This window comes from Dermacoccus sp. GAS27A (assembly GCF_044909235.1).
Classification (GTDB): domain Bacteria; phylum Actinomycetota; class Actinomycetes; order Actinomycetales; family Dermatophilaceae; genus Dermacoccus; species Dermacoccus nishinomiyaensis.
In genome coordinates, this window is sequence record NZ_JBIYDW010000001.1 from 230,686 (window position 1) to 288,356 (window position 57,671).

General features: G+C 69.2%; 51 protein-coding genes and 1 riboswitch (1 of these 52 running past the window's edge). Of the genes, 36 read left to right on the forward strand and 15 right to left on the reverse strand.

Annotated features, from left to right (window positions below; translation table 11 throughout):
- The 3 genes from ABH936_RS00980 to ABH936_RS00990 all read left to right on the forward strand — a co-directional run.
- On the forward strand, positions 1-651 hold the 3' end of the coding sequence (locus ABH936_RS00980; protein ID WP_115296325.1) for a DNA polymerase III subunit alpha. Its footprint begins 3,096 nt before the window's first position; only the last 651 of its 3,747 coding nucleotides appear in the window; its start codon lies beyond the left edge, outside the window; it ends in the stop codon at positions 649-651.
- On the forward strand, positions 648-1,796 hold the full coding sequence (gene dinB / locus ABH936_RS00985) for a DNA polymerase IV (protein WP_404602160.1): 1,149 nt from the start codon (positions 648-650) through the stop codon (positions 1,794-1,796). Before ABH936_RS00980 ends, dinB begins: the two co-directional genes overlap by 4 nt.
- Positions 1,797-1,958: 162 nt before the next feature.
- Positions 1,959-2,426 (forward strand): DUF3040 domain-containing protein, encoded by a 468-nt coding sequence (locus ABH936_RS00990; protein ID WP_006946879.1) that lies wholly within the window; start codon positions 1,959-1,961, stop codon positions 2,424-2,426.
- 69 nt (positions 2,427-2,495) lie between these two features.
- Here the strand turns inward: ABH936_RS00990 and ABH936_RS00995 are convergent, their stop codons facing one another.
- Together ABH936_RS00995 and ABH936_RS01000 are read right to left on the reverse strand one after the other, a co-directional pair.
- On the reverse strand, positions 2,496-2,996 hold the full coding sequence (locus ABH936_RS00995; protein WP_207623486.1) for a DUF456 domain-containing protein: 501 nt from the start codon (positions 2,994-2,996) through the stop codon (positions 2,496-2,498).
- 211 nt (positions 2,997-3,207) lie between these two features.
- Complete coding sequence (locus ABH936_RS01000) at positions 3,208-3,405, reverse strand: hypothetical protein (RefSeq protein WP_006946873.1); 198 nt, start codon at positions 3,403-3,405, stop codon at positions 3,208-3,210.
- Positions 3,406-3,687: 282 nt separating this feature from the next.
- Here ABH936_RS01000 and ABH936_RS01005 point away from each other — a divergent pair, with 282 nt between their 5' ends.
- From ABH936_RS01005 to ABH936_RS01020, 4 genes are all read left to right on the forward strand, one after another.
- Entirely contained in the window at positions 3,688-5,859 is a 2,172-nt protein-coding gene (locus ABH936_RS01005; protein WP_006946863.1) for a type IIA DNA topoisomerase subunit B, read from the forward strand.
- Entirely contained in the window at positions 5,856-7,136 is a 1,281-nt protein-coding gene (locus ABH936_RS01010) for an MFS transporter (RefSeq protein ID WP_006946897.1), read from the forward strand. Before ABH936_RS01005 ends, ABH936_RS01010 begins: the two co-directional genes overlap by 4 nt.
- 212 nt (positions 7,137-7,348) lie before the next feature.
- A complete protein-coding gene (locus tag ABH936_RS01015; protein WP_040015027.1) occupies positions 7,349-8,008 on the forward strand; it encodes a hypothetical protein in 660 nt (219 codons plus the stop codon).
- Between the two features lie 143 nt (positions 8,009-8,151).
- Positions 8,152-8,550: a hypothetical protein gene (locus ABH936_RS01020; protein ID WP_237723718.1), complete on the forward strand. Its 399-nt coding sequence runs from the start codon at positions 8,152-8,154 to the stop codon at positions 8,548-8,550.
- 60 nt (positions 8,551-8,610) lie between these two features.
- Here ABH936_RS01020 and ABH936_RS01025 read toward each other — a convergent pair whose 3' ends face one another.
- Entirely contained in the window at positions 8,611-9,012 is a 402-nt protein-coding gene (locus ABH936_RS01025; protein WP_115296321.1) for a hypothetical protein, read from the reverse strand.
- A 98-nt stretch (positions 9,013-9,110) separates the two neighbouring features.
- Here ABH936_RS01025 and ABH936_RS01030 point away from each other — a divergent pair, with 98 nt between their 5' ends.
- A complete protein-coding gene (locus ABH936_RS01030) occupies positions 9,111-10,481 on the forward strand; it encodes an AI-2E family transporter (protein WP_115296320.1) in 1,371 nt (456 codons plus the stop codon).
- 258 nt (positions 10,482-10,739) lie between these two features.
- Entirely contained in the window at positions 10,740-11,417 is a 678-nt protein-coding gene (locus ABH936_RS01035) for a hypothetical protein (protein WP_006946886.1), read from the forward strand.
- Positions 11,418-11,508: 91 nt separating this feature from the next.
- Here ABH936_RS01035 and ABH936_RS01040 read toward each other — a convergent pair whose 3' ends face one another.
- Both ABH936_RS01040 and ABH936_RS01045 read right to left on the reverse strand, forming a co-directional pair.
- On the reverse strand, positions 11,509-12,390 hold the full coding sequence (locus ABH936_RS01040; protein ID WP_006946901.1) for a sucrase ferredoxin: 882 nt from the start codon (positions 12,388-12,390) through the stop codon (positions 11,509-11,511).
- Between the two features lie 386 nt (positions 12,391-12,776).
- The gene (locus ABH936_RS01045) at positions 12,777-15,377 is read right to left on the reverse strand and encodes a DNA topoisomerase (ATP-hydrolyzing) subunit A (RefSeq protein ID WP_074039170.1); all 2,601 of its coding nucleotides are present in this window, start codon (positions 15,375-15,377) and stop codon (positions 12,777-12,779) included.
- A 231-nt stretch (positions 15,378-15,608) separates the two neighbouring features.
- On the opposite strand from ABH936_RS01045, the gene ABH936_RS01050 reads away from it, so the two are divergent.
- The 10 genes from ABH936_RS01050 to ABH936_RS01095 all read left to right on the forward strand — a co-directional run bounded on the left by ABH936_RS01050 (position 15,609) and on the right by ABH936_RS01095 (position 31,378).
- The gene (locus tag ABH936_RS01050) at positions 15,609-16,763 is read left to right on the forward strand and encodes a Fic family protein (protein ID WP_074039171.1); all 1,155 of its coding nucleotides are present in this window, start codon (positions 15,609-15,611) and stop codon (positions 16,761-16,763) included.
- 237 nt (positions 16,764-17,000) lie between these two features.
- A complete protein-coding gene (locus tag ABH936_RS01055) occupies positions 17,001-18,953 on the forward strand; it encodes a class I SAM-dependent DNA methyltransferase (protein WP_074039172.1) in 1,953 nt (650 codons plus the stop codon).
- Entirely contained in the window at positions 18,950-20,209 is a 1,260-nt protein-coding gene (locus ABH936_RS01060; protein WP_139023657.1) for a hypothetical protein, read from the forward strand. The genes ABH936_RS01055 and ABH936_RS01060 overlap by 4 nt, the downstream gene beginning before the upstream one ends.
- Complete coding sequence (locus ABH936_RS01065; RefSeq protein WP_074039173.1) at positions 20,206-23,214, forward strand: type I restriction endonuclease subunit R; 3,009 nt, start codon at positions 20,206-20,208, stop codon at positions 23,212-23,214. The genes ABH936_RS01060 and ABH936_RS01065 overlap by 4 nt, the downstream gene beginning before the upstream one ends.
- Positions 23,211-24,563, forward strand: coding sequence for a sialidase family protein (locus tag ABH936_RS01070; protein ID WP_143181178.1), 1,353 nt, complete (start codon positions 23,211-23,213; stop codon positions 24,561-24,563). The genes ABH936_RS01065 and ABH936_RS01070 overlap by 4 nt, the downstream gene beginning before the upstream one ends.
- 8 nt (positions 24,564-24,571) lie before the next feature.
- A complete protein-coding gene (locus ABH936_RS01075) occupies positions 24,572-27,244 on the forward strand; it encodes a GNAT family N-acetyltransferase (RefSeq protein ID WP_404602169.1) in 2,673 nt (890 codons plus the stop codon).
- 41 nt (positions 27,245-27,285) lie between these two features.
- On the forward strand, positions 27,286-27,888 hold the full coding sequence (locus ABH936_RS01080) for a DUF5998 family protein (RefSeq protein ID WP_144693948.1): 603 nt from the start codon (positions 27,286-27,288) through the stop codon (positions 27,886-27,888).
- Between the two features lie 8 nt (positions 27,889-27,896).
- Positions 27,897-29,015, forward strand: coding sequence for an alkaline phosphatase family protein (locus ABH936_RS01085; protein WP_038567839.1), 1,119 nt, complete (start codon positions 27,897-27,899; stop codon positions 29,013-29,015).
- Between the two features lie 11 nt (positions 29,016-29,026).
- Complete coding sequence (locus ABH936_RS01090) at positions 29,027-29,752, forward strand: thymidine kinase (protein ID WP_062255883.1); 726 nt, start codon at positions 29,027-29,029, stop codon at positions 29,750-29,752.
- Between the two features lie 6 nt (positions 29,753-29,758).
- On the forward strand, positions 29,759-31,378 hold the full coding sequence (locus ABH936_RS01095) for an MFS transporter (protein WP_006946905.1): 1,620 nt from the start codon (positions 29,759-29,761) through the stop codon (positions 31,376-31,378).
- On the opposite strand, the gene sepH is transcribed toward ABH936_RS01095, so the two are convergent.
- A complete protein-coding gene (sepH, locus tag ABH936_RS01100; protein WP_074039177.1) occupies positions 31,347-33,062 on the reverse strand; it encodes a septation protein SepH in 1,716 nt (571 codons plus the stop codon). The two genes, ABH936_RS01095 and sepH, sit on opposite strands and share 32 nt — an antisense overlap.
- An 87-nt stretch (positions 33,063-33,149) precedes the next feature.
- Here sepH and ABH936_RS01105 point away from each other — a divergent pair, with 87 nt between their 5' ends.
- From ABH936_RS01105 to ABH936_RS01140, 8 genes are all read left to right on the forward strand, one after another.
- Positions 33,150-33,788, forward strand: a complete 639-nt coding sequence (locus tag ABH936_RS01105; protein ID WP_006945303.1) for a trimeric intracellular cation channel family protein — start codon at positions 33,150-33,152, stop codon at positions 33,786-33,788.
- On the forward strand, positions 33,785-34,903 hold the full coding sequence (locus tag ABH936_RS01110; RefSeq protein WP_404602174.1) for a ferrochelatase: 1,119 nt from the start codon (positions 33,785-33,787) through the stop codon (positions 34,901-34,903). Before ABH936_RS01105 ends, ABH936_RS01110 begins: the two co-directional genes overlap by 4 nt.
- A 4-nt stretch (positions 34,904-34,907) precedes the next feature.
- Positions 34,908-35,786, forward strand: coding sequence for an inositol monophosphatase family protein (locus tag ABH936_RS01115; protein ID WP_404602176.1), 879 nt, complete (start codon positions 34,908-34,910; stop codon positions 35,784-35,786).
- Positions 35,787-35,885: 99 nt separating this feature from the next.
- On the forward strand, positions 35,886-36,182 hold the full coding sequence (locus tag ABH936_RS01120) for a DUF4193 domain-containing protein (RefSeq protein WP_404602178.1): 297 nt from the start codon (positions 35,886-35,888) through the stop codon (positions 36,180-36,182).
- Positions 36,183-36,184: 2 nt separating this feature from the next.
- Complete coding sequence (gene dut, locus ABH936_RS01125) at positions 36,185-36,670, forward strand: dUTP diphosphatase (protein WP_404602180.1); 486 nt, start codon at positions 36,185-36,187, stop codon at positions 36,668-36,670.
- Positions 36,671-36,672: 2 nt separating this feature from the next.
- A complete protein-coding gene (locus ABH936_RS01130) occupies positions 36,673-37,518 on the forward strand; it encodes a DUF3710 domain-containing protein (RefSeq protein ID WP_404602182.1) in 846 nt (281 codons plus the stop codon).
- Positions 37,518-37,916 carry a hypothetical protein gene (locus ABH936_RS01135; RefSeq protein WP_404602184.1) on the forward strand — a complete coding sequence of 133 codons (399 nt, stop codon included), beginning with the start codon at positions 37,518-37,520 and terminating at the stop codon, positions 37,914-37,916. The genes ABH936_RS01130 and ABH936_RS01135 overlap by 1 nt, the downstream gene beginning before the upstream one ends.
- The gene (locus ABH936_RS01140) at positions 37,913-38,686 is read left to right on the forward strand and encodes a DUF3159 domain-containing protein (RefSeq protein ID WP_074039183.1); all 774 of its coding nucleotides are present in this window, start codon (positions 37,913-37,915) and stop codon (positions 38,684-38,686) included. Before ABH936_RS01135 ends, ABH936_RS01140 begins: the two co-directional genes overlap by 4 nt.
- Positions 38,687-38,717: 31 nt before the next feature.
- Here ABH936_RS01140 and ABH936_RS01145 read toward each other — a convergent pair whose 3' ends face one another.
- Both ABH936_RS01145 and ABH936_RS01150 read right to left on the reverse strand, forming a co-directional pair.
- A complete protein-coding gene (locus tag ABH936_RS01145) occupies positions 38,718-39,419 on the reverse strand; it encodes a TrkA family potassium uptake protein (RefSeq protein WP_241724634.1) in 702 nt (233 codons plus the stop codon).
- A 41-nt stretch (positions 39,420-39,460) separates the two neighbouring features.
- Positions 39,461-40,186 carry a potassium channel family protein gene (locus ABH936_RS01150; protein ID WP_404602187.1) on the reverse strand — a complete coding sequence of 242 codons (726 nt, stop codon included), beginning with the start codon at positions 40,184-40,186 and terminating at the stop codon, positions 39,461-39,463.
- An 84-nt stretch (positions 40,187-40,270) separates the two neighbouring features.
- On the opposite strand from ABH936_RS01150, the gene ABH936_RS01155 reads away from it, so the two are divergent.
- From ABH936_RS01155 to ABH936_RS01170, 4 genes are all read left to right on the forward strand, one after another.
- A complete protein-coding gene (locus tag ABH936_RS01155) occupies positions 40,271-41,554 on the forward strand; it encodes a class I SAM-dependent RNA methyltransferase (protein WP_404602189.1) in 1,284 nt (427 codons plus the stop codon).
- A 253-nt stretch (positions 41,555-41,807) separates the two neighbouring features.
- Positions 41,808-44,612, forward strand: coding sequence for an aconitate hydratase AcnA (gene acnA, locus ABH936_RS01160; RefSeq protein WP_241724632.1), 2,805 nt, complete (start codon positions 41,808-41,810; stop codon positions 44,610-44,612).
- A 145-nt stretch (positions 44,613-44,757) separates the two neighbouring features.
- Complete coding sequence (locus ABH936_RS01165; RefSeq protein ID WP_062255911.1) at positions 44,758-44,910, forward strand: CopG family transcriptional regulator; 153 nt, start codon at positions 44,758-44,760, stop codon at positions 44,908-44,910.
- The gene (locus tag ABH936_RS01170) at positions 44,907-45,650 is read left to right on the forward strand and encodes a hypothetical protein (RefSeq protein ID WP_404602192.1); all 744 of its coding nucleotides are present in this window, start codon (positions 44,907-44,909) and stop codon (positions 45,648-45,650) included. The genes ABH936_RS01165 and ABH936_RS01170 overlap by 4 nt, the downstream gene beginning before the upstream one ends.
- A 121-nt stretch (positions 45,651-45,771) precedes the next feature.
- On the opposite strand, the gene ABH936_RS01175 is transcribed toward ABH936_RS01170, so the two are convergent.
- The 3 genes from ABH936_RS01175 to ABH936_RS01185 form a co-directional block, all read right to left on the reverse strand.
- Positions 45,772-46,731 carry a phosphotriesterase gene (locus tag ABH936_RS01175; RefSeq protein ID WP_239303814.1) on the reverse strand — a complete coding sequence of 320 codons (960 nt, stop codon included), beginning with the start codon at positions 46,729-46,731 and terminating at the stop codon, positions 45,772-45,774.
- A complete protein-coding gene (locus ABH936_RS01180) occupies positions 46,728-48,227 on the reverse strand; it encodes an AMP-binding protein (RefSeq protein WP_404602195.1) in 1,500 nt (499 codons plus the stop codon). Before ABH936_RS01180 ends, ABH936_RS01175 begins: the two co-directional genes overlap by 4 nt.
- Before the next feature lie 179 nt (positions 48,228-48,406).
- Positions 48,407-49,114, reverse strand: a complete 708-nt coding sequence (locus tag ABH936_RS01185) for a B3/4 domain-containing protein (RefSeq protein ID WP_239303810.1) — start codon at positions 49,112-49,114, stop codon at positions 48,407-48,409.
- 204 nt (positions 49,115-49,318) lie between these two features.
- On the opposite strand from ABH936_RS01185, the gene ABH936_RS01190 reads away from it, so the two are divergent.
- Both ABH936_RS01190 and ABH936_RS01195 read left to right on the forward strand, forming a co-directional pair.
- Positions 49,319-49,642 (forward strand): hypothetical protein, encoded by a 324-nt coding sequence (locus ABH936_RS01190; RefSeq protein ID WP_281712509.1) that lies wholly within the window; start codon positions 49,319-49,321, stop codon positions 49,640-49,642.
- Complete coding sequence (locus ABH936_RS01195) at positions 49,639-50,118, forward strand: D-alanyl-D-alanine carboxypeptidase family protein (protein WP_404602198.1); 480 nt, start codon at positions 49,639-49,641, stop codon at positions 50,116-50,118. The genes ABH936_RS01190 and ABH936_RS01195 overlap by 4 nt, the downstream gene beginning before the upstream one ends.
- Positions 50,119-50,340: 222 nt before the next feature.
- Here the strand turns inward: ABH936_RS01195 and ABH936_RS01200 are convergent, their stop codons facing one another.
- Positions 50,341-50,973 (reverse strand): hypothetical protein, encoded by a 633-nt coding sequence (locus tag ABH936_RS01200; RefSeq protein WP_006945283.1) that lies wholly within the window; start codon positions 50,971-50,973, stop codon positions 50,341-50,343.
- A gap of 89 nt (positions 50,974-51,062) precedes the next feature.
- The gene (locus tag ABH936_RS01205; RefSeq protein WP_404602200.1) at positions 51,063-52,379 is read right to left on the reverse strand and encodes an MFS transporter; all 1,317 of its coding nucleotides are present in this window, start codon (positions 52,377-52,379) and stop codon (positions 51,063-51,065) included.
- Positions 52,373-52,478, reverse strand: a riboswitch (TPP riboswitch). (Overlaps the previous gene by 7 nt.)
- A gap of 112 nt (positions 52,479-52,590) precedes the next feature.
- On the opposite strand from ABH936_RS01205, the gene ABH936_RS01210 reads away from it, so the two are divergent.
- The 3 genes from ABH936_RS01210 to ABH936_RS01220 all read left to right on the forward strand — a co-directional run bounded on the left by ABH936_RS01210 (position 52,591) and on the right by ABH936_RS01220 (position 56,213).
- Positions 52,591-52,968: a hypothetical protein gene (locus tag ABH936_RS01210; RefSeq protein WP_074039193.1), complete on the forward strand. Its 378-nt coding sequence runs from the start codon at positions 52,591-52,593 to the stop codon at positions 52,966-52,968.
- 172 nt (positions 52,969-53,140) lie between these two features.
- Positions 53,141-55,177, forward strand: a complete 2,037-nt coding sequence (gene dxs, locus ABH936_RS01215; protein ID WP_239303802.1) for a 1-deoxy-D-xylulose-5-phosphate synthase — start codon at positions 53,141-53,143, stop codon at positions 55,175-55,177.
- Positions 55,178-55,193: 16 nt separating this feature from the next.
- Positions 55,194-56,213, forward strand: a complete 1,020-nt coding sequence (locus ABH936_RS01220) for a phosphotransferase family protein (RefSeq protein WP_167539834.1) — start codon at positions 55,194-55,196, stop codon at positions 56,211-56,213.
- A 20-nt stretch (positions 56,214-56,233) separates the two neighbouring features.
- On the opposite strand, the gene ABH936_RS01225 is transcribed toward ABH936_RS01220, so the two are convergent.
- The gene (locus tag ABH936_RS01225; protein ID WP_239303800.1) at positions 56,234-56,626 is read right to left on the reverse strand and encodes a VOC family protein; all 393 of its coding nucleotides are present in this window, start codon (positions 56,624-56,626) and stop codon (positions 56,234-56,236) included.
- A gap of 231 nt (positions 56,627-56,857) precedes the next feature.
- Positions 56,858-57,643 (reverse strand): glycerophosphodiester phosphodiesterase, encoded by a 786-nt coding sequence (locus tag ABH936_RS01230; protein ID WP_241724627.1) that lies wholly within the window; start codon positions 57,641-57,643, stop codon positions 56,858-56,860.
- Between the last annotated feature and the right edge of the window lie 28 nt (positions 57,644-57,671).

Here is a 57,671-nt window from a genome sequence, read left to right on the forward strand (position 1 = left end):
GCCGAGAAGGTGCGGGCCGAGCTCGACATCCTCGGGTTGGACGTCAGCGGGCACGTCATGCAGTTCTACGCGCCTCTCGTGCGGGCGCTGGGCGTCAGCCGGGCCTGTGACCTCGCGTCGCTGCACGGCGGCGAGACAGTGTGGTGCGCCGGCATCAAGGTCGCCACGCAGACACCGCCGGTGCGTTCGGGGCGACGCGTCATCTTCCTCACCGTCGACGACGGTACGGGCCCGGCCGACGCGACGTTCTTCGAGGACGTCCAGGGCCCCTACGCCGACACGGTCTTCCACGCGTGGATGCTCCTCGTGCGGGGCGTCGTGCGCCGCACCGGCCCGCGTGGGGTCTCGATCCGCGCGACGGGAGCGTGGGATCTGGCGCAGGCGTGGAAGGCGTGGGAGCACGACGGCGAGGCCGGGGTCCACCGTCTCGTCGAGGAGAGCGAGCGGCGCGGGGCGGAGCGCTCGGTCGGGGCCGCGCGCGGGCGGCGTCAGCTCGTGCACGCGTCGGGGTTCGCGCAGTCGCCGTACACCGACATCAAACCGGCGGGGGAGGCGCTTCGTGCCTCGCGCGCCGAACTGCCCGGCGAGGGTGAGGCTCCGTCACACCTGTGGCACGCGAGCCCGGGAAGCTCAGGAGGATGGAAACGATGATCCTGCACGTCGACATGGACGCCTTCTACGCCTCGGCGTCGCTCATCGAGCGCCCCGAACTCGTGGGCACCCCCGTCATCGTCGGGGGTGCGGGTCGCGGGGTGGTGCTGTCCGCCACGTACGAGGCGCGACGGTCCGGGGTGAGCTCCGGCATGCCCATGGGGCGCGCGCGCAGGCTGTGCCCGCAGGCGGTGGTGCTGCCACCCGACGCCGAGCTGTACTCGCGCATCTCGGGAGCCGTCATGCACCTGTTCGCTCAGGTGACGCCGCTCGTCGAACCCATCTCACTCGACGAGGCGTTCCTCGACGTGAGCGGGGTGGCACCGACACCGCGTCAGGCGGTTGCGCTCGGGCACCAACTGCGTGACGCCGTCGCGGACGAGCAGATGATCACGTGCTCGGTCGGCATCGCGCCGGTCAAGTTCGTCGCCAAGCTGGCCTCGACGCGCGCGAAACCTGACGGGCTGCTCCTCGTCGAGCGCCACGAGACCCTCGACTTCCTCCACCCGCTGCCCGTCGAGGCGCTGTGGGGCGTGGGTGAGACGACGAAGGAGAAACTGCATCGCCTCGGGCTGCGCACCGTCGGCGATGTCGCACACCTGCCCGAACGCACGCTCGTGCGCGCCCTCGGGCAGAGCGCGGGCGTCACCCTGCACCGCCTCGCCTGGGGGCATGACGAGCGCCGCGTTGTCCCGCACGAACCCGAGCGCAGCATCGGTTCGGACGAGACGTTTCCCGCCGACCTCGACGACGCCGTCGAGATCAAGCGCGAGCTGCTCAAGCTGAGCGATTGGGTGGCGGCGCGGATGCGGGCGGCGCAGGTCGCGGGTCGGACGGTCGTGCTCAAGGTGAGGTTCTCGGACTTCACGACGATCACGCGCTCGCGCACGCTGCCCGAGCACACCGACGTCAGCCGCGAGATCTACGACGTCGCAGCGCAATTGTTCGACGCGCTCGCCCTGCAGCGCGCGCGGGTGCGGCTCGTCGGGGTGCGGGTGCAGGGGTTGAAGGACGTGCGTCAGACGTCGCGGCAGATCCGGCTCGGGGAGCGTGAGAACGGATGGCGGGAGGCGGATCGGGCGATCGATCGGGCGAGCGCGCGCTTCGGGGCAGGCATCGTGCGCCCGGCGAGCCTCGTCGGATGAGCGGGCACGGGCGGCCCATGGCGGCAGGCTCTGGCGTGAAAGGTCAGGGTGTGATGCACTTTCCCCGTCGTGCACCGCGCTGAAGTGCTACAACTGACGTTATATGTCACCCGCCGCACGAGGTGTGCATCATGTGGGGTGACGAAGGGATGGAGGGCCACCATGCCGTTGTCCGAGCATGAGTTGCGCACGTTGGAGCAGCTCGAGGCGCAGCTTTCCGCCGAGGATCCCAAGTTCGCCTCGGCGATGCAGGCCGACCCGGAGCGCCGTCGACGGCGTCGTCGCGCCCTCCTCGCCGGCGCGGTCTGCCTCGCAGGCCTCGGCCTCACCGCCGTCGGCACGTACTCCTCGCACATGTGGTTGGGTCTCGTCGGCATGCTCGTCATCGCCGCGGGTGCCCTGCTGTCCGTGCAGACGCCGTCACGGCCCGCCCTGCACGTCGTCGACCCGAACTCGTTCGAGGGCATCACGGCCCAGACCGGCGCGCACCCCGCGTCGCGGATGCCGCGCATGGCTCGTCCGGCGCGCACCGCTCGGCCGCGCTCCTCGGCTCCTCGTCCGCAGGGCGACTTCATGCAGCGGATGGAGCAGCGCTGGGAGCGTCGCCGCTACGAGAACCAGGGATGGTGAACCGGCAGCGGCGTCGCTGACGTGAGTGTTCGCTGCTCGTCTGCAGCGATGACGCTCGGCGCGCCCCGCTCACCGTGCCAGCGCGAACGCAGCGATGGCCCAGCCGACGGCGATCGTCACGGCTGCGGCCAGTTCGATGCCCACCGACGTCAGCGCTGCCCGGATGGCGACGCGGGTCGCTGTCCACGCCTGCGCGCGATCACGCAGTCGTGCGCTCTCCGCCAAGAACACGCCGATGACGAAGCCCAGCAGCAGCCCGATCACGGGGACGACGAAGAAGCCGACCACCGCGCACACGAGCCCGACGATGTTGCTGCGCCGCGCGACCCCACCCCGCGAGAGCTGACGCCCCGGCACGAGAACCTGCACGACATAGCCTGCGACAGCGAGGACGCACGCGACAGCGAACACCACCCATGCCGCCGTGCTCGACTGGCCGATGGCCCAGACGAGCACGCCGAGCACGACGCACGCGAGGCCCGGTAGGACGGGCACGATGAGGCCGGCGATGCCGACCGCGACGAGCAGGGCCGCACCGAGCGTCGTCAAGGTTTCTGTGGAGACCACCATGGTGTTCATCATGGCCCATCAGCGCATCGCTGCGCCCGAGATCACCGCCGTCGCGCGGCGGCAGTCGCACGGCACCGATCGCACGACACCCATCGCGCGAGGCCTCATGCCCGGGTGCGTCCGACAGTGCCCCCGGCATGCGTTCGGCCCCGCGCCTCGATGATCGAGAACACGGGGCCGAACGGTTCGCTGTGCCGAAGGGGCGAGATGCTCAGACCTCGCTGAGGCGGGGGGTTTCGTCGATGACCTCGACGGCTACCTCCCGCAGCTTGTCGAGGTGCTCACGGCCGTGGTGGCCGCAGAAGCGCAGTTCGAGACCTTCGGACATGACGGCCTTGATGAACGCCTGGGCGCCACAGCGGTCGCAGCGGTCGGCGGCGGTCATCGTCTGTTCCATCGTTGCGGTCATATCCATCCTCCTCGTCGGACGGCGCGGGGGCCGTCTCACGCGTATTCGTGAACCCACACGAATGTGGTTCTCGACAATGAACAACAGTCTTCCACGTGGAGGCATTCCCGCGAAGCCGGTTTCGATCTGCGGGCCTCCTCGCGCGCCCGAGTGATTGCCTCGACCCGCGTGCACCCGCGGCCGCACACCACCATGCACACCACATGACGGAGCGCCCACGAGAGGTGGCTTGCGCGTGGCGACGCGGAACGACGGGGTTCGTCCGATAGCGTGTCGAGGCACATGTCGAGTGTGCGCGTGACGAAGGTCAAGGAGATTCCCCAGGTGTCGCCCAGCGAGAACCAAGAGAACTACACCGCCCGCCACCTCCAGGTGCTCGAGGGGCTCGAGGCCGTCCGCAAGCGTCCCGGCATGTACATCGGCTCGACCGACGGTCGCGGCCTCATGCACTGCCTCTGGGAGATCATCGACAACGCCGTCGACGAGGCGCTCGGCGGGTACTGCGACCGCATCGAGGTCATCCTCCTGCCCGACGGCTCCGTCGAGGTGCGCGACAACGGCCGCGGCATTCCCGTCGACGTCGAGCCGCGCACGGGTCTGTCGGGCGTCGAGGTCGTCTTCACGAAACTGCACGCGGGCGGCAAGTTCGGTGGCGGGTCGTACACGGCCTCCGGTGGTCTGCACGGCGTCGGTGCGTCCGTCGTCAACGCGCTCAGTTCGCGTCTCGACGTCGAGGTCGACCGTGCGAGCAAGACGTACGGCATGAGTTTCCGCCGCGGCGAGCCCGGCACGTTCGCCGACGGCGACTCCTCCGATCCGCTCGCGAAAAGCCCGACGAACCCGTTCACGCCGTTCGAGTCCGGCAGCCAGCTCGAGGTTGTCGGCAAGGCCAGGCGCGGCGTCACCGGTTCGCGCGTGCGCTACTGGGCCGACACGACGATCTTCCTCAAGACCGCGCAGTTCGACTACGACCAGCTCATCGCGCGCGCTCGTCAGACGAGTTTCCTCGTGCCGGGCCTCACCATCATCATTCGTGACGAGCGGGGTCTCGCCGGTACGCCGGGGGAGAACGGCCCGCACGAGGAGACCTTCCTCCACGACGGCGGCATCAGCGAGTTCTGCGAGTACCTCGCGCCCGACGCCGCCGTCACCGGCATCTGGCGCCTGCAGGGCAGCGGGTCGTTCACCGAGACGGTGCCGGTGCTCGACGAATCGAGCGGCCACATGACGAGCCAGGACGTGACGCGCGAGTGCGGCGTCGACATCGCGCTGCGCTGGGGCACCGGGTACGAGACGAAGGTGCGCAGCTTCGTCAATATCATCGCGACGCCGAAGGGCGGCACGCACAACACCGGTTTCGAGCAGGCGCTCATGAAGGTGTTCAAGAAGCAGCTCGAGGTCAACGCGCGCAAGCTCAAGGTCGGCAATGACAAGGTCGAGAAGGACGACGTCCTCGCCGGTCTGACAGCCGTCGTCACCGTTCGCCTCGCGGAGCCGCAGTTCGAGGGCCAGACGAAGGAGGTGCTCGGCACCGCGGCCGTGCGCGCCATCGTCAGCAAGGTCGTCGAGAAAGAGCTGAGCGCGCACCTGACGTCGACGAAGCGTGACGACAAGGCGCAGGCCGCGCTACTGCTGGAGAAGGTCGTCGCCGAGATGAAGTCGCGCATCAGCGCGCGCGCCCACAAGGAGACGCAGCGTCGCAAGACGGCGCTCGAGTCCTCGAGCCTGCCGGGCAAGCTGAAGGACTGCCGCTCGACCGACGGTGAGCGCAGCGAGCTGTTCATCGTCGAGGGCGACTCGGCGCTAGGTACGGGCATGGCGGCGCGCAACTCGGAGTACCAGGCGCTGCTGCCGATCCGCGGCAAGATCCTCAACGTGCAGAAGGCGTCCGTCGGCGACATGCTGAAGAACGCGGAGTGCGCCTCGATCATCCAGGTCGTCGGAGGGGGTTCGGGGCGCAGTTTCGACCTCGACATGGTGCGCTACGGCAAGATCATCCTCATGACGGACGCCGACGTCGACGGCGCCCACATCCGCACGCTGCTGCTGACGTTGTTCTTCCGCTACATGCGTCCGCTCGTCGCGGCGGGGCGCGTGTACGCCGCGATGCCGCCGCTGCACCGTCTCGAGGTGAGCGCGCAGGGCCGCGCGAAGGGTGAGGTCATCTACACCTATTCCGAGGACGAGATGCGAGCCACCGTCGCGGCGTGGGAGAAGAAGGGCCGCACGTTCAAGCAGCCGCAGCGCTACAAGGGCCTCGGTGAGATGGACGCCGACCAGCTCGCGGAGACGACGATGGACCCGCGCCACCGCACGCTGCGTCGTGTCACGCTCAAGGACGCCGAGATGGCCGAGCAGGTGTTCGACCTGCTCATGGGCAGCGAGGTCGCGCCGCGCAAGGATTTCATCATCTCCAGCGCCAACGATCTCGACACCGAGCGCATCGACGCATGAGTTCGACTCGGCTGCAACGGTTTCGCTCGGTTCTCGCCGACACGCGGCCGTTGCGCAACCCCGCCTTCCGGCGGTTGTGGATCGCCGACATCGTCACCGTCGTCGGCGCGCAGCTGACGATCGTGTCCGTGCCCGCGCAGATCTACGCGCAGACGCGCGATTCGAGTTACGTCGGGCTGACGGGGTTGTTCGGCCTCGTGCCGCTCATCGTGTTCGGCCTGTACGGCGGATCGCTCGCCGACGCGCACGATCGTCGACGGATCCTGCTGTTCACCTCGGGCGGCTTGGTCGTCGCGAGCGCGCTGTTCTGGGCGCAGGCGGCAGCAGGCGGCGTCAACGTCTGGGTGCTGCTGTGTCTGTTCGCAGCACAGCAGGCGTTGTTCGCGCTGCATCAACCGGCGTTGCAATCGTCGCTGCCGCGCCTGCTCGAACCCGAGTTGCTGCCCGCCGCGAACTCGCTGCTCATGACGGTCGCGATGGCCGGTGGCATTGCCGGCCCGCTGCTCGCCGGCGCGCTCATCCCCGTACTCGGGTTCTCGTGGATGTACGCGATCGACACGATCTGCCTGCTCTCGACGCTGTGGGCCGTGTTCCGCATGCCCGCGCTGCCGCCGATCGGTGAGGTCGTCAAGGCCGGTTTTTCGTCGGTTCTCGACGGGTTGCGCTACCTGACGCGTCACCCCGTCCTGCTCGCGAGCTTCGTCGTCGACCTCATCGCGATGGTGTTCGGCATGCCGCGCTCGGAGTTTCCCCAGATCGCGCACGAGTCGTTCGGCGGTCCGCTCGGGGGTGGTTTCGCGTTCGCGTGGCTGTTCGCGGCGATCCCCGTCGGCGCCGTGCTCGGCGGCGTGTTCTCCGGGTGGGTGTCGCGCGTGCGACGACACGGCGTCGCCGTGCTGGCCGCGGTGCTCGTATGGGGCCTCGCCATCATCGGGTTCGGTGCGGCGGTAGCGCTCGCGAACGGGCGCGTCGACGTCGTGTTCTGGCTCGCGTTCATCGCCCTCGTCATCGGAGGTGCGGCCGACATGGTTTCCGCGGCCTTCCGCACGTCGATGCTTCAGACGGCCGCGAGCGACGAGGTGCGCGGGCGGCTGCAGGGCGTGTTCCTCGTCGTCGTCGCCGGCGGCCCACGCATCGCGGACGTCATCCACGGCGCCGGCGCGACCGCGATCGGAGCGGCGACGACGGCGTGGCTCGGCGGCGTGTGCGTCGTCATCGGTGTCGTGCTCGTGGGCCTGCTTGTCCCGTCCTTCCGGCGGTATCGACTCGCTGCCTGACTCGTGGGGCGCGCCGGGCCGAGCGGGGTGCGGCAACCGTGATCTGGCTTCGTCGGTCTCGGGCAGGGGTGTCCGCGATGACGGCTGGCCGGGGGAGTGGGGCCGTCCCCGTCGTTCTGGCGCCCTGTGGTCAGGCTGAGCGTCGGCGGATGGTAAATCTGGACGATTCTATGAATGAAGTTTTTCCCCTTAACTTACGCTAGTTTAGGTCCATGCCTTCACTCCGATCCTCTCTCGTGGTGCTGACGGCGGATCAGGTCGACAGCCGCTCTGGCGGCGACGCCGTGCCCTCCGCCCTGCGAGCGCTGCGCGCTCTCCCGTCGAGCGGGGGGTCTGCGCGCGGCTTCGCGCGGACGGCGGGGGATGAGATCCAGGCCCTGTTCACGCGTTCGAGCGATACGGTCGAGGCGCTCGAACGGCTGGCGCGCCTCGGGTGCTGGCGGGTGGGGGTCGGCATCGGCGCGGTCGTGACGCCCGTACCCGACGATGTGCGTGCCGCCTCGGGTGAGGCGTTCATCGCGGCGCGTGAGGCGGTCGAGGCATCCCGGCTCGTGCCGGCGCGCGTGGCCGTTCGGGCTCCTTCGGCGCCCGAGGCGGGGGCCGACCTCGACGCGGCGCTGGCGCTGCTGCACCTGCTTTGGCATCGCCGCACACCTGCGGGGTGGGCTGTTGCCGAGTTGTTGGGGCAGGGGCTGACGGGGCGCGAGGTCGCCGCCGAACTCGACATCACCCCCTCGGCCGTCAGCCAACGCGCGCGGGCCGCAGCCGTCGAGGAGAGCGACGCCGGCATGCGCCTCGCCGCGCGCCTCATGGACGCTGCGCGCGCTCGCTCTGCTGAGGGGCGGCGTCGCTCGAGAGCCGACATGCTCTGATCGTGTGCGCCCGCGGCATGACGGCTGTGGGCGCGCTCGGATCACCAGCCCGGCCCTCACCCGGCTCGGCGTTGCGCCCGACGGAACGGATCGTCCCGGCCTGTGTCCTCACCACTGTCGGTGGCGGCGTCTACCGTCGGGTCATGGATGTCAGGGATGTTCTCGTCGTCGCGCTGTTCGGGTCACTGGCGCTCGCGGGTGGTGGTGTCGTGACGACGCTCGTGTTCCGCAGCGTCGATCGTCGGGCGTCCGAGGTGGGGGAGAGCCTGCCGGAGTCCTCGGACGGGGTCGCACAGGCCGCCACGATCCTGCGCGGCGGCGCGTGGATCGGCGCGCTTGAGCGGTTGGCGATCTTCGCGGGGCTCGTCGCGTCGTGGCCGGAGGCGATCGCGATCGTTCTCGCCGTCAAGGGGCTCGGGCGTTATCCGGAGCTGCGCAGCGGCGAGAAGTCGGCCGTCGCCGAGCGGTTCATCATCGGCACGTTCGTCAGCGTCCTGTGGGCGTGCGGCTGCGCGGGTCTCGTGGCGTGGTTTCGCACCTGAGCCCCCCTGGCAGCGCGGCGTCCCTCGCCCAACGTCGGCGAGGTGCCGCTGACGCCGCCGTCACGATCGGGCTGCGGCCTTCTTCGCCGCCTTCATCTCACGTTTCGTCTCGCGAACCTTCTGCAGCGAGTCGGCGGCGTCGTCCGTCGCCCATATGGGGTGGGTGCCGCCGTCGTAGTCGTCGCGCACGGCGGCGAGCTTCTGCACGCGCTCTGCCATCGAGCGGCCGTGACGGTGAAGGGCGGGAGGCGTCGTGCACTTCTCGACGAACTCACCCGGTTCGATCGCGGCGATCTTCGTCGGATCGAGCGTGCCGAACCGGTCGTAGATCTTGGCGGGGCCGGAGAACGCCACCTCCATCGCGATCTGCTGGTCGAGCAGCATTCCGACGAGCAGCCCGAACAGACGCTCCGAGATGACGGCGTCGGCACGGTCGTTCTGGGCGATGTGCAATCGGGGCATGCAGGCATCGTAGGGCGGCGCGGCCCAAGGAACATGTCGATGTCACCACCTCGTGAGAGGATCACGCCAGATCACTCAGCGAGCGAAACGACGACGACATGACACTGTTCAGGCGCGCCGATGTCGGTGACGACGAACCGCAGCACCTCAAGGTCTCTCTGGACCTCAAGTCGGTGTGGCATGCCACCTGGATCGTCATCGGCGCCCTCGCCCTGCTCACCGCCCTCGGTTATCTGACGGGGTCGGCGGGTTCGGTCGTCTTCAACGTCGTCATGGCGTTCTTCCTCGCCGCAGCCATCGAACCGGCCGTGTCGCGCTTCGCGATGCACATGCCGCGTGCGCTCGCGACGGGTCTCGTCGTCCTGCTGCTGGCGTGCGCCGTCGTCGGGTTCTTCGCCGCGTTCGGGGGCCTCCTCGTCGACGAGGTGCAGGCGCTCATCAGTGCGGCGCCCGGCCTCGTCACGGATTGCGTCGACTGGGTCAACCGCAAGTTCGACACCGACTACGACATCAACAAGCTGCTCTCGAGCGTCAACCTGACGCCCGACAACGTCGCGAACTACGGTTCGCAGCTGGCCGGCGGCGTCCTCGGGCTCGTGACGAGCGTCGTGTCGACGGCGTTCAACCTGTTCGTCCTCATCTTCTTCACCTGTTACATCTCGGCTGGCCTACCGCGTCTGCGCACCTGGGTGGCAGGGCTGTTCCCGCCGCGTCAGCAACGTGTCGTGCTGACGGTGTGGGAGGTGTTCGTCGCAAAGGTCGGCGGGTACGTCGCGGCGCGCTTCATCCTCGCGACGATCTCGGCGACGATCCACTGCACGTTCATGATGCTGATCGGCATGCCGTACTGGCTGGCGCTCGGGTTGTGGACGGGCATCATCGCGCAGTTCGTGCCCAACATCGGCACGTACATCTCGATCGTCCTGCCCGTCCTCGTCGGCGCGACGAGCGACAAACCGATCAACGGCCTGTTCGTCCTCATCTTCGCGATCGTCTACCAGCAGATCGAGAACGTCACGATCGAGCCGAACATCAGCGCACGCGCCGTCGACGTCCACCCGGCCGTCTCGTTCGCATCCGCCCTCGCAGGCGCGAACATGTTCGGCCTCGCCGGCGGTTTGCTCGGTGTGCCCGCCGCCGCGACGGCCATGGCCATCCTCGACCTCTACAAGACGCGCTACGAGGTGAAGAGCTCGACGCTCGACGCCGCCCAACGCGACGCGAAGAAGGATCTCGACGACGACGACTCTGCGACGAGTGACGACCCACCGGGCCAGCGCGACCCCGTCGAACTCGCAGAAGCTGACGACGCCGCCGGCGACGCGCGTGACCAGGCGGTCGAGACGGGCGGCCGCCATGATTCCGACCACGCGACTCGTGACAGCGACGCCACGTCGACCACTCACGGCGACACCGCTGCGGTGAACCGCGACGATAACCGCAGCTCCGGTGGTGCGACGAAGGCCTGACCGGCCGGGGGCCGCCTTCCGTCCTCGCTGCCCTCGTGCCGCGAGACATACATCGCGTCCGGGATTGCATGGCAGGCCAAGCGTGGCAGCCGGTGCTCTGTACTTGGGGCGCGCTCCACGCTCCTGTCCCTGTCATCGTGGCCGACGACCGATGGCACCGAGCGACACAAACGGAACGGGTGGCAAGGAGCGGCAGGCTAGAGTGAAGGTGCCCCGTCGCGTGACAGGGGTCACCCCTCGCACCAACCAAGGATCCCCATGAAGAACATGATGCGACTCGCGCCTGCTGGCGCCACGGCTCTGGCCACCTTCGCCGCTGTCGCAGTCGCACCGACGGCGGACGCTGCCGTCATCGGAAGTTGCCGCCTCGTCGTCCCGTCGACTGTGCGCATCACCAGCAGTTACCAGCACTTCACACCCACGGTGACGGGCGGTTGCTCCTACTACGCCTCGAGTCTGTCTGCGGCGTGGTCGGGGTACACCTCGCAGGGTGCGGAGGATTTCCTCTACTTCGATCGTTCGAGTTCGGAGCATTGGGACGTCTATGACTGGCATTCCCTGGGGAAGGTCACATGGCGTCCGGAGAACGCGGGTGAATCGGTCAACTACAACGAGTTCACACAGAACTCGCCCACGACCGACGTGCGACTCGGCTCTTGGTCGACGATCAAGGCGACGCGTTCAGGGACGTCAGTGACACTCAGCTCGAACGGTGCTCGCTGGTCGTCGTACTGGGGCAAGCCCATTGCCTTCGAGACCTCTGCCTCGTTCCAGTACAAGGACGTGGGCTCGTCTACGTGGAGGACTCTTGTGACGAAGTCGGTCAAGGGAAGCACGTCGTATTCGTACCGGACCAGCGCGACCAGAGACTACCGAGTGGTCTACTCGACAACCGCCACGACGTGGGGTGTCACGAGCAACACCGCACGCAAGTAGGCCCACGTGCCCGACTGAGCCGGCTGCCTTGCCGCCCACTGGCCCTAGCTCGGGGCCGGTGGGCGGCGCCTGCTCGGGCAGGTTTGCGGCTTCAGTTCAGTCGCGCGACGAAGGACGCCGAAGGTTTCGCAGCCTTGAGGCACGAGTCGCGCAGAGGTTGGCCAGGTACCGACGTGATGGTGAGCGATGTGCCGTCGGGCAAGGAGACGAGCCACCCGTCGTCGCCGTTCGCCACGGGCGCACCGATCCCGGAGACGGGGGCCAACGTCAGATCGGGGTGCTGCTGGCGCCACCACGTCTCCGCCACCTGCGCGACCGGTTCCAGATCGATACGGCCGCGGTGAGTGGTCGACGAGAAGAGCTGCTGAACAACCGGATTCGCCGGCGAGCTCGTCGAGGCCGTCGCCAGCGCGGCAGCAGTGTCGCCGGTCAGTCGACCGAAGGTCTGGCCGCTCGGCAGGTGGATGGCCGTCGGCGCGAACCGGTGGCCGCCGATGTGCGAGACCTCCCACACGTTGTCGGGTGCGGCGGCATGCGCAGCTTCCGCGACGGGCCGGGCACGGACGGCGCAGCAGGCATCGCGGCGGCCGTTCGTGCACACGAGCAGCACAGGCTCGGGGCGTGCGGCGAAACCGAAAGACGCCAACCTCGCGCGCTCTGCCACATCGCCGGCGAGCAGACCTGTCACGTCTTCGCGTCGCAGGGTCGCTTCGACGAGCCACGGTTCGTCACCGAAACCACCGCCGACGAACACCCGGGCCGTCTCACCCGCCACGGCATGTCGCCCGACACGACGGATGAGGTACAGCGTTGCGTCCGCAGGTTGCGGCAGCCCGGAATCGCCGACGGCATCGCGTCCCCACGCGCCCGGCACCTCGACGGCGACGATGACGCGCGCCACCTTCGCCGTCCCCCACGCAGGCATGCCGGCCGCTTCCCAATCGAGCGAGCACGAACTGGGTGACGTCATCATGCCCCCAGCCTAGAGGCGCGCCAAGGCACGGTGGGTCTCGCGCTCTGATGCGAGCGCCTCAGATGACACGCGCTCAGCAGAACCCTGGCCGTCACCCGGCGCGCCCGCCGCAGCTGCGTCACGTGGTGGTGGTTGTGTCAGTCCTGACTGCCGCACGGGCGAACAACTGACTCAGCTGGCCGACACAGGCTGATGCACCGCGGTGGCTCGGAGTGCCACCGTCGCCATCAACGGATGGAGGCGAGGCAGCTGCGTCACTTGGTGATGGTTGAGTCAGTCCTGACTGACACAGCGGTAACCAAGTGACTCAGCTGTCGATGCGAACTGCACCAGGGGCCGCCATAGAGGCCCGCAGCGCCCCGCGCCAGCACCCACCCCGTCAAACGTCAGGCGTCGTCACCGTCGAACAGACTGAGGCGGCTTCCGTCGTCGCCGATCGCACCGTCGTCAGTCTCTTCGCCCGCCGTCACCGGCGTCTGCTCGGCCACTTCGGCGGACGACGCATCGGCGGCCACCGACGCGTAGGGCGCCGTCGTGCCGATCGCGGCGATCTGGCCGGGGGCGGTGTCGCCGGAACCGTCGCGCTTGCCGTCTGCGTCGTCGAGGGTGAGCAGCTTGCCGATCGCCTTGCCCGAAGCATCCGCCGCGCGCGCCGGCGCGGAACCGACCCACGCGAACGTCAGGTGGTTCTCGCCGCGCAGGAAGCGGTGGGCGCGGACGCCGGCTGTCGCGCGTCCCTTGGCGGGGAACTCGGTGAACGGTGCGACCTTGAGCGAGGTGATCTCACCGTTCGGCGAGCCCGGGTGCCCCGCGCCGGTGACGACGATGCCGTCGCGCGAGACGGAGCCGAAGAAGATCGCTCGTGCGCCGGCACCGAGCTTGATGCCGGCGACACCGCCGCCGGTGCGGCCCTGCGGGCGCACGTTCGCAGCGTTGAAGTGCAGCAGTTGCGCCTCGTTCGTGACGAACGTCAGCTCCTCGGTGCCGGTCTGCAGTTCGACGGCACCGACGACGACGTCGTCGCCCTTGAGCGTGATGACCTCCATGATCGGCTTGTTCGCGTACTCCGTCGTCACGCGCTTGACGACGCCCGCTGCGGTACCGAGTGCGAGGCCGGGGGAGTCGGCGCGCAGCGACGTCACCGTCAGCACCTTCTCGCCGGGTGCGAGGTCGACGAACGCGGCGACGGGCGCGCCGCCGTCGAGGACGGGCGCTGCGTGCGTGTCGACGAGGTGCGGCAGTTCGAGCGCGCTGACACGGAACAGCCGACCTGCGGACGTGACGATGCCGAACTCACCGCGCGCGCTGGTGCGCGCGGCGGCGAGGACGACGTCGTGCTTGCGGCGGCCACCGTCGGTCGACAGCGGATCGGCCGAGGTGGTGCGCGCGATGAGGCCGGTTGACGACAGCAGCACCCAGCACGGGTCGTCGGGGATCTCGAGCGGCATCGACGACTTGGATGCCGACCTCGCCACCGCCTGGGCGCCGTTGCCCTCGAGCAGGACGGTGCGTCGCGGCGTCCCGAATTCCTTTGCGACGGCGAGCAGTTCGTCGCAGACGACCTTGTGCAGCAGCTTGACGTCGGCGAGGATCGCGCGCAGTTTCTCGATCTCGGCGCGCAGCTCGTCGGCTTCCTTCTCGAGCTCGAGGCGGCTGAACTTCGTCAGGCGGCGCAGCTGCAGGTCGAGGATGTACGTCGCCTGCGCCTCGGACAGGTCGAACACCTGCATGAGGCGCGCCCGCGCCGTCGCAGAATCGTCGGAGGAGCGGATGATCTGGATGACCTCGTCGATGTCGAGGATCGCGATGAGCAGACCGTCGACGAGGTGGAGGCGGTCCTCCTTCTTGCCGAGGCGGTGCGCGGTGCGGCGGCGCACGACGTCGATGCGGAAGTCGGTGTAGACGCGCAGCAGCTCCTTGAGCCCGAGGGTGCGCGGCTGACCGTCGACGAGGGCGACGTTGTTGATGCCGAAGCTCTCCTCCATCGGCGTCAGCTTGTAGAGCTGTTCGAGCACGGCCTCGGGGTTGAAGCCGTTCTTCAGTTCGATGACGAGGCGCAGGCCGTGGTGGCGGTCGGACAGGTCCTTCACGTCGGAGACGCCCTGCAGCTTCTTCTGCCCGACGAGGTCCTTCATCTTGTCGATGACCTTCTCGGGCCCGACGAGGTACGGCAGTTCGGTGACGACGATGCCCTTGCGGCGTGGCGTGACGTTCTCGATCGTCGCCGTCGCGCGCGTGCGGAACGTGCCGCGGCCGGTGAGGTAGGCGTCGCGGATGCCGTCGAGGCCGATGATGCGCCCGCCCATCGGCAGGTCGGGGCCCGGCACGAAGCGCATGAGGTCGTCGAGGCTGCAGTCGGGGTTCTTGATGAGGTGGACGGCGGCCTGCACGACCTCACCGAGGTTGTGCGGCGCCATGTTCGTCGCCATGCCGACGGCGATGCCGCTCGCGCCGTTGACGAGCAGGTTCGGGAACGCGGCGGGCAGGACGGACGGTTGCTGCAGCGAGTCGTCGTAGTTGGGGACGAAGTCGACGGTGTTCTCGTCGAGGCCGGCGACCAGCGTCAGGGATGCGGGCGCGAGGCGCGCCTCGGTGTAACGCGACGCCGCGGGGCCCTGGTCGAGCGAGCCGAAGTTGCCGTGGCCGTCGATGAGCGGCAGACGCATCGTGAAGTCCTGGGCCATGCGCACGAGAGTGTCGTAGATCGCCGAGTCGCCGTGCGGGTGGTACTTACCCATGACTTCGCCGACGACGCGGGAGGACTTGACGTGGTTCTTGTTCGGCGTCAGGCCGAGCTCGTCCATCGAGAACAGGATGCGCCGCTGCACCGGCTTGAGCCCGTCACGCGCGTCGGGCAGCGCGCGCGAGTAGATGACGGAGTAGCTGTACTCGAGGAACGCCGCCCGCATCTCGTCCTCGACATCGATGTCGATGATGTTCTCGACGATGTCCTCGTCCGGCATCTCGGGCTTCTTCGTGCGTGCCACTGCGCTTCCTCACTAGCTCGCTGACGCCCGGTGCCCGGGCAGGGTGCATCGCTCATCCTCCCGCATCCGCGCGCTGACGGGGGTTCGCGACACGCGGCGGGGGTCTGAGCGCTCCCGTGGCAGCCATGTCTCTATGTCTTTTGCATTAGGACATAGCGACGCGGCGGGTTACTGTCTCTATGTCCTAATGAAAAGGACATTGAGACATCGGGACGCGACGGAGGGGCGGCCATGTTGTACGAGACACCGGACCTCGACGAGGTCGACGTCGCTGTTCTCCACGAGATCGATGCCATCCGTCGCGAGATGGCCGCTGTACTGCGCGCCCCGAAACGATGGTCCGGGGGCCTGCGCCGGACGACCCAAGCGCGTGCCATCAGGGGGTCGAACAGCATCGAGGGGTACGACGTGACCCCCGAGGATGCGGCGGCTGCAGTCGAGGGCGATGAGCCGCTGACGGCGGATGAGCGCACGTGGAAGGAGATCGAGGGCTATCGGCGCGTGCTCACGTACGTGCTGCGCATGGCGACGTTGCCGGGGTTCGCTCTTGATGCTCACACGCTCCGGACGATGCACTTCATGCTCCTCGAACATGACCTGTCGAAGAGCCCCGGCGAGTTCCGGCGGGCAGCCATCTACGTTCAAGACGAATCGACCGGAGCGAACGTCTACGAGGGGCCCGATCCGGACGACGTGCCGGCCCTCATCGACGCACTGGTCGACGCCATGAGTGCGTCGTCGGGGGAGCACAGCATGGTTCGTGGTGCCATGGCTCACTTGAACTTCGTCATGATCCACCCTTTCCGTGATGGCAACGGACGTATGGCCCGCGTCCTGCAGACGCTGGTGCTCGCCACCGACGACATTCTCGAGCCGGAGTTCTCCAGCATCGAGGAGTGGTTGGGCGCCAACACGCGGGCCTACTACGACGTCCTGGCCGCGACGGGGCAGGGTGCCTGGAACCCCCAGCGCGACGCGACGGCGTGGGTGAAGTTCTCTCTCAGAGCCCACCACCAGCAGGCCCAGACGCTCCGGCGCCGTTTCCGCGACGCGGAGAACGTCTGGAGCGCGCTCGACGATCTCGTGGCGACGACAGGGGTGCCCGAGCGTTCGGTCGACGCACTCTTCGACGCTGCCCTGGGCATCCGCATCCGGCGCAGCACCTACGTCAACCGCACCGGCGTGGAAGAACGCACAGCGACACGTGATCTGGCGGCGCTGGCCACGGCGGGGCTGCTCAGCCCGGAGGGGCCGACGCGCGGCCGCGGCCGCTACTACCTCCCGGGCGAGCTCTTGCAGAACGTCGTCCGCGAGGCGCGTGGTGAGCGCACCCTCGTCGACCCGTACCCCGACCTCATGCGGCAGATCCGCATGAACCTGCCGTAGCGTCGAGGCGCGTTCAGCACCTGACACGATGACTCACGTGACGAGTGAGATCCACGGCATCAGCAGCAGGTCCAGCTGACGCGTTCGGGCTTCGCCCCCCCGCCCGCTCCGCGCGCCATGCAGACCCCGATCGGGCCCATGGTGGCCGGACGCCGCCTTGCGGCTTCACCGAGACGTGGAGGTCGTGCGCGCACGTTGACGCCCGATCGCGCTGGGCGTGCTGATTGAATGGCCCGCATGGCATCACCGCAGGGTTTCGAGGACAAGGTCGCCTTCGTCTGGAAGGTCGCCGACACGCTGCGCGGCACGTTCCGTCAGCACGAGTACGGCCAGGTGATGCTGCCGCTGCTCGTGCTGCGCCGCATGGACGCCGTGCTCGTCGACACCAAGCCCGCCGTGCTCGCGAAGGCGAAGACGTTCGAGACGATCGCCGCCCCGCAGGCGATGATGCTGAAGAAGGTGGCGGGGCAGCGGTTCTACAACATCTCGCGCTTCACGTTCACGAGTCTGCTGAGCGACGACAAGGCGCTCGCGGAGAACCTGTCGAATTACATCCGCGGTCTGAGCAGCGACGCCTACGTCGTCATGGAGGCATACAACCTCGACGACAAGATCGCGCGCATGGATCGCGCGGGCATCCTCTACCGCGTACTCGCCGACTTCGCCGACCTCGATCTGCGGCCGAGCGTCGTGAGCAACGAGGCGATGGGGTACATCTTCGAAGACCTGTTGCGGCGCTTCTCGGAGATGAGCAACGAGACGGCCGGTGAGCACTACACACCGCGCGAGGTGATCCGTCTCATGGTCGAGTTGCTCGTCGGCGGCGAGGCGCACCGCGAGCTCGTCGAGAACCCCCTGCCGGTGCGCACCGTCTACGATCCCGCGGCGGGCACCGGCGGCATGCTCATGACGGCGATGGAGCACATGAGGGCGCTCAACCCCGAAACCGAGGTGAAGGTCTACGGCCAGGAGCTCAACGACGAGACGTGGGCCATCGCGCAATCGGACCTCATGATGCAGGACATCGACCCCAAGCAGATGCGCAACGGCAACTCGTTGACGCAGGACGCGTTCAGCGGTGAGCACTTCGACTTCATCCTCGCCAACCCGCCCTACGGCGTGAACTGGGCCGGGTACGCCGCCCCCATCAAGGAGGAGCACGCCAAGCAGGGCATGAACGGACGCTTCGGCGCGGGGCTGCCGCGCTCGTCCGACGGCTCACTGCTGTTCCTGCAGCACATGCTCTCGAAGATGAAGCCGACGGGCTCGCGCGTCAGCATCGTGCTGTCGGGCTCGCCATTGTTCTCCGGCGCGGCCGACTCGGGGGAGTCGCGCATCCGCCAGTGGATCCTCGAGAACGACTGGCTCGAAGGCATCGTCGCGCTGCCGGATCAGATGTTCTACAACACCAGCATCTCGACGTACGTGTGGATCCTGACGAACGACAAGGCCGACGCCGACCGCGGCCTCGTCAAGCTCGTCGACGCCCGCGCCATGGGCACGAAGATGCGCAAATCGCTCGGCGACAAGCGCAAGGAGTTGACGGCCGACGCCATCGCCGAGATCGGGCGCCTCTACGGCGGCGCCCTCGACGAGGCGGACGGCGATGCGCGCGTCAAGGTGCTGCCGCGCGAGGCGTTCGGGTTCCAGCGCATCACGGTGGAGCGCCCGATGCGCCGCCGCTGGGAGGTGACGACGGAGGCCGTCGCCGACGCGCCGTTCGACGTGTTCGCGCCCCTGGTCGGTCAGCGGTTCCAGACGGAGAAGGCACTGCTCGCGGAGGCCGACGCGATCACGAAGCTGACGGCGGCGCAGCGCAAGAAGTTCGCCACCGCGTGCGCCGTGGCCGACCCCGACGCGCCGATCGTCACGAAGAAGGGGCAGGCCGAACCCGACCCCGACCTGCGCGACGCCGAGAACGTGCCCCTGCCCGACGGGTGGTTCTCGCTCGACCCCGACGCCCGTGAGACCGCCCTGCGGGAGACAGCTGAGGCGCACCTCGAATCCGAGATCCGCCCCTACGTGCCGGACGCGTGGATCGACCACACGAAGACCAAGATCGGCGTCGAGATCCCCTTCACCCGCCAGTTCTACGTCTACGAACCGCCCCGCCCGGTCGAAGAGATCGCCGCCGAGATCCGCGACCTCGAAACGCAGATTCAAGGCTGGATGAAGGATCTGGGGCTGTGAGCCACACCGTGCCTGGCTTCGGCACCATTCCGGCTGCCTGGAAGGTGGTTCCTGCTCGACGCGTGCTGTTTCTGCAGAAGCGCCCCCCGAGCGATGAGGGAGTGGTGACCGCATTCCGCGACGGTGTAGTGACTCTACGGGCGAACAGGCGGATGGAGGGGTTCACGGAAGCGGTCAAAGAGATCGGGTATCAAGGCGTTCGGCCCGGAGACTTGGTGATCCATTCTATGGATGGATTCGCAGGAGCTATTGGAGTGTCAGATAGCTGTGGGAGGATGTCTCCCGTCGCCAACATCTACGCTGTTCGTGGTGATGCGCGCTACATGGCAGCGGTCCTTCGCACACTGGCCCTGACTGGCTTCGTGGCCTCGCTGGCCAAGGGGATTCGTGAGCGCTCCACGTCATTCGACGACGGGACGGTGCGATCTCTCATGCTTCCGTATCCGCCGATCGATCAGCAGCGACAGATTGCGGACTTCCTCGACGAACGGGTAGCCCGCATCGACCAGATCATCGCCGCGCGGAAAACCCAAGTGGCCTCTGTCAAGCAGGTTCAAACTGCGTACCTACAGGGCGAGTTCAACGCGGCCGCCGTAGGGCATGGGACAGCTCGTCTCGGATACCTGCTGAGCAATCTCGAACAGGGTTGGTCCCCTCAGGCTGATGCGACCCCTGCCGAGGGGGGCCAATGGGGTGTCATGCGCGCGGGTTCTGTCAACGGCGGGTTCTTTCGTGCTGGCGACAACAAGGCGCTTCCCGAGGGATTGGAGCCTCGCACCGAGTACGAAATCCATGGGGGTGACATCCTCATGTCGCGAGCGAGTGGGTCGCCTGAGCTGATCGGTAGCGTCGCTGTCGTACCGCAGGATGTGCGACCCAAGCTGCTTTTTCCGGACAAGCTCTACCGCCTTACGCTGCTCCCGGGGTGGTCTGCGGACTTCGTCGTGGGCATGCTCCGTGCTCATGAGAATCGGGAACGCATACGTTTGGGGATCAGTGGCGCGGAGGGCATGGCGAACAACCTGCCGTCGGGCGTTATTCGCGGGCTGCGGGTGCCGCAGCTGAGCTTGAGAGGGCAGGGCGAAGTAGTAGAACGTCTGGCTGCGCGGCAACAAGCTGACCGTAACTTCGAGGCCGTAACCCTGCGCAGCATCGAACTTCTCACCGAATACAAGCAGTCCCTCATCACGGCCGCCGTCTCGGGTGAGTTCGACGTGACGACGGCTTCGACACGAATCCCCGGGGAGCACGCATGACCGTGACGCAGGAGAAGGCGTTCGAGGCGAACATCGAGGCGCACCTGCTCGGTGCGGGGTGGATCAGCGTCGACCCGACGACGTACGACCGCAAGCGCGGCCTGTTTCCCGACGAGGTGATCGCGTTCGTCGAGGCGTCCCAACCGAAGGCGTGGGCGCAGCTCGTCACGCGTCACGGCGGCGAGCCTGCGGCGCGGGAGAAGTTCGTCACCGTCGTGCAGCAGCAGGTCGACCACCGCGGCACGCTCGACGTGCTCCGCAATGGCGTCAAGGATTCCGGCGTGCCGGTGAAGCTGTGCTACTTCAAGCCCGCCTCGGGGCTCAACGACGAGATGCAGCGCAAGTACGACGCGAACCGGCTCGGCGTCGTGCGTCAGCTGCACCACTCCGAGTCGAACCCCCGCGATTCGCTCGACCTCGCGCTCGTCGTCAACGGCCTGCCCGTCGCGTCCGCCGAACTGAAGAACCCGCTGAGCGGGCAGGGCATCGAGCATGCGATGGCGCAGTACCGCAGCGACCGCAACCCGGCCGACCTCGTCTTCGCGAGCCGCATGCTCGTGCACTTCGCCGTCGACCCGCACGCCGTCGCGATGACGACGCGGCTCGCAGGCTCGGCGACACGCTTCCTGCCCTTCAACCAGGGCTCCGCGGGCCCTGGCCACCCGGGCAGCGCCGGTAACCCGCCCGTCGACCCCGCGAGCGGTGGCTACCAGAGCGCCTACCTGTGGGAGCAGGTGTGGCAGCGCGACGCGTGGCTGGATCTGCTCGGCACCTTCCTGCACGTCAGCGACGGCACAGTGCTGTTCCCCCGCTTCCACCAGTGGCACGCGGTGCGTTCGATCCTCGACGCCACCCGCCGCGACGGTGCGGGCGTCGACCGACTCATCCAGCACTCGGCGGGCTCGGGCAAGTCAAACACCATCGCGTGGACGGCACACTCGCTCTCGCGCCTGCACGGCGAGGACGACACGCCGATCTTCGACAAGGTCGTCGTCATCACCGACCGCACGGTGCTCGACCGTCAGCTGCAGGAGACCGTCGCCGGGCTCGAACACACCCCCGGCACGATCGTGCGCATCGACAAGAACTCGGCGCAGCTCAAGGAAGCACTCGAAGGCAACGCGGCCCGCGTCATCATCACGACGCTGCAGAAGTTCCCCGTCGTCGTCGAACTCGCGAAGAAGGCCGCCGCCGAGGGGGAGACGAGCGAGGTGGCCGGCAAGCGGTTCGCCGTCATCGTCGACGAGGCCCACAGCTCCACCGGCGGCGACGGCATGAAGAAACTCAAGGGCGTCCTGCGCGGAGACGACCGGCTCGAGGCCGAGGAAGCTGCGCAGGCCGAAGCGGAAGAAGCCGAAGAGGCGAACGATGCGTTGCTCGCCTCCGCGAAGCAACGCGGCAAGAGCACGAACCTGTCGTTCTTCGCGTTCACGGCCACGCCGAAACCGAAGACGCTCGAACAGTTCGGGGAGAAGGACGCCGAGGGTGACTACCGCCCCTTCCACACGTACTCGATGCGCCAGGCCATCGACGAGGGCTTCATCCTCGACGTGCTCGCCTCCTACACGACGTACGACGTCTACTACCGCCTCGCCAACACCGAGCCGCGCGACGATGTCGACCTCGACACCCGCAAGGGCCGCGCCGCACTCGCCCGGTTCGCGTCGCTGCACCCGTACGAGCTCGACGCGAAGGCGGAGATCATCGTCGAGCACTTCCGCGCCAAGACGATGAACAAGATCGACGGCCGGGCCAAGGCCATGGTCGTGACGCGCTCACGGCTGCACGCGGTGCGCACCCAGGAGGCCATCGCGCGCTACATCGAACGCATGGGGTACGACACGGGCGCTCGTCCGCTGCGCGCGCTCGTCGCGTTCTCCGGCACCGTCACCGAGGACGGGGCGCCCGACGTCGTGCTCACCGAGGCGTCGATCAACGGCTTCGCCGAGTCGCAGCTCCCCAAGCGGTTCAAGGAGGACGACGACGCGAAGTTCCTCGTCGTCGCCGAGAAGTACCAGACCGGGTTCGACGAGCCGCTGCTGCACACGATGTACGTCGACAAGAAGCTCGCCGGGGTGAAGGCGGTGCAGACGCTGTCGCGGCTCAACCGCACGCGGCCGGGCAAGCAGGACACGTTCGTGCTCGACTTCGCGAACACCGCCGAGGAGATCCGCGACGCGTTCGCGCCGTTCTACGAGCAATCGTTCGCGGCGCCGACCGACCCGAACATCCTTTACACGCTGCAGCACGACCTCGAATCGGCGGGCGTGCTGTCGCTCGCCGAGATGGAGGCGGCGGTTGTCGCCCTGCTCGACGGGGCGGACGCGAAGCAGCCCGCCATCTACGCGAACGTGGGCGCGGCCGTCGGGCGATTCATCGCCCTCGACGACGACGCGGCCGAAGAGTTCCGCAGCACGCTCGAACAGTTCGTGCGCGCGTACGCGTTTCTCGCGCAGGTCATGCCGTGGGTCGACGCGACGCTGGAGCGGCTGTTCCTCTACGGCAAGCTGCTGCTCGCCGACCTGCCGCAGCGCGAGAGCGACCCGATGCCGCAGCTGTCGAAGGCCGTCCAGCTCACACACCTGCGGCTGTCGGTCTCGCACGAGGGCGACATCGGGCTCGAGGCGAGCGACGAGGCGGGCGTCGCACTGCCCGGCGAGGGCAAGGGCTCGCAGAACGAGCCGGAGAAGGACAAGCTCTCGGCGCTCATCGAGGCGATGAACGAGAAGTTCGGCGCCGACCTGGGCGAGGGCGACCGCATCTGGATCGACCAGCAATGGGCCGCCGTCAAGGACAACGACCGCCTGCGCGTCGTCGCGCAGTACAACGACCGCTCCGCCTTCGAGCTGGTGCTCGAACAACTGCTCGCCGACGTCATGCTCGAACGGCACGACGCGAACGAGCAGTTCGTCAACTCCTACTTCGAGAAGCCGGGCCTCAAGCGGGCGCTGATCGGCCACCTCGCCGGCACGTACGACGAGTTCCGACGGGAGATGGTGGGGTGAGCGGGCAAGGCCGGCGCCCGTCCACGGCGGACCGGTGGCATCGACTGCGCCGCTCGCCGAGCATGCGGGCGGCGCTCGCGCTCGTGCTTGCGGCCCTGGGCGTCGTTGCGGTCATCTACGGCGCGCGTGCCATCGTCCGCGACCCACTGCGCCCGGGCGCCGTGCGCGCCGGCGAACCGGTCGGCGGGGGCGTGGCGGCCGAGCCGTCGTCCGGCTCGTCGCCGAACGTCGAGACCGCGCAGGCCGCGACGCCGGCGTCGACGTCGTCGATCGTGTGGGCGCTGTCAGCGCGCTTCGGCCAAACCCAGTTCGCGCTCGCGCAGACGACGTGCGCGGGCACACCCTGCCCGGCCCTGCTGCGCACCCAGGACGGCGGCCGCACCTGGCAGCAGGTGCACTCCTTCACGCAGGCCGACGTGTCGTCCGCGCAGGGCGACGCGCAACCCCTCATCCAACCCGCCGGCGCGATCAGCGACTTGCGCTTCCTCGACGCGCGCACCGGGTACCTGTTCGGCTCCGACCTGTGGGTCACCCACGACGGTGGTCGCAGCTTCACGCAGGTGCAGCACCCCGGCGTCAGCGTTCTCGACGTCGCCGTTCACGACGGCCAGGCCCACGCCCTCACCGCCGCGAGCTGCATCCAAGGTGGCTGCACCGGACGCCTCGAGGTCGCCCGCATCGGCACCGGCCGAACGCCCGCTGTCACCGACGCCGTCGCGGGCGTCACGCCGCCCGGCGAGGTGAGCGACGCCGGCATCGTGACGGCCGGCGAGAACCTGCTCGTCCTCGCGCACGCCGAACGCAGCGGCGGCGAAGCCTCCGGCGCGTGGCGACTCACGGGCGACGCCCTCACGCCGCTGTCGACCCCGCCCGCGTGCAACGGCAAGACGATCGAAGCGGCGACCGGCCTCGGCGCGACGTCACGGATGGTCGCCGTCTGCGACGCCGTCGTCACGTCCCGCTCGACGAGCTACTCCACCGTCACGAGCGTCGACGGCGGCGCGACGTGGCAGCTCGTCGGCGCCGGCAACCTCACACTGCCCACGCAGGGACACGTGACGATCGCCGCGAAGGATCCGACACACGTCGTCGCCGTCAGCGGCGGCCCACGCGAAGCCCTCGACGGCACGACGCGATCGCTCAGCGACATCGCCGTCGCCGCGAGCAAGGACGGCGGCGCGTCGTGGACGGAGGGTTCCCCGACGCCGCGCCCCAGCCCGGGAGGGTTCGACTCCCTGCAGGCGAGCCAGCCCGGCGTCGCCGCCGTCACGCGCCATGACGGGGACATCTGGACCTCCGCCGACAACGGCGTGCACTGGTCACGCCACGCTGTGGTGCACGGTGATTGAATGACGACATGAGCGATGTGGAGCCCAGCATCCCGGCCGACTACCCCCGCGAGTGGGAGGCCGACGTCGTCCTGCGCGACGGTTCGGTGGCCCACGTGCGCCCCATCCGCCCCGACGACGCCGAACGCATCCACCGCTTCCACGCCGCGCAGAGCGAGGAATCGATCTACCTGCGCTTCTTCGCCCCGATCAAGCGCCTGAGCGATCGTGACGTGCGCCGCTTCACGCACGTCGACTACGTCGAACGAGTCGCCCTCGTCGCGACCGTTGGCGACGACATCATCGGCATCGGCCGCTACGACCGCCTCGGAGGGCGCGACGCGACGAGCGCCGAGGTCGCGTTCAACGTCGCCGACAGTTTCCAGGGCCGCGGCGTCGGCTCCGTCATGCTCGAGCATCTCGCGGCGATCGGCGCCGAGAACGGCGTCGCCGAGTTCGTCGCCGACGTGCTGCCGCAGAACCGCAAGATGATCCAGGTCTTCACCGAGGCCGGCTACGACGTCAGCCGCAACTTCGACGACGGCGTCATCTCCGTGCGATTCGAGATCGAGCCCAACGAGAAGTCGCAGGCCGTGCGCCTCGCGCGCGAGCAGCGCGCCGAGTCGCAGTCGGTGCGTGCGCTGCTCAACCCGTCGTCGATCGCCGTCGTCGGCGTCTCGCGCGACGGACGCTCCGTCGGCGGCCGCGTGCTCGCCAACCTCGTCGAGGGCGGCTACCGCGGCACGCTCCACGTCGTGCACCCCGAGGCGGGGACGATCGAGGGCCTGCCGACAGTGCCCTCGATCAGCGCGATCGGGGAACCGGTCGACCTCGTCGTCATCGCCGTGCCGGCTCCGAAGGTGCTCGACGTCGTCGCCGAGTGCGGCGGCGCGGGCGTGCGAGCGCTGCTCGTCGTCTCCGCCGGGTTCGCCGAGTCGGGCCCCGAGGGCGCCGAGCGTCAGGCCCAGCTGCTCGCGCTGGCCCGCCGACACGGCATGCGCGTCGTCGGGCCGAACAGTTTCGGGCTCATCAACACGCGCGAGGACACGCGCCTCAACGCCTCCATCGCCTACGAGATGCCGCCCGCCGGCCACCTCGGGCTATTCGCGCAGAGCGGTGCGCTCGGCATCGCCGTGCTCGCGAGCGCCGGACGGCGCGGCCTCGGCCTGTCCGATTTCGCTTCCGCCGGCAACCGCATCGACGTCTCCGGCAACGACCTCCTGCAGTACTGGATCGACGACGACGACACCCACGCCGTCGGCCTCTACCTCGAATCGGTCGGCAACCCGCGCAAGTTCACGCGTATCGCGCGGCAGCTCGCGCTGCGCAAACCCGTCGTCGTCGTGAAGTCCGAGGTCTCCGCGTTCGGACGCCCGCCCGGGCACCGCGTCCGGGAGACACGGACGCCTCCGCGTGCCTTCCGCGAGATGCTGCGCCAGAGCGGCGTCATCCGCGTCGGCAACGTCCACCAACTCTTCGACGTAGCGCAGCTCGTCGTCAACCAGCCGCTGCCGAAGGGGCGGCGCGTCGCCGTCGTCGCCAACTCCGACGCGCTCGGCGCGCTGTGCGGTGACGCGGCGTTGAGCTGGAAGCTCGACGTCACCCGCGGCCCCGTCGCCGTCGCCGCGGACGCGAGTGAGGACGCGTTCCGTGACGCGCTCGTTGCCGCGTTCGAGGACGAGAACGTCGACTCGGTCGTCGCGAGCTTCATCCCGCCGCTCATCACGGGCGGGCGTGACGTCGCGCGCACCGTCGCCGCCGTCAGCGCGCAGTACGACAAGCCCTGCGTCACGACGTTCCTCGGCATCGACGGTGTGAGCGACGACCTGTCGGCGTCCGCGCCCGACGGTTCGACGCGCATCGTGCCTTCCTACCCGATGCCCGAGGACGGCGTGCGAGCGCTCGCCGCCGCGACGAACTACGCCGAGTGGCGCGGGCGCGATCGCGGTGAACCCGTCGCGCCGCTCGGCATCGACCGCAAGGGCGTGCACGAGATGGTGCGTTCCATCATGGCCGAATCGCCCGACGGGCGGGAGCTCACCGCCGACGAGACCGCGCAGCTGCTCGCGCTCGCCAGGATCTCGGTGTGGCCCTCCGTTCCGGCGCGCTCGCCCAAGGAGGCGGTCGACGCGGCCGAGGAGCTGGGCTTCCCCGTCGTCGTCAAGTCGATCGCGCCGCAGGTGCGTCACCAGGTCGCGAGCGCGCTGCGCGCCGACCTGCGCTCGCCGCTCGCCGTCGTCGAGGCCTACGAGGCGCTCGCGGAGCGTCTCGAGGAGTACGGCCCCGACCAGTTCGTCGTGCAGAAGATGGCGACCCCCGGCATCGGCTGCTCCGTCACGAGCGTCGAGGATCCGCTGTTCGGCCCCGTCGTCTCGTTCTCCGTCTCCGGCCCGCCGACCGACCTGCTCGACGACGTCGGTTACCGCAACCCGCCGCTGACGACCGGTGACGTGAGCGAACTCGTCAGCTCGATCAAGGCGTGGCCGCTGCTCGACGGCAGTCGCGGGCGCGGCATCGACCGCGCCGCCATCGAGGATCTCGTGGCGCGGGTGTCGGTGCTCGCCGACGAGAACCCCGAGATCGCCCACCTCGAACTCAACCCGGTGAGCACGCACCCCGGCGGCCTCGACGTCCTCGGCGCGCGCATCACGCTGGCGCCCGCGTCGCTGCGTCAGGACTCGGGCCGACGGGCCATGACGTGAGGTCGCCCTCCAGAGGCGAGCGCGGGCCGCAGGATGGGATGATGGCAGGCATGGCTCAGAACCTTCCCGCCGACCTCGCTCGTGCCATCGACAAGGCTGGCTATTTTCCCGCGCTCGTGCGCGACGTCGTGGCCACCGCGCTCGCCGGTGACGAGGTGCGCCAGCACCTCGTGCACGTGGAGACGACCTTCGAGCAGGACGAACTGCTGCGTCACATCACGGTGCTCGTGCTGACGCCGACGAAGCTCGTCATCGTTCACGCCGACGACCACGACGACTCAGCCGCCGGGGGTGTGCGCTCGACGCGTCAGGCCGTGACGGCGACGTCGGAGACGGTCGCGCTGTCGTTCGTGCGCGGCGTGACGCTGACGCACGTCGTCACCTCCCCGGAGCGCTACCGCTCCGGCAGCCTCGGGCGCGAGGTGACGCTGACGATCGGCTGGGGCACGATCAGCCGCATCGACCTGCTGCCCGCGACGTGCGGCGACCCGAACTGCGACGCCGACCACGGCTACGACGGCACGATCACCGGCGACGACATCAGCCTGCGCATCTCCGCCGACGCCGAGGGAGAGGGTCACCTGCAGCAGGCGATGACGTTCGCGCACGCCCTGTCGGCCGTCGTCGGCTCCGCGGCCCGCTGACGCCCGCGATGAAGGCTCCCCGCTACGACGCCGACGGGCTCGCCGGTGTGCTGCCGTCCGTGGCACGCAGCCTCGACCCCGTCGCGTTCGCGGGGGCCGGGCGCAAGCTGCCGCAGGCGCGCGCGGCGATCGTCGTCCTCGCCGACGGGCTGGGCGCGCGGCTGCTGCGCCGTCAGAGCGCGCACGCACCGTTCCTGCGCGAGCACCTCGAGCGGATGCAGACCCTCGCCGCGGGCTTCCCGACGACGACGGCGACGTCGATGGGCACGTTCGGCACCGGCCTGCCCCCCGGTGCGCACGGCCTGGCCGGCTACCTCGTCGTCGACCCCGCGACGGGGCGCGTGTTCAACGAGCTGACGTGGAAGGACGGGCCGAATCCGCAGGCGTGGCAACCGAACCCGACGGTGTTCGAACGCGCCGACGCCGCCGGGCTGCGTCCCGCCATGATCGGACCCGGCTACTTCGACGGCTCGGGCCTGACGAACGCCGCCCTGCGCGGCGCGACGTTCTACCCGGCCGAGGGGCTCGACGACCGCGTCGACGCGGCGCTGGCCGCCACCCGGCGCGGTCACCGACTCGTCTACCTCTACTGGGGCGAGATCGACAAGGCCGGCCACGTCCACGGCGTCGGCTCGCCGCAGTGGGCGCACGAGCTCGCCGTGTTCGACGACGCGATGGCGCGCCTCGACTTCGGGCGCCCCGCGGGCACGTCTCTCACGCTGACCGCCGACCACGGCATGGTCGACGTCCCGCTCGACGCGCGCGTCGACATCGCGACGACGCCGCACCTGCGCGACGGCGTCCGACGCGTCGGGGGAGAGATGCGCGCGCTGCACCTGTACGTCGAGCCGGGGGCGCTCGCGGACGTCGAGTCGCGTTGGCGCGCCGAGATCGGCGCGCACGGACACGTCTTCACCCGCGAACAGCTCGCCGACGCCGGCTGGGTCGGCGCGCTCGATCCCGCCACCGCCGGACGCTTCGGCGACGTCGTCGTCTCCGTCACGAGCGCGCGCGGGTACGTCGACTCGCGTGTCATGAGCGACCGCGTGCTCACGCTGCTCGGCCAGCACGGTGCGATGACGCCCGACGAACTCGACGTGCCGTTCCTCCACCTCGGCGCGCGCTAGGGTGACTGACCGTGGCTGAGCTCGTGTTTTTCACCGGAACGATGGATTGCGGCAAGTCGACGCTGGCGCTGCAGATGGATCACAACCATGCCGCGCGCGGCCGTCGCGGCATCGTCCTCACCCAGCACGACCGCGCCGGTGAGGCCGTCATCTCCTCCCGCCTCGGCCTGCGCCGCGAGGCCCTCGAGGTGAACGCCGGCCTCGACCTGTGGGATCTCGCCGTCTCCGCGCGCGTCACCCTCGGCGAGCTCGACTACGTCATCGCCGACGAGGTGCAGTTCTACGAGCCCGAGCAGATCGATCAGCTCGCGCGCGTCGTCGACGAACTCGACGTCGACGTCTTCGCGTTCGGCATCACCGCCGACTTCAAGACCCAACTGTTCCCCGGCTCGCGTCGCCTGTTCGAACTCGCCGACCGCACACAGCTGCTGCAGGTCGAGGCGTTGTGCTGGTGCGGCAAGCGCGCGACGCACAACGCCCGCGTCGTCGACGGCACGATGGTCGTCGAGGGCGAGCAGGTCGTCGTCGGCGACACCGGCGACCAGGGCGAGACGCCACTCGTCGAGTACGAGGTACTGTGCCGGCGCCACTTCATGCGTCGCATGACGTCACATGCCGCGCGCACGATCGGGGCGCAGCAGATGCCGTTCGACCTCGACGTCTGCCCGGTGCCCGCCTCGACGTTCGTCGCGTCCGAGCCTGCGGGCGAATCGTCGACGGCACACGAAGGCCCCTGAGTCGCCATGTCCACGCCAGGCTCCGGCCCTCGAGACGACGACGCCGACGACACGACGCCGTACTGGGCGCGCGGTTCGTACGCTCCGAATTGGCGCGCCGGACGACCCGCCGCGGACGATGACACCCGCGGGTGGGACGAGACGACCGCGCGCGGTGACGCCCGCGAGCTGGACGAGACGCGCGAGCTCGCACGCGCGGCTGCATCGAATCGAGGCGACGAGACAGACGGCCCGGCGCCTGACGCCACCCAGGGCACGGCCGGAACGTCCGCATCCGACAACGCCCGACGCATGGCCGGTGGTGCACTCGCCGCGGGGCGCCTCGCCGGCCAGGGCGTGCGTGGTGCTGCTCGCCTGAGCGCGGGGGCGACGAAGGCGTCCCTGCGCGCCGCCCGGCGCGCGAGCAACGCCCAGGGCGCCGGCGAGAGCGGCCTGGGGCGCCTCATGGAGGTGCACGCGCTGTCGAACGCGGGGGACGCCGCCGTCACCGTCGGACTCGCCGGGACGCTGTTCATCTCCGCGCAGCCGGGGGAGGCGAAGAGCCACGTCGTGCTCTTCCTCGTGCTCACGATGCTGCCGTTCGCCATCGTCGCGCCCCTCGTCGGGCCGCTGCTCGACCGCTATCGTCACGGCCGTCGGTGGGCGATGGGTGCGACGTTCGCGCTGCGCGGCTTCCTGTGCTGGGTGCTCGCCGACGCGATCGAACGCGACTCCGTCTGGCAGTTCCCCGCGGCGCTCGCCATCCTCGTCGCGAGCAAGGCCTACATCGTCACCCGATCATCGGCGACGCCGCGTTTGCTGCCCGACGGGATGACCCTCGTGCGCGCCAACAGCCGCATGAGCCTCGCGGGCGTCACGGGCGCGACGATCGGTGGCCCGCTCGCCGGTGGCGCGGCCGCGCTGTTCGGGGCGACGTGGGCGTTCCGCGCCGCGTTCCTGCTGTTCGTGTTCGGCACCATCCTCGCAATCCTGCTGCCGGCGAACATCGACTCCGACCGCCACGACGGTTCACTGCGTGCCCCGAAGCTGACGATGCCGCCCGCCGTCGTCGCTGCGCTGCGCACGAACACCGGGCTGCGCTGGGTCAGCGGCTTCCTCACGATGTTCATGGCGTTCCTCATGAAGACCCATCCGCTGCCCGGGTGGGAGGACAAGGTGACGACGCTGCTCGCCATCGTCGTCGGCGCCGCCGCCATCGGCAACGCGCTCGGTTCCGTTGCCGGAGCTGTCGTGCGCGCGCTCGCGCCGCGCGTCGTCATCCTCGCGTGCCTGCTCGCGGACACCGCGGCCGTCGTCGTCGCCGCGGTGCACTTCGATCTCATGACGGCCGTCATCGTCGGGCTCGTCGCCGGCCTCGGGCAGGCGCTCGGCAAACTGGCGCTCGACACGCTGATCCAGGATCATCTCGCCGAGGCCGTGCGCACCAGCGCCTTCGCGCGATCGGAGACGGTGCTGCAGCTCGCGTGGGTGCTCGGCGGCATCTTCGCCTGCATCATCCCGACCGACGCGACGATCGGCATGTACGCCGCCGCGGTCGTGCTGCTGACGTGGACCGCACTCGTCGTCGCATGGAACGCAGGGCGCGGTCCGCGCCTCACTTCTTGGGGCCGCGGCCCCCGAACATGATGTCGTCCCAGCTCGGCACGCTCGGACGCGAGCTCTTGCGGCTCTGACTCGCGCGCGGCGGCACCGCGGGCGAGGCGCCCTTCGAGGTGCCCTTCGACGACGCGTCCCTCGACGTGGTGTCGTTCTTCGTCGGCGCAGCTTCGCGGGTGTCGGTGCCGGAGGTCTCCTCGTCGGCCGCCGACGCGCTCTTCTCGACATCGTCGGAAGACTCGTTCTCGGCCTGTGCCGCTACCTCCTCGTCGAATACCGCGGACGAGTCGGTCGCGACGTCATCGAACTCGTGTTCGCCGTCGTGCTCCGCGCCGATGGCATCGTCGTCGTAGACGTCGCCACCGTCGTGGTGGCCGGGCAGTTCGCCGAAGAGCGACTCGTCGTGCTCGTCGTCGTCATCGCGCAGTGCGCCACGCACAGATGCCTGTTCGACGCGGGCGCGCGGGCGGCGCGACTTGCGACGACGGGAGCCGCGCGCGGCCTTGCCGGACGCCTCGTCGACGTCTTCATGGCGCGACGTCTCGCTGTTCGTGTCGTCACTCTGCGCGCCGGCGTGCGAGTCGTCGTCGCTCGCGCCGGTCACGCCCCGAGCGTCGGCACCAGAACCCGCGGCACTCGTCGTCACCGCATCGCTCGTGACGGCGTCGCCGTCACGACCCGACGAATCACGTTCGCCCCCAGCGGTATTCACGGGCGCCTCACGCGACTCCTCGCCGGATTCGGTGAGTTCTTCGGGACGCGGGTGAGAGGGCAGCGGCGGGGGAGTCGTGCCCACGTCGATGCGCTCGGTGCGTTCGGTCGGTGCCATCGACGCCGGCAACTGGGTGGCCCGTGACGTCGCCGACGTCGTGCCCGCGCCGCCGCTCGAACGCTGCGACGACGAGCGGCCACGGCCGCGGCTGGCCTGACGTGCACGCATCGACGCGGTGAGGTCACCGGCGCCGGCGCGCGGGTCGGAGGGTGACAGGCGCGCACCGAGGTGCGGGTCCTGGGCATCGGCGAGGCCACCTTCGGCCTCGACGTCGTAGACGGGCGCGTCACGGTGCGTGCGGGCGCCGCCCTTGCGGGCGGCGGCCTTCTGACGCTCCGGCGAGTCCTCGTCGGCCGCGGCGATCTCGTCGCCGCCGAGCCAGCGGGCCTCGTCGTCGACGGTGCGCAGAGCGCGGTTGACCGGGTCGAACAGCCACGTCGCCTCGCGCTGACGGCCGCCTGCGGGGAAACGCACGATGACGGTCCAGTGCGTGTCGTCGTTCTTCCAGCTGTCCCACACGACGCGCTCGGCCTCGACGCCGCGTTCGGCGAGACGGCGGTCAGCGCGCTCGCGCAGCGTCGTCGTCTCACCGCGACCGAACAGTTGCACCCTCTGGGCAAGTTCGGAAACGTAGTCGCGCTCGGCGCGGATCGGGCCCTCGTAGCGCTGCACCTTCTCGAGCGACCAGCCGGCGCGCTCGGCGATCTCCTCGAGCGGCACGCCGCCGCGAATGAGGCCCTGCACGTCGCGCGGACGCAGCGGGTTCTCCTGCTTGGCCTGGCGGTCGGCGCTGGCCGGCTCACGACGATCGCGCCGGATCGTCGTGCGCAACTCGTCGGTGATGGCGAGGGTGAAGCGCCCGCCGTCACCGTCGGCGAGCAGGAGGTTCGCCCCGTCTTCCGCGACCCCCACCAAACGCAATTCCTGCACGACGAACTCCATCCGTAACCAGACCTTGGGCGTTACCCTGCCATGCTCCCACGAACGATTCCGGGAGGCCGCCCCGCCCGCGGTAGCGTGTCGCCTGCCATGGTGCTCACGCAAAGCCACTCGTTGCAGCTCGTCCTCGACCTCGTCGGCGTCTTCGTCTTCGCCCTGTCGGGCGGGCTCGTCGGGGTGCGCAAACGCCTCGACGTACTCGGCGTCATCGTCCTCGCCGGCATGTCAGGCCTCGGCGGCGGGGTGCTGCGCGACCTGCTCATCGGCCAGACGCCGCCCGTCGGCGTCAGCGACTGGCGCCTCATGGGCGTCTGCGTGCTCGCCGGCATCTGTGCGTTCGTCCTGCACCCCGAGGTGAGCCGCATCGCGCGCCTCGTGCGCATCCTCGACGCCGCGGGCCTCGCCCTGTTCTGCGTCGCCGGATCGATCAAGGCGCTGTCGTACGGGATGGGTGCGACGACGTCGATCTTCGTCGGCGTGCTGACGGCCGTCGGCGGCGGTCTCATGCGTGACGTCATCGTCGGCCAGGTCCCCGAGGTGCTGCGCCGCGAGTTGTACGCGGTGCCGGCGCTGCTCGGTTCGTCCCTCGTCGTCGTGGCCCACGAGAGCCACCACTACAGCGTGCCCGTACTGTGGTGCTGCGTCGTCATCGTCTTCGTGCTGCGCATCGTGGCCGTCATCCTCGACCTCAACGCGCCGCAGCCCCTTCGAACAGGAGATCGCCCATGACCGAAGCGAACGCCCTCGAGCCCTACGACGCGGTGCTGCTCGCCTCGTTCGGCGGCCCCGAGAAGGCCGACGAGATCATGCCGTTCCTGCGCCGCGTGACGGCCGGGCGCGGCATCCCCGACGAGCGGCTCGCCGACGTCGCGCACCACTACGAGATCATGGGTGGGCGCAGCCCCATCAACGATCAGAACCGTGCCCTCATCGCGGCGCTGCGCGCCGAGTTCGAGCGTCGCGGCATCACGACGCCGATCGTGTGGGGCAACCGCAACTCCGAACCGTTCCTCGCCGACACGCTGCGCGAGGCGTACGCCGACGGCGCGCGCCGCGTCGTCACGCTGACGACGAGCGCCTACTCCTCCTACAGTTCGTGCCGTCAGTACCGCGAGGATCTCGCGGCGGCCTCGCACGAGCTGTCCGAGGACGGAAGCGTCCCCGAGGGCGCCTTGAGCATCGACAAGGTGCGTCAGTTCGCGACGCACCCGAGCTTCGCGCGCACCAACACGCGCCTCGTGACGGACGCCCTGCGTGAGTTCGCGGGCGTTCCCGACGAGCAGGTGCAGGTCGTGTTCGTCACCCACTCGATACCGCTCGCGATGGACGACACCTCCGGCCCCGGTGACGGCGACGGAAACCTGTACTGGCAGCAGCACGACGAGCTGGGCGCGGCGATCCTCTCGGAGGCCAACGCGACGCTGTCACGCGAGCTTGAAGGTGCGCTCGTGTACTGCTCGCGTTCGGGCCCGCCGTCGCAGCCGTGGCTCGAACCGGACATCAACGACCACCTCGAGAACCTCGCCGAGCGCGGTGTGACGCACGTCGTGGTCGCGCCGATCGGGTTCATCTCCGACCACATGGAGGTCGCGTTCGACCTCGACACCGAGGCCGCCGAGACCGCCGAGCGCCTGGGGCTGACGATGCGTCGCGTGCCGACGGTCGGCGTCGACCCCGAGTTCGTCCATGGCCTCGTCGACCTGCTCGAGGAACGCGCCGCGGAGACACGCGGCGAATCGCCCGAGCACCCCGCGTGGCCCGGCGAGGCGCGACCCAGCGTCTGCGAACCCGGCTGCTGCCCCAACCTGCGTGCCGCGAAGCCCGCGCTGTGCGGCCGGGACTGACGCGGTGAGCGAACAGGCCGGCGGGCACGGCCTCGGCGCGCTGACGCACCTCGTGCCGGATGACACGACGGTGCGCGTGTTGCGCGATCTCGCGTTCGACCTCGCGCGCGAGGCGGGCGAGCTCATCGTCGACGAACGCCCCGACGCGCTCGGCGTCGCCGACACGAAGTCGAGCGAGGTCGACGTCGTCACCGTCATGGACCGCCGCAGTGAAGAACTGCTGCGCGCGCGCATCGCCGCGGCGCGCCCCGACGACGCCATCCTCGGTGAGGAAGACGGAGCGAGCGCCGGCACGTCCGGGCTGACGTGGGTCATCGACCCGATCGACGGCACCGTCAACTACCTCTACGGCCACCCGTTCTACGCCGTCTCCGTCGCCGTGTGCGTCGGCGACACCGCCCGCGAGGGCGCGTGGCTGCCGGTCGCGGGCGCCGTCGCGGTGCCGGAGCTGGATCGCACGTACGTAGCGGGCCACGGTCAGGGCGCCGAGGTCGTCGACCGGGCGGGACGGCGACGCCCACTCGCCGTCAGCGGGTGCAAGCGGCTCGAGCTTGCACTCGTCGGCACAGGGTTCGGCTACGAGGCCGACAAACGCCGCGCGCAGGGGCAGATGCTCGCATCGTTGCTGCCGCAGGTGCGTGACGTGCGTCGCGCCGGCGCGGCCGCCATCGACCTGTGCTTCGTCGCGGAGGGCATTCTCGACGCGTACTACGAGTCGGGGATCAACGCCTGGGATCAGGCCGCCGGCCAGGTCATCGCAACCGAGGCGGGCGCTCTCATGAGCGGCATGCCCGGGCTACCCGCGGGTAAGACCATGGCCGTCGCGTCGACCCCGAAGATTCACGAGGCGCTTCGCGGTTGCCTTTTCCCCGCGGCGCGTTAGTATGCGGGCACAAAATGGCTCAGCCGCGCGTTACAGCGGGGAATCAAGTGATGGGGGCGCTTCGCCCACCCTCACGCACGCAGCGAAGAAAGAACACTGATGGCAACTGATTACGATGCCCCCCGCAAGAACGACGACGACGTCAACGAGGATTCGATCGAGGAGCTGAAGTCCCGGCGCACCGACAAGTCGTCCGGCAGCGTCGACGTCGACGAGACCGAGCACGCCGAAGGCTTCGAGCTGCCGGGAGCCGACCTGTCCGGCGAAGAGCTTTCCGTCCGCGTCCTGCCGCGTCAGGCCGACGAGTTCACCTGCAGCAAGTGCTTCCTCGTCCACCACCGCAGCCAGCTCGCCGAGGAAGACAGCGGCCTGCCGGTCTGTAGCGACTGCGCCTGAGGATGAGTGCCGCCGAAGCCCTGCACGTCGAGGTGCTCCAGCTCGACGCCGGTCTCGAGCCGCTCGCGTACGCCTACGACGGCGATGCGGGCGCGGACCTGCGTGCCCGCATCGGCCTGACGCTCGCGCCCGGCCACCGTGCGCTCGTCCCGACGGGCGTCGCGCTCGCACTGCCGCCTGGCTGGGCCGGTTTCGTGCACCCCCGCTCGGGGCTCGCGGCGCGCCACGGCATCACGGTGCTCAACGCACCGGGCGTCGTCGACTCGGGGTATCGCGGCGAGATCCAGGTCAGCCTCATCAACACCGACGCGCGCGAGCCCCTCACGATCTCACGCGGCGATCGCATCGCCCAGCTCGTCATCCAGCGCGTCGAGCACGTGGTGTTCGAGCACGTGGAATCGCTGACGAGTACGCAACGCGGTGAATCCGGCCACGGCTCCAGCGGTGGTTTCGACACGGGGCGCGCGCCCCAGCGAGAGGGAAAGTGAACATGGCCGTTTTCGGACGACGCAAGAAGGGCGCCGACGCGGCGAAGGACGCTGCGACGAGCGAAGAGGTCGAACCGACCACGCCCGCTGACGACGCTTCCACGGACGTTGATGACCTCGACGATTTCGACCTCGACGAGCCGAGCGCCGAGGACGACGAGGCTGCGCGCCGACGCCGTTCGAAGCTGCGTCCGCGGGAGGAGGTCGACCTGAGCGACGGCCCCTACGACTCCGCCTCGGCCCCGACGCGCGATGAGATGGACTTCGGTTCGCTGCGCCTCGTGCCGACCGCGGACATCGAGCTGCGTCTCGACGTCGACGAGACGTCTCAGACCCTCACGGGCCTGACGGCCGTCTTCGGCGAGGCCGGCACGTCTGCGGTGCAGTTGCAGGTGTTCGCCGCGCCCAAGACGACGGGCGTCTGGTACGGCATCCGGCGCGAGATCGCCGAGGCGATCGTCGCCGGCGGAGGCACGGCCGAGGAGGTCGACGGGCCGCTCGGCACGGAACTGCGCGTGCGGATGCCCAGCCAGGGACCCGACGGACGCACGACGTTCTCGCCGGCTCGGTTCGTCGGCGTCGACGGCCCGCGCTGGTTCCTGCGCGCCGTCCTCTCCGGTGACGCAGCCATTGACGACGAGGCCGCAGCCCGCGCGATGGAGTTCGTCCGCACCGTGGTCGTGCACCGTGGTTCCGACCCGCGCGCCCCGCGCGAACTGCTCGAACTGGCGTTGCCGCCCGAGCTCATGGCGCAGGCTCAGGCGAGCGCGCAGGAGCACGAGCAGCACACCGACGCCCCCACCGTCGGCCCCCTCGAGCGCGGCCCGGAGATCACGGAGACCCGCTGATGCGTCCGTGGCTCGCGCGTCGCGTCGCGCCCACCGGGTTGCGACGCCGCGTCGAGCGTCGGCGAGGCTCGCACCGCCTCGACTCGCCACCGGAACGCGAACCGGCGTCGATGCCGGGCCTCGCGCCGGTGCGCACACCGCGCGTCGTCGAGGGCGTCATCGCCTCCGTCGACGAGCGAGCCGCGGACGGTCACGTGCCCGCCGTCGTCGCCCAGATCCGTGAGGCGGACGGCGACGAGGTCGCGCTCGTGTGGTTGGGGCGACGCCACATCGGCGGTATCGAGCCCGGTGTCGCCGTGCGGGCGCGCGGTCTCGCCGCGACGCACCGCACCCGGCCTGCCATCTTCAACCCCGCGTACGAACTGGTGCCGAGCCCACGCACCGAGGAGCAGCCGTGAACGCACCGAACACCGTCGAGGCCGTCATCCGCGAGCGGTTGTCAACCGCGATGGGCGGCTGGCGCGGTTCCTGTGAGGCCGCGCTGCCGACCGTCGCCTTCGTCATCGTGTGGACGGCGACGAAGAACCTCAACGCCGCGTTGCTGGCCGCCGGCGCCGTTCTCGTCCTCGCCGCGCTGCTGCGTCTCGTGCAGCGTCAGACGCTGAGGTTCGTGCTCATGGCGGCGTTCGCGACGGCCCTCGCGGCGTTCCTCGCGAAGCGCTCCGGGCAGGCCTCCGACGTGTTCCTGCCTGGGCTCATCCAGGGCGGCGTCATGCTCGCGATCAGCGTGCTGTCGATCGCCGTGCGCTGGCCGCTCGTGGGCTTCATCGTCGCGGGCGGCGACCCGAACCTCAAGGACGACCCGACGGCATGGCAGCGCAGCCACTCGATGGTGCGCGTCTGCACGCGCCTGACGTGGGTGTTCGCCGCGCTGTTCGCCATCCGTCTCGCCGTCATGGTGCCGCTGTACCTCGCCGACGACGTCACCGCGCTCGGCGTCTGCAAGATCGTGCTCGGATGGCCGCTGTACCTCGCGGCGCTCGGGCTCATGGTGCTGCTGCTCGTCAAGGGTGAGACGCCGCTCGAGTCGCACGACCCGCTGCTGCATGACGACCCCGAGGGCCACGAGCGCCTTGAACACGCCGAGCACGTCGAAGACATCGCCCGTGAGGAGAACCTCGGGCGCGGGAGGAACATCCGGCCCGCCGAGGTCGACGAGGGTCGCTGACGAACGTCGCTGCCGCGAGCCCAGAGCGGCCTCAGGCCTGCGGGCCGGAGTGCACCGTCGAGATCTCCTCGGGGCGCCGGCCCGTCAGCGTCGCCGCGAGCTCGCGCTCGGCCGACGGGGTCGCGAGGAACAGCAGTTCGTCGAGGGCATGCAGGGTGTCGTGGGGGCTCGGTGCGATGGGCAGCTGGTCGCGGATGATGCCGACGAGCACGCAGTCGGCGGGCAGGTGCACCTCGTCGACGCGGCTGCCGACGAACGGCGCGTGAGCGGGCAGCGTCAGCTCGACCATCGTCGCCTTGCCCTGCTGGAACTCGAACAGGCGCACGAGGTCACCGACGCTGACGGCCTCCTCGACGAGCGCCGTCATGAGCCGCGGTGTCGAGACGGCGACGTCGACGCCCCAGCCGTCGTCGAACATCCACTCGTTCTTCGGGTTGTTGACGCGTGCGACGGTGCGCGGCACGCCGAATTCGGTCTTGGCGAGCAGAGAGACGACGAGATTGACCTTGTCGTCACCGGTCGCGCAGACGACGACGTCGGCTGCCTCGAGCTGGGCCTCGTGCAGCGTCGCGACCTCGCACGCGTCGGCGAGCAGCCAGGTGGCCTCCGGAATCGACTGCACGCGGGACTCGCGAGCGTACTTGTCGATGAGTAGCACCTGGTGGTCGTTGAGCAGTAGTTCGCGGGCGATGGAACGTCCGACGCTGCCTGCTCCGACGAGGACGACGCGCATGCTGGGCCTTTCGGTTCGGATCGGACGGGCGGCGTGTCGACTCAGGGCCGGCGGGTCGCCGGGTTCGACGCTTCTGCGTGTCCGGACGACGCAGGCCGCACACCCGTGATGCTCGACGGCGGTGCCGCGAGCACGGCCTCGACACGCTCGACGTCGCGGGTGGCGAGGACGAGATGCACGGTGTCGCCGTCCTGATGCACGAGATCCTCGCGTGGCAACAGCGCCGTGCCGGTGCGCGCGACGTACGCGACGCGCGTGCCCGTCGCGGCTTCGAGGTCGCGGTAACGGGTGCCGATCCACGCGGCGTCCACGGGCATGTCGACGATGCTGACGCTGCCCGTACGGTCCTGGTGGACCGTGACGGCCTGCTGCGGTACGAGCCGCCGCATCACCTGGTCGGCGGCCCAGCGCACCGTCGCGACGGTGGGGATGCCGAGGCGCTCGTAGATCTCGGCGCGGCCCGGGTCGTAGATACGGGCGACGACGTGGTCGACGCCGTACGTCTCGCGCGCGACGCGTGCGGCGAGGATGTTCGAGTTGTCGCCGCTGGACACGGCGGCGAACGCATACGCCTGCTCGATGCCCGCGGCGACGAGGGTGTCGCGGTCGAAACCGATACCGACGACACGCCTGCCCTCGAACGAGCTCGGCAGGCGACGGAACGCCGCCTCGTCGCGGTCGACGACGGCGACGGAGTGGCCGGCGTCCTGGAGGTTGCGCGCGAGGTAGGAGCCGACGCGACCGCAACCCATGATGACGTAGTGCACGCTTCGACCTTATCGAAGCCGTGTCCATCCGAGCCAAGCCCACCTTCGTTGCGTTTCGCGGCGACGACAGGAACCCTGGGGCGTATGGCAACCTCTCGCACCGCACCCGGGCGCCGCAGCGCGCAGAACCGTCGACGCACCCGCAAGGGCACTGCGATGGAGGGGCAGCTCCTCGAGCTCGACGTCGAGAACGTCGCGCACGGTGGTCACTGCGTCGCGCGTCACGACGGGCGCGTCGTGTTCGTGCGGCACGCGCTGCCGGGGGAGCGCGTCGTCGCGCGCATCACGGACGGCACGAGCGAGTCCAAGTTCCTGCGCGCCGACGCCATCGAGATCCTCAGCGCCTCACCGGATCGGGTGACGCCGCCGTGCCCGTTCTCCGGGCCGGGCCTGTGTGGGGGCTGCGACTGGCAGCACGCCAGTCTCGACGCGCAGCGCCGCCTCAAGGCCGATGTCGTGCGCGAACAGCTCGCCCGCATCGCGAAGCTCGATGTCGACGCACGCTTCCCCGACTTCACCGTCGAGGCCCTGCACGGTGACGGCCCGATAGCCGAAGGTCTGCGCTGGCGCACCCGCCTCGAACTCGCCGTCGACGGTGGCGTGGCCGGACTGCGTGAGCACCGCTCGCACCGCCTCGTCGAGATCGACGACTGCCTCATCGCCGATGCCGGGTTCACACCCGCCCTGCACGAACGCTTCGACGCCGGCGTCACCGGGTTCGACCTGGTGCGCCCGAGTGTCGGCGACGACATCATCGGCATCGAACTGCCTCAGCCGAAGGGTGAGACGACGCCGACCGTCCGCGAGGTCGTCGAATCGGCGCATGGCAGTGCGGAGTTCGACGTCAGTGCCCGCGGTTTCTGGCAGGTCCACCCGGGCGCCGCGGCGACGTTCCTCGACGCCGTCATCGACGAGACCGACCCGCAGCCGGGGGAGAGCGCCCTCGATCTGTACTGCGGTGTCGGCCTGTTCACGCGGGCGCTCGCCGACCTCGTCGGGCCTGACGGGCGCGTCGTCGGTGTCGAAGCCGACGCGGACGCAGTCGACCACGCGCGCACCAACATGGGCGGTGCGCGCCACGTCGACCTCGTCACCTCACCCGTGGAGAAGGCGCGCCTGCCGCTGGAGCGTGCCGACGTCGTCGTCCTCGACCCGCCGCGCGCCGGTGCCGGACGCGATGTCGTGGCGACGATCGTCGGCCTCGCACCGCGCGTCGTCACGTACGTGGCGTGCGACCCGGCGGCACTCGCGCGCGACCTCGGCTACTTCGCGTCGCACGGGTACGAGCTGACGAACCTGCGCGGCTTCGACGCGTTCCCGATGACGCAGCACGTCGAGTGCATCGCGACGCTGCGTCCGCGGGGTTGATCGTCAACCGTTCTTCGGCGCGCACGCAGTGAGCAGGAACAGGCGCGACCAAGTGTGCGCACGGGCAGACAGGCGCGTCGGATCGGCCTACGATCGATCGTGAGAGCGGCGTCACGACGGGGCTGTCGAAGTTAGGCATGCCTTTGCTGAGGCCCGTTCCCGGCGTGTGATTTGATTATCTTGACGTCAAGATAAATGACGCGGGACGCGTGCCCGAGGGGTGCGTGCCCAGGCAACAGACGAAGGAGTCGGCGTGAGTCAGAGCACGGACAGCTTCGGAGCAAAGGGCAGCCTTGAGGTTGGCTCGAACAGCTACGAGATCTACCGCATCAACACGGTCGAGGGCAGCAAGAACCTCCCGTACAGCCTCAAGGTTCTCCTCGAGAACCTGCTGCGCACCGAGGACGGCGCGAACGTCACGAAGGAGCAGATCGCTGCTCTGGGCAACTGGGACGAGAACGCCGACCCCGACACCGAGATCCAGTTCACGCCGGCGCGCGTGATCATGCAGGACTTCACCGGTGTTCCCTGTGTCGTCGACCTCGCCACGATGCGTGAGGCCGTCGGCGACCTCGGCGGCGACCCGGCGAAGATCAACCCCCTCGCCCCGGCCGAGATGGTCATCGACCACTCCGTCATCATCGAGGACTTCGGCAACCCGCAGGCGTTCGAGAAGAACATCGAGATCGAGTACCAGCGCAACGAGGAGCGATACCAGTTCCTGCGCTGGGGCCAGACGGCGTTCAACGAGTTCGCGGTCGTCCCGCCGGACACGGGCATCGTCCACCAGGTCAACATCGAGCGCCTCGCCCGCACCGTCATGGTGCGCGAGGGCAAGGCCTACCCCGACAGCTGCGTCGGCACCGACTCGCACACGACGATGGTCAACGGCCTCGGCGTGCTCGGCTGGGGCGTGGGCGGTATCGAGGCCGAGGCGGCCATGCTCGGCCAGCCCGTCTCCATGCTCATCCCGCGCGTCGTCGGCTTCAAGCTGACGGGCTCGACGAAGCCGGGCGTCACAGCCACGGACGTCGTCCTCACGATCACCGAGATGCTGCGCAAGCACGGCGTCGTCGGCAAGTTCGTCGAGTTCTACGGCGACGGTGTCGCCGAGGTTCCGCTCGCCAACCGCGCGACGATCGGCAACATGAGCCCCGAGTTCGGTTCGACGTGTGCGATCTTCCCGATCGACGACGTCACGCTCGACTACCTGCGCCTGACGGGCCGTGACGACGAGCAGGTCGCTCTCGTCGAGGCCTACGCCAAGGAGCAGGGCCTGTGGCACGACCCGAGCAACGAGCCCCGCTTCTCCGAGTACCTCGAGCTCGACCTCGGCGACGTCGTCCCGTCGATCGCCGGCCCGAAGCGCCCGCAGGACCGCATCATCCTGTCCGAGTCGAAGAAGACGTTCCGTGAGCAGCTGCCGAGCTACACCTCGGGTGTCGAGGGCAACGGCGTCGAGGGCACGACGTTCCCGGCCTCCGACCCGGTGCAGCCGGGCAGCGACGAGCAGGCCGACAACTCCACGCCCGTCACGCCCGTCGAGGCCGCGGTGCCGTCGGCCGAGGGCCGTGTCTCGAAGCCGGTCGAGGTGAAGATGAACGACGGTCGCTCGTTCACGCTCGACCACGGTCACGTGGCGATCGCCTCGATCACGTCGTGCACGAACACGTCGAACCCGTCGGTCATGATGGCCGCCGGTCTGCTCGCGAAGAAGGCCGCCGACAAGGGCCTGACGCGCAAGCCGTGGGTCAAGACGTCGATGGCGCCTGGTTCGAAGGTCGTCACCGCGTACTACGACGCCGCAGGTCTGTGGGAGAGCCTCGAGAAGGTCGGCTTCTACCTCGTCGGTTACGGCTGCGCGACCTGCATCGGTAACTCGGGTCCGCTCGAGCAGGAGATCTCGGACGCGATCAACGCGAACGACATCACCGCGACGGCCGTCCTTTCGGGTAACCGCAACTTCGAGGGCCGCATCAGCCCCGACGTCAAGATGAACTACCTCGCCTCCCCGCCGCTCGTCATCGCCTACGCGCTGGCCGGCACGATGGACTTCGACTTCGAGAACGACGCCATCGGCAAGGACGAGGACGGCAACAATGTGTTCCTCAAGGACATCTGGCCGTCCGCCGAGGAGGTCGACGCCGCGATCAAGGGCGCGATCAAGAAGGACCTGTTCACGAAGGAGTACGCCGACGTCTTCGCCGGTGACGAGCGCTGGCAGAGCCTGCAGACGCCCGAGGGCAAGACCTTCGCGTGGGACGAGAAGTCGACGTACGTGCGCAAGCCGAACTACTTCGACGGCATGAAGATGGAGACGACGCCGGTCACCGACATCACGGGCGCTCGCGTGCTCGCGAAGCTCGGCGACTCCGTCACGACCGACCACATCAGCCCGGCCGGCAACATCAAGGCCGACAGCCCGGCGGGCAAGTACCTCGCCGAGCGTGGCGTCGAGCGCAAGGACTTCAACTCCTACGGCTCGCGTCGCGGCAACCACGAGGTCATGGTGCGCGGTACGTTCGCGAACATCCGTCTGAAGAACCAGCTCCTCGACGGCGTCGAGGGCGGCTTCACGCGCAACTTCCTCAACGGTGGTGAGCAGACGACGATCTTCGAGGCGTCCGAGGCCTACCAGGAGGCCGGCGTTCCGCTCGTCGTCCTCGGTGGCAAGGAATACGGCTCGGGTAGCTCGCGCGACTGGGCTGCCAAGGGCACGCGTCTGCTCGGCGTCAAGGCCGTCATCGCCGAGTCGTTCGAGCGCATCCACCGCTCGAACCTCATCGGCATGGGCGTGCTGCCGCTGCAGTTCCCGGCCGGCAAGACCGCGGACGACCTGGGCCTCGACGGCACCGAGACGTTCGAGATCACCGGCATCGAGGCGCTCAACGAGGGCACGACGCCGAAGACGGTCAAGGTCGTCGCGTCGAAGGACGGCGGCGAGCCGATCGAGTTCGACGCGGTCGTTCGCATCGACACCCCCGGTGAGGCCGACTACTACCGCAATGACGGCATCCTGCAGTACGTGCTGCGCAACCTGGTGAAGAACGCCGCCTGAGCGATCTGACCCACCTGCACGAGCGACGCGGCCCGGTTCCCCTTCGGGGAGCCGGGCCGCGTCGTCGTGTCGAGCACCTTCCTGCTTCTGGCGCGGTAACGCCGTCGTCCATGCTAAATTGCTAGCAAGCTAACAAGGAGGGGTGATGGTCGAGAATCGTCCGAAAAAGGCACAGTTCAACGTCTACCTACCTGCGGACCTGGTTCGAGAGATCAAGCACCGCAGCATCGACGAGGGGCTGAGCCTGTCCGCCTTCGTCGAGCACGTCATGAGCGACTACCTCGAGGAGAAGCGATGAAAGAGCAGGGCACGCAGCGCGTGGCGGTGAGGCAGATCGTGTTCACCGGCTATGTCGAGCGATGGAGTGACCTGGCGCGGGCCCTGGGAGGCGACCCGGTCGTGACCTCGCCCGAGTACGCCGAGTTCGAGATGTCGGGCGGTGGGTTGCTGGGCGTGCATGCCGCCTCCGACGAGGCGCCGACCGGCTCCTGCGCGTTGCAGGTCGTCGTCGCCGATCTCGATGCCGCGCGCGGCGCCCTGGCCGCGGTGGGGGTTGGCGGAACGATGGTGACGGAGGACTTCGGCCGCGTGCTCGACGTGCACCGCGGCCCTGCGGGGCCGGACGTCGCCGTCGTCGAAGGACGGGTGCCGACGGGGCCGCGACGACCGGGTGCGCTCATGGTGACGCCGCTGTCGTTGGTCGGCGAGATTGACACGACCGTCACGGCGTTCGAGGCGTTGGGTCTCCACCCGGTCCTGCGCAGTGACGCGGGCACCTTCGTCGAGATGGTCGCGGCGGGCGGCGGCGAGGTGCTCGTCCACGAGGGGGAGGGCGGTGCCGCACTGTCGTTCCAGATCGACGCGCTCGACGATCTCGAGCGCCTGTGCCGCGAGGCCGGGGTGGAAGTCGAGATCGTCGACGAGACCTATGGGCGCACCGCGCTCATCAGCGCCCCCGACGGGCCTCGCGTCTGGGTGAACGAACGCCAGCGCGACTTCTACGGCTACGAACGACTCGCCGACGCTGCGTCCGTCTGAGGCCGCGGGCCCCTCGGCGGCGCGGGAGGTTGAGGTGATTCGCGCTCCATGAGGCACGAATCACCTCAACCTTCGGGCGGGTTTCGTGCGGACGCAGGTGCCGGAGTGCTCGACGCCAGGGTCAGCCGCCGAAGTGGCGGCGCGGGTTGTCGACGAGCATCGTCGTGATCTGAGCATCCTCGACGCCGCGCTCACGCAGGGCCGGCAGGACGTCCTCGCTGATGTGGCGGTAGTTCCAGTTCGGCACGGCCGCCTTGCGTGCCTCGGCGGGAAACCAGTCGATGGAACACGACGCGTCATGCGCGAGGACGACGCGCTCGGTGTACCCACGTCGGCACAATTCCGCGACGGTGTCGACGCGTTCTTCGAAGGGCAGCAGCACGTCGAGGCCGAAGCGGTCCATGCCGAGGTAGCTGCCTGCGTCGGCGAGGCGGCACAGGTAGTCGAGGTCCGTCGAGTCGCCGCTGTGACCGATGATGACCCGGCTCAGGTCGGCGCCTTCCTCCGCCAGCACGCGTTGCGCGACGAGCCCCGATTCGCTCGCGGCGTGCGTGTGCACCGTGATCGGCGCGCCGCTCTGCGCGCTCGTCGCGCCGACGGCACGCATGACGCGTTCGACGCCGGGCGTCAGGCCCTGCTCCTCGATGGCGCACTTGAGGAATGCGGCACGCACTCCGGTGTCGGCGATGCCGTCGTTGAGGTCCTTCAGGAAGAGCTGCACCATCGGCTCGGGCTGGTCGAACAGCAGCCCCGGCCCGCTGTGGTGGAACTGGAACGGCACCTCGTTGTAGGTGTAGACGCCCGTCGCGACGATGATGTTCAGCTTCACCTGCTGCGCGATGCGCTGCACCCGGGGGATGTAGCGCCCGAGCCCCAGCACGGTGGGATCCATGATCGTGTCGATGCCGAGCCCCTCGAGCTGCGTCAGCTGCTCGACGGCATCGGCGATCTGGGCCTGCTCGTCCCACTCCGCGTAGTTGAGGCGGTATTCCTCGTTCATCACGAAGATGTGCTCGTGGACGAGAGTCGCACCCATCTGCTCGACTTCGATGGGGCCGGTGACGGTCTGGACCTGCGTCATGGTGTTGCTCCTTCGTCGGTGGTCCACTCGATGGCGCGCTTGAGGATCTTTCCGGTGGCGCCCTTGGGCAGTGCGTCGTCGAAGCGGATGAGGTGGGGCACCTTGTACGCGGACAGCTGCTCCTTGAGCCACGCGCGCAGCTCGTCGGCGCTCAGTTCGCGCCCCGGCGCCAGGACGACGACGGCTGCGACCTCCTCGCCGTAGCGCTCGTCCGGCACGCCGATGACGGCTGCCTCGACGACGTCGGGGTGGCTGTAGAGCACCTCCTCGACCTCGCGGGGGTAGACGTTGTACCCACCGCGGATGATGAGGTCCTTCGCCCGGTCGACGATCGCCAGGTAGCCGTCCCCATCGAGACGGCCCAGGTCGCCGGTGCGCAGCCAACCGTCGCGCAGGTCTTCGGCGGTGGCCGCCTCGTTGTTCCAGTACCCCTTCATGACCGTCGGGCCCTTGACGAGCACCTGTCCGACCTCACCGACGGGCGCGCGGCCCCCGTCGAGGCTCTCGATGACGATCTCGGTGTCGGGCAGCGCGACGCCGACGGTGCCGGCGCGCTGCTCGATGCCGTCGCGGTGGTAGCTCGCGGCGCCCGTCGTCTCCGTCAGGCCGTACCCCTCGAGGATGGTGCAGGCGAAGCGACGCTCGAAGGCGGCGATGACCTCGACGGGCAGGCTCGCACCGCCGGAGGCCGCGAGGCGCAGGTCGGGGCAGTCCTTCGGCCCGAAGTCGCCCTCGACGTGGACGAGGTAGTTCCACATCGTCGGCACACCCGCGACGACGTTGATCTCGTGGTCGCGGATCATCGCCAACATCGCGCGTGGTTCGAAGGGAGAGAGCACCGAGAACGACCCGCCGGCCAGCATGACGGTGTTCATGCACACGCACTGACCGAAGACGTGGAACAGGGGGAGCGCGGTACCGAACTTCTCCGTCGATGCGAAGTTCAGCTGCGTGATGAACGCGCTCGCCACAGCGAACAGGTTCGCCACCGTCAGCTGCACCCCCTTGGGGCGGCCGGTCGTGCCGGAGGTGTACAGCAGGATGGCCGTGTCGTCGTCAGCGCGCTCGACGGGTTCGTCGAGCGGGGCCCGCGTGGCGGCGTCGGCGCCGGCATCGAGGACGACGAGATCCATCGTCAGCTTGCTCGCGACGCGTTCGCCAGCCGCGGCGCTCGCGTGCCACGCGACGATGTGCCGAGCGCCCGAGTCCGTCGCCACGTATTCGATCTCTGCGGGAGTGGACATCGTGTTGAGAGTCACCGCAATCGCCCCGACGGCCTGCGCGGCGTAGTAGGCGACGGCAAACTCCGGAACGGAGGGGGCGATGAGCAGGACTCGGTCGCCCTGGCTGATGCCGCGGTCACGTAGATGCCCCGCGAACGCGGCCACCTTGTCCCTCAGCGTGGCGTAGTTCCAGGTCGTGCTCGGGCTGCGAAGCGCGGGGCGCTCGGGTGCGCTCGTCGCGTGTGTCCAGATCGGGTCGGCCATGTTCGGCATGCGTCACCTCATGTCATCGTGATGTGAATCACGGTAGAGGTGAGAGGCCCCTCATGGGCGTTATTCGGCAGTTCGAGTGAGTCGGCAGGCGCGCGAAGTGACGTCGCCCGCCCCGATGTTGCCCGGCAAACGGGGCGCCGATGTCGCGAAACCCGGGCAACATCGGCGCCGCCGATGGATCAGAGGATGCGACTCGTCAGCGTCACTCCGGGGCTGACGGCCTCGAGCGCCTCGCACAGGGCGTCGCGCACCTCGGTGGCGCGCTGCTCGCCGTCGCCGGGCTCGACGTCGAGGACATCGCAGATGAAGATCGCGTTCGTCGTCTCGCCCGTCAGACGCGTGCGATAGCACTGACGCCAATTCCAACGGCGGCAGGTGACGCCGGCGTCGTCACGCCAGACGACTTCGCCGGCGTCGGGGTGCTCGATCGTCTCGGCGCCCGAGGACATCGTCGAGAACTCCTCGTCGCCGGTGGCGCGCGTGAGGCGCAGCGCACCGTCGTAGGCGTCGAGATCCTCACCGCCGAGGGGCGTCTGGTGGCGCACGGACACCGCGTTGTAGGCATCCGTCAGCGCGTTGACGCGGGGGAGGGCGTCGGCTCGGCGCAGCAGCGCCTCCGCCGAGTTGCGTGTGCGCTGCGGTTTCGCGCCGAACGCGCGGTACGCATCGCGCCAGGCCGCGATGTGCGGCAGTTCCTCGGGAGGGGTGTGCTCGAGCATGCCGCGTACGTGCTCCTCAGCGGAGAACAGCAGCGTCTCGCTCTCCTCGTTCGACGCACCGCTGTGCAGACCCCGCGCGACGACGAGAACGGCACGGTAATCGGGGCGCAGTTCGCGCACGGAGTCATCGATGGAAGCGGCTTCGAGCCAGGCGTCGAAAGAAGTCATGGGCCCATTCTCGCGCGGACGGCACGACGCGTGGGTGCCCCCGGGTGGGGCTGTGTCTCGAGGCGGTGGCCGCACCGGTGCTGCCGCAGCGCCCCTGTTCACGGGCGTGACGCACGATCTCCCGCGCCGCGGTGATGTGTGTCACACTCAAGAGGCTGATGGCGGGGCGGGCAGCGCGCCGACGAGTGACGGGGGAATTCTGCGATGGAGACACTGACGCGACGTGGCGCGATTCGACACGCCGGCCTCGCTGCGGCGACGACGGCCCTCGTGATCGACGGGGCGCCGCAGGCTTTCGCAGCGGTTCCTGCGTCGAGGCAGGTGGCCCGTGCGGGGGCAACGTCGGTCCTCGTGCGACGGACGACCGCGACGCTTTCCTACCGCGTCAACGTGCGCGATCAGCCCACGCTGGAACCGCGCGCCCGGATCGTCGGGACGCTGGCGAGCACCACGACGCTGACAGGCTCTTACGACGCGAGCGGCCTGTGGTTCCGCATCGCCGAGGGTGCGTTCAAGGGGCGGTGGTGACGTCCGCAGTCCTCGCCGCGACGACGGCGCGCGCGGTGAACGGCCGTCTGCCGATGTCGGCCGTCACACGACTGCCGAGCTGGAGCGTCAACGTCAGCAACCTGCCGCACGAGCCGCGGTATCTCTCGCGCGCGGCGGCCGTCGGATATCTCGGACTGGCCGCGGCTTTCAAGGCTCGTTTCGGTGTGGCGCTGACGATCACCGAGGCCCACCGCACCCTGAGCCGTCAGCAGCTGCTCTACCGCACTCTCGGCTACCCCCGCGCGGCCGTCCCCGGCACCTCGAACCACGGGTTGGGCAACGCGATCGACTTCGGCATCGCCCGCACGAACGCGATCAACTCGCCTCTGTACTTCGGGCGTTCTTACGACGTGTGGCTGACGGCCAACTCCAAGCGCTGGGGATTCGACCGCCCCGACTACAGGGATCGGCGCGGGTCCAACCCCGAGTGGTGGCACTACAACTTCGTCGGGTGACGACGGTGACGGAGGTCGCAACCGCTGGGTGAACCGCGCAGGCCATCAGTTGCTCGACGATTACGCGTCTGCACGAGGAATGCGCCGTACATTCGTCTTGCAGACGCGTAATGGTCGAGCGGCTATCGGGGCGGGTGGCGGTTGCCGTCAGTCGACACGCGTCGGCCGCCAGCACCCGTGGGGTACCGGCGGCCGAGATGATGCGTGTGAGGCTGGTCGCGATCAGCCGTGCGGCGTCAGCGTCATGTTGATCGTGTTGCCGGGGCCGGCCACCTGGCTGTTGACGAGGCTCGTCGACAGGCCACAGTTGGCGAAGTTCGGGATGGTGAACGTGCCCGAGAGGTTGATCGGGTCGAACAAGCCACCCTGCTTGCCCGTCACGGTCAGCGTGATGGGGCTGCTCGTGCGGCAGTTCTTGCCGACGAGGTTGATGAGGCCCTTACCCGTGGCCGAGACATCCTTGATGTGGAGGTTGACCTTCTGGGTCTGCACGATCTTGTGCGTGTTCGGGTCGATCGTTCCGACGGCCTTGCCGACGGGTTCCTGCGAGATCGTCGCGATGGCGATCTGCAGCTTGCCGAGCTTCACCGGCATCTTGAAGTCCTTGAGCATGATGTCGGAGCTCAGGTCGCCCTTCTCGACGTGGAGGGTGGAGAAGGTGAAGCCGGTCGTCGTCGAGGACTGCCCGGACTTCTTGATCGTCGTCGTCGCCGACGTGTCGTAGCCGAGGTTCCAGATGGTGTCCTTCGTCGTGTCGCTCGTCGCGGCCTGCGCGCCGGGCGCAGCCATCGTGACGGTGCCGGCCACGGCGGTGGCGACGAGGGCGATCTTGGCGGTACGGCGTGTGGTGAACATGCTCATCCTTCGATAGTCGATGTGAACCGAGTCACGACGTTAACAAGATCATCACGGCGTCGCCACCGGTTCGAGCTGATTTCACCCACTCAACTTACTTTTTCGTAACCACCAACGTTACTTCCGCGTATCCACGCGGGGGCAAGAGTGACGAGGAGGCCCGCGACGCACAGCACGAGCGGGACGGCGGCCGAACGGCCGAGCCACTGCGTCACGGTGGGCAGCCAGAACGGGTACAGGCCGGGCAGCACGATCGACGCCGAATAGACGCTGCCGTAACCGCGCGAACGTCGCGACTCGGGGAAGTGTTCGGCGAGGTAGGCGCCGACCGGGCCGTAGGCGGAGACGGTGACGATCTGGACGGCCGCGGCGGCGATCGTCGTGGCGACGATGCTGCCCGATGACGCCGCGTGCATCGCCGCGAGATAGGCGGCGGGGGCGGCGATGCAGGCCAGTGCTCCGAACGCCATGAAGAAGCGTGAACGGCCCACACGCGTCGAGACGGCACCCGCCGCGGCCATCGTCGGCGCACTGAAGGCCGTCGCGACGAGCATGACGAGCCCGACGTCATGGGGGGAGAAGTGCGGGCGCAGCGAACTCGTCAGCACCGAGACGCCCATCATCGTGAACAACCACAGCCCCGTCATGAGGGTGAACAATGCGGCCACGACACGGCCCGTCACGCGCTCTTCCTCGTCGTCGGTCGCGACGTGCGCGGCGGGATCGCGCTTGTCGGATTCGTGGGAAGAGTGGCTGTGACCTGCCGGCCCGGCGTGCGCTGACCTCGCGGTGAGGGCCAGGGCCAACGGCAGGAGTGCGCCGACGACGAACAGCAGGCGCCACCCCCACGTGGTGTACGCGCCGCCGAGTGAGGCCGTCAGCATCATCGTGGCGGCGGCGATGGTGGCGTTCGCGAGGGGTGACATCGCCATGACGAGGCCGCTCAGGTGGCCGCGTCGTTGCGGCTCTGTGAGCGCGAGGGCGCGGGGGATGGCCGCGGAGTACTGCCCGCCGAGGAAGAATCCGGCGGCGAAGCGCAACGCCAGGAGAGCGGCCACGGCCCACGTCGAGGTGTGCAGGGGGAGCGTCACCATGAGGCCGGTGCACACGCTCAGGCCGAGCAGTGCGCCGCGTGACACGCGGGCTCGTCCGCGACGATCGGCCAGGGTGCCGAGGGCGAACGCCCCGAGGGGGCGGCCCAGGAGTGTCGCGGCGAAGACGATGCCGTCGGGAATCGTCGAACGCGTCGACAGCACCCCACCCAGCGCAATGACGGGCAGGAAGATGTCGAACTGGTCGACGAAGTTTCCGACGAGGGCGCTGCGGCGGGCCTCGCGCCGTTCTGGGGTGGCGGCGGCCGGCGCCAGGCGCGGCGCATCGTCGTGGGCAGGCGTCAGGGTAGACACGATCGAACACTCCCTACGGCGGCATGAACCGCATCAGGTTGGACGGTCGGCATGGCGATGCCCTCTCAGCCCGCGCCTCGGGCTCCCGTGTGACGGGCTCAGCATGCCACAGAGCACCCGGCTTCGGGGGCGTGTCTCGCGCCGGTCTGCGGGTCTCGTGGGGCGGTCATCAAATAGAACACGTGTTCGAACAATGGGGTACGCTGGGGTCATGTCGGACGAGGTGAACACCGGCCCTCCGGGCTGGCCGAGAGGTGTGCCGCCGCCGGGTGCGCCGGGGTGGCAGGAGGCGGCGACGCAGTGGCTGCTCGATCAGTGCCCCTCGGATTTTCGCGCCTACGACGCATGGCGCCGTCACCCGGTGGCGCTCGCTTGGGTGGCGACGTGGCATGTCGACGCTCAACTCGGCGCGATGCGCGAGTCATATCGCCGCATCCGCGTCGACCTCGCTGACGAGCTGCCACCGCGCGCGGTGCCGCAGGTGATGGAGCACCTGTCCGCGGAGGGGCTGCGGTTGCGTGCCACGGCGCGCGCCGTCCGTCTCGTGCACGAGGCGATGCGCGGCAAGACGTTCGTCCCTCGGCTGTGATGCGCCGGCGTTCGGGGGGGGTGCGTGGGCGGGCAGAGTCCCGGCCTTTGAACTCCGACGGCGCTACCGGCTCCGACGGGGGTGCGACGGGAGGGTGCCCCCGCCCGCATGGCGGCTGCGCGGTCGACGACCTAGACTCAGGAGACTGCACTTTCGAAAGGCTGAGTGAGACGTGACGCTGCTGGAAACCATCTCGGGTCCGGACGATCTCAAGCGAATCCCCGCCGAGGAGCTCGACGCGCTCGCCGCCGAGATCCGTCAGTTCCTCGTAGAATCCGTCTCCAAGACGGGCGGGCACCTGGGCCCCAACCTGGGTGTCGTCGAGTTGAGCATCGCGATGCACCGCGTCTTCGACTCGCCGAAGGACACGTTCGTCTTCGACACCGGCCACCAGAGTTACGTCCACAAGCTGCTGACGGGGCGTCACGACTTCAGCAAGCTCAAGAAATCCGGCGGATTGTCGGGTTACCCGAGCCGCGAGGAGTCCGAGCACGACGTCGTCGAGAACTCGCACGCCTCGACGTCGCTGAGCTGGGCCGAGGGCATCGCCAAGGCGCGCCGCCTCAAGGGTGAGAGCGACCGTCACACCGTCGCCGTCATCGGTGACGGCGCCCTGACCGGCGGCATGGCGTGGGAGGCGCTCAACAACATCTCCGCCGACGCCGACCTGCCGCTCGTCATCGTCCTCAACGACAACGAGCGCTCCTATGCCCCGACGATCGGCGGGATGGCGCACCACCTCGCGACGATGCGCACGATGCACACCTACGACCAGGTGCTCGACTGGGGCAAGAACCGCCTGCAGGCGACGCCGAAGGTCGGGACGAAGATGTACGAGGCGCTGCACGGCGTGAAGCGTGGTCTCAAGGACATCGTCTACCCCGACACGGGCGTCTTCGAGAGCCTCGGCATCAAGTACCTCGGCCCGATCGACGGACATGACGAGGCGGCGGTCGAGGCCGCGCTGCGCCGCGCTCGCGACTACGGCCGGCCGACCCTCGTGCACGTCATCACGCAGAAGGGCCGCGGCTACGAGCCCGCGTTCTCCGACGAGGCCGACCAGTGGCACGGCATCGGCAAGTTCAACCCCGAGACGGGCCTGCCGTTCGAGGTGAGTGGCCGCATCTGGACCGACGAGTTCAGCGACGAGATGGTCGCCCTCGGCGCCGAGCGCGACGACATCGTCGCCATCACGGCTGCCATGCTCATCCCCGTCGGGCTCGACGGGTTCGCGAAGAAGTACCCCGAGCGCGTGTTCGACGTCGGCATCGCCGAGCAGCACGCCGTCACGATGGCGTCCGGGTTGTCGTACGGCGGCCTGCACCCCGTCGTCGCCGTCTACGCGACGTTCCTCAACCGCGCGTTCGACCAGCTGCTCATGGACACCGCACTGCACCGTCAGGGCGTGACGTTCGTGCTCGACCGTGCCGGCGTCACCGGCTCCGACGGCGCCTCGCACAACGGCATGTGGGACATGTCGATCTGCTCGATCGTGCCCGGCCTGCACCTCGCCGCCCCGCGCGACGGCGCACAGGTGCGCGAACTGCTGCGCGAGGCCGTCGACATCGACGACGCACCGAGCGTCATCCGCTTCCCCAAGGGCGACGTCGCCGACCCACTCGTCGCCGAGAGACGTCTCGGTCGCCTCGACGTCATGCGTGAACCCGACGGCGGAGACGGCGTGGACGTGCTGGTCGTCGGTGTCGGGTCGATGGTCTCGACGGCACTCGGCGTCGCCGATCTGCTCACCGATCAGGGCCGTCGCGTCCAGGTCGTCGACCCGCGCTGGACCTACCCGGTGGCCGACGAACTCGTCGACCTCGCCCGCGCCGCGGGCCGGGTCGTCGTCATCGAGGACAACCTCGTCGAGGCGGGCGTCGGCAGCGCCGTCGCGCGACGCCTGCGTGAAGCCGGTGTGCGCACGCCGCTCGACACGTTCGGCATTCCCAAGGAGTTCCTCGTCCACGCCTCGCGCGGCGAGGTGCTCGCGACCGTGGGGCTGACGGCCGCCGACATCGTCGACGCTCTCGGGCGCGACGACGCAGCACTCACGCGCGCCGATGCGTACGACGGTGGTGCACACGCGCCTGACGGCGGTGCAGGCACCCGCGACGGTGACGCAGGCACGCAGGCCGCGGGACGTGATGCCGGTGCGACGGGTGATCTCGGGGACGCCATGCCGGTCGCCGCTCACGCCGACATCGACTGAGCGGTCGAACGACGTGGTGAAGTCACCCGATCTTCCTGTTCTCCCCGGCTCTGATCAGGTCGCGCCCGCGAGCGCGATCTGGAGCAGTGAGACGTGGCGCTGGGAGGCCGTGCGCTGGATGGACACGGCCCTCGCGCGGCGCGGTCTCGAACGTGTGCCGACGACGCCGTTGCAGCCGCGCGTGCGTCCCTGGTCGACGGTGCTCGTCGCCGAGACGACCGATCAAGGGCGCGTGTGGTTCAAGGCGACGAGCCCGGAGATGAGCCCCGAGGCCGCCATCCTGCGCGCGTTGCGTTCCGTCACGCCCGACGCGGTTCCGGTCGTGTGGGCCGACGACCCCGAGCGCGGCTGGCTGCTCATGCCCGATCAGGGCCCGGTGCTTCGTGACGTCCAGCGTGACGACGACGCCGTCAGCCTCATGTCGTCCGTGGTGCGACGCTACGCGCGACTGCAACGCTCGTCGACGCGGGTCGTCGATCAACTGCGCGACGCGGGCGTGCCCGACATGTCGCCGCGCGAATCGGCTCGCCGGTGGCAACGCCTTGGGCTCAAACCCGACACGACACGTGAGGTGCGCCGCGCCGCGCAGCGGCTCGACGCCGTCGGGTTGCCGCTGACCATTCAGCACGACGACCTGCACGCCGGCAACGTCTTTGCCGACGGCACCTCGGCGGGCGCTCACGACGCGCGCATCTTCGACTGGGGCGACGCGAGCGTCGGCAACCCGCTGTGCTCGCTGCTCGTCCCGCTCGAGCGCATCGGCGAGGGCCTCGACGACGACGCCGCCCGCGCAGCCCGTGAGCGCATCCTGCGCGCCTACCTCAGCGTGTGGAGCGACGTCGTCTCGAGCACTGCGCTGAGCGCCGCCGTCGACGACGCCCTGCTCATCGCCCGGGTCGGGCGCGTCTTCACGTGGCAGCGCGCCCTGACGCGCGCGAGTGCCGACGAGCGGCACGCGTGGGGTGTGCACGGACGCCGGTTGATCGCCGAGATCAACCGTTCCCTCGGGCATGCGCCCGAGCCGTCGCACGACTGACGCATCGCGCTCGCGAGCCGTCAGAGCTTGGGCGTCAGCACCTCGACGCGGTTGCCGAACGCGTCGCGGCAGTGGAAGCGTTCGTAGCCGTCGAGGGTGTGGCGCTCGGCCCAGTTCACGTCGAAACCGGCGCCCTCGATGCGCGCGGCAAGGGCCTCCAGGGCAGCTGTCGATTCGACGAGGAGGGCGGGGTGGGCCTTCATGGCGGGGACGAACGGTTCGTCGATCCCGAGGTGGATCTCGGCCGCGACGGCGCCGTCGTCAGCGAACGCGCGGAACCACGCGCCGCCGCGCTGCGCGAGCACGCCGGGTTTGGCGACCTCGTCGAGGCCGAGGGCATCGCGGTAGAAACGTCGGGCGTCGTCCTCGCGACCCTCGGGCATCGAGACCTGGACATGATGCAACGTGAGCATGAGGCGCCTTCCGGTGAAAGTATCTTGACATAAAGATACTTTCGCCGGATACCCGCCGTGTCAACGATTCTCGACGGTCGCGGCTCAGCGATCGCGCTTCCCCACTTCGGCGCACTCCCAACCACGTGCGTCCAGCACACCGCACCTGGCCCCTGCACGGCCACGCCATCAAAGACGAGGTCCGCGCTGCAGGCTGACGAAACCAGGCGATCGCCCGTCGAGCCGCTCTGCTCAGCCCCATTCACCCCGTTCGACGAGGACGTCCTTGAGCACGTCGGCGCGGTCGGTGATGAGGCCGTCGACGCCGAGGTCGAGCAGACGCTCCATGTCGGCGCGCTCGTTGACCGTCCACACGTGGACGTCGAGCCCGGCGCCGTGCAGGACGCGCAGGAGTCTCGGCGTCAGCACGCGCAGGCGGCCCTGACGTTCGGGGATCTGCACGGCGTCGATGCCGTGCGCAAGGCGCGCGACGAGGGGCGAACCGAGCACCGGCAGGTGCGCCGCGAGCCACAGCGCGGTGGTGCGCGACTGCCCTGGCGATGAACGGACCGGTCGCGTCAGGCCGGCGAGGACGGCTCGGCGCCGCGCGTCGGAGAAGGAGGCGATGCGGACGCGATCGTGCGCGCCGCACCGTTCGATGCACTCGATGAGCGGTGTGACCGCCCCGGCCGATTTCACGTCGATGTTGACGCACACCTGCGGCAGTTGCGTCAGTAATTCCTCGAGTCGCGGGATCGGCTCGTGCCCGGCGATCCGCGCCCGTGCGACCACCTCCCACGGCAGATGCGCGATCGTGCCGGCCCCGTCGCTCGTGCGGTCGAGGGTCGTGTCGTGGAAGGCGACGAGCACCCCGTCGACGGTCGCGTGCACGTCGGTCTCGACCCACCGGTAGCCGTGCTCGGCGGCAGCGCGGAACGCTGCCATCGAGTTCTCCAGGGCATGCGAGGTGCCACCGGAGAAACCGCGGTGGGCCAGGGCGACGGGCCGCGACGCGAGATGCGAGGTTGCCTTGGTCATGAGCAGCGGTCCTCACGTGCGACGGGAG

Coding starts and splice junctions, on each gene's coding strand:
- ABH936_RS01145 (WP_241724634.1), bottom strand. CDS start 39,419: ATGCGCGTCGTCCTCGTCGGAGCAGGCAGCGTCGGACGTTCCATCGCC.
- ABH936_RS01065 (WP_074039173.1), top strand. CDS start 20,206: ATGACCGTGACGCAGGAGAAGGCGTTCGAGGCGAACATCGAGGCGCAC.
- ABH936_RS01135 (WP_404602184.1), top strand. CDS start 37,518: ATGCGTCCGTGGCTCGCGCGTCGCGTCGCGCCCACCGGGTTGCGACGC.
- ABH936_RS01105 (WP_006945303.1), top strand. CDS start 33,150: ATGGTGCTCACGCAAAGCCACTCGTTGCAGCTCGTCCTCGACCTCGTC.
- ABH936_RS01185 (WP_239303810.1), bottom strand. CDS start 49,114: ATGACTTCTTTCGACGCCTGGCTCGAAGCCGCTTCCATCGATGACTCC.
- ABH936_RS01040 (WP_006946901.1), bottom strand. CDS start 12,390: ATGATGACGTCACCCAGTTCGTGCTCGCTCGATTGGGAAGCGGCCGGC.
- ABH936_RS01035 (WP_006946886.1), top strand. CDS start 10,740: ATGAAGAACATGATGCGACTCGCGCCTGCTGGCGCCACGGCTCTGGCC.
- ABH936_RS01210 (WP_074039193.1), top strand. CDS start 52,591: ATGTCGGACGAGGTGAACACCGGCCCTCCGGGCTGGCCGAGAGGTGTG.
- ABH936_RS01015 (WP_040015027.1), top strand. CDS start 7,349: ATGCCTTCACTCCGATCCTCTCTCGTGGTGCTGACGGCGGATCAGGTC.
- ABH936_RS01110 (WP_404602174.1), top strand. CDS start 33,785: ATGACCGAAGCGAACGCCCTCGAGCCCTACGACGCGGTGCTGCTCGCC.
- dinB (WP_404602160.1), top strand. CDS start 648: ATGATCCTGCACGTCGACATGGACGCCTTCTACGCCTCGGCGTCGCTC.
- ABH936_RS01005 (WP_006946863.1), top strand. CDS start 3,688: ATGTCGAGTGTGCGCGTGACGAAGGTCAAGGAGATTCCCCAGGTGTCG.
- ABH936_RS01085 (WP_038567839.1), top strand. CDS start 27,897: ATGAAGGCTCCCCGCTACGACGCCGACGGGCTCGCCGGTGTGCTGCCG.
- ABH936_RS01190 (WP_281712509.1), top strand. CDS start 49,319: ATGGAGACACTGACGCGACGTGGCGCGATTCGACACGCCGGCCTCGCT.
- ABH936_RS01175 (WP_239303814.1), bottom strand. CDS start 46,731: ATGACGCAGGTCCAGACCGTCACCGGCCCCATCGAAGTCGAGCAGATG.
- dut (WP_404602180.1), top strand. CDS start 36,185: ATGAGTGCCGCCGAAGCCCTGCACGTCGAGGTGCTCCAGCTCGACGCC.
- sepH (WP_074039177.1), bottom strand. CDS start 33,062: ATGGAGTTCGTCGTGCAGGAATTGCGTTTGGTGGGGGTCGCGGAAGAC.
- ABH936_RS01180 (WP_404602195.1), bottom strand. CDS start 48,227: ATGCCGAACATGGCCGACCCGATCTGGACACACGCGACGAGCGCACCC.
- ABH936_RS01080 (WP_144693948.1), top strand. CDS start 27,286: ATGGCAGGCATGGCTCAGAACCTTCCCGCCGACCTCGCTCGTGCCATC.
- ABH936_RS00990 (WP_006946879.1), top strand. CDS start 1,959: ATGCCGTTGTCCGAGCATGAGTTGCGCACGTTGGAGCAGCTCGAGGCG.
- ABH936_RS01225 (WP_239303800.1), bottom strand. CDS start 56,626: ATGCTCACGTTGCATCATGTCCAGGTCTCGATGCCCGAGGGTCGCGAG.
- ABH936_RS01155 (WP_404602189.1), top strand. CDS start 40,271: ATGGCAACCTCTCGCACCGCACCCGGGCGCCGCAGCGCGCAGAACCGT.
- ABH936_RS01200 (WP_006945283.1), bottom strand. CDS start 50,973: ATGTTCACCACACGCCGTACCGCCAAGATCGCCCTCGTCGCCACCGCC.
- ABH936_RS01230 (WP_241724627.1), bottom strand. CDS start 57,643: ATGACCAAGGCAACCTCGCATCTCGCGTCGCGGCCCGTCGCCCTGGCC.
- ABH936_RS01120 (WP_404602178.1), top strand. CDS start 35,886: ATGGCAACTGATTACGATGCCCCCCGCAAGAACGACGACGACGTCAAC.
- ABH936_RS01025 (WP_115296321.1), bottom strand. CDS start 9,012: ATGCCCCGATTGCACATCGCCCAGAACGACCGTGCCGACGCCGTCATC.
- ABH936_RS01095 (WP_006946905.1), top strand. CDS start 29,759: ATGTCCACGCCAGGCTCCGGCCCTCGAGACGACGACGCCGACGACACG.
- ABH936_RS01000 (WP_006946873.1), bottom strand. CDS start 3,405: ATGACCGCAACGATGGAACAGACGATGACCGCCGCCGACCGCTGCGAC.
- ABH936_RS01075 (WP_404602169.1), top strand. CDS start 24,572: ATGAGCGATGTGGAGCCCAGCATCCCGGCCGACTACCCCCGCGAGTGG.
- ABH936_RS01165 (WP_062255911.1), top strand. CDS start 44,758: ATGGTCGAGAATCGTCCGAAAAAGGCACAGTTCAACGTCTACCTACCT.
- ABH936_RS01055 (WP_074039172.1), top strand. CDS start 17,001: ATGGCATCACCGCAGGGTTTCGAGGACAAGGTCGCCTTCGTCTGGAAG.
- ABH936_RS01130 (WP_404602182.1), top strand. CDS start 36,673: ATGGCCGTTTTCGGACGACGCAAGAAGGGCGCCGACGCGGCGAAGGAC.
- ABH936_RS00995 (WP_207623486.1), bottom strand. CDS start 2,996: ATGGTGGTCTCCACAGAAACCTTGACGACGCTCGGTGCGGCCCTGCTC.
- ABH936_RS01170 (WP_404602192.1), top strand. CDS start 44,907: ATGAAAGAGCAGGGCACGCAGCGCGTGGCGGTGAGGCAGATCGTGTTC.
- ABH936_RS01030 (WP_115296320.1), top strand. CDS start 9,111: ATGACACTGTTCAGGCGCGCCGATGTCGGTGACGACGAACCGCAGCAC.
- ABH936_RS01010 (WP_006946897.1), top strand. CDS start 5,856: ATGAGTTCGACTCGGCTGCAACGGTTTCGCTCGGTTCTCGCCGACACG.
- ABH936_RS01050 (WP_074039171.1), top strand. CDS start 15,609: ATGTTGTACGAGACACCGGACCTCGACGAGGTCGACGTCGCTGTTCTC.
- ABH936_RS01020 (WP_237723718.1), top strand. CDS start 8,152: ATGGATGTCAGGGATGTTCTCGTCGTCGCGCTGTTCGGGTCACTGGCG.